The sequence below is a fragment of the Pseudomonas sp. 13B_3.2_Bac1 genome (assembly GCF_025466205.1).
GTDB lineage: Bacteria > Pseudomonadota > Gammaproteobacteria > Pseudomonadales > Pseudomonadaceae > Aquipseudomonas > Aquipseudomonas fluorescens_H.
In genome coordinates this window covers 115,344-159,447 of the sequence record NZ_JANLOG010000075.1, presented here as the reverse complement: position 1 = coordinate 159,447, position 44,104 = coordinate 115,344, and the positions used below count along the sequence as shown (strand labels likewise).

Sequence of the window (44,104 nt, the reverse complement as noted above, 5' to 3'; positions counted from 1 at the left end):
CACAAGGGGGACTGCGTTTTTCCAAATCACTGCCGCAAATCAAGCAAACGATAATTCCTCTTATTCAAACTCACTCGCCCTGTTAGACTTTGCGCCTTTGTTTTCGCCCGTCCGCAGGATGTCTGATGCCCTCGCTGCCTCTTCGCTTGTCCGCACTGTTTCTGGCCCTGGGCCTGAGTGCCTGCGATGACGCCCCGCGTTTTACCAAGGCTGAGCCCGGTGAAGCGCGTTCGGGTGGGGCGGCGACCGTGCGCAAGACCGATCAGAACGCTTTCTCCCTGCCCTCGGCCAACCTGCCGCCGTCACGCCGGGTCGACTTCAGTGTCGGCAACAGCTTCTTCCGCAGCCCGTGGGTAATCGCCCCGTCGACCACCACCGCCCGCGATGGCCTCGGCCCGTTGTTCAACACCAACGCCTGCCAGAACTGCCATATCAAGGACGGTCGTGGACACCCGCCAGCCCCCGATGCGGCGAACGCGGTATCGATGCTGGTGCGTCTGTCGATTCCCGATTCGCCGGCCTATGCCAAAGTCATCGAGCAAGTCGGCGTGGTGCCGGAGCCGGTCTACGGCGGCCAGTTCCAGGACATGGCCGTGCCTGGGGTCACGCCCGAAGGCAAGGTGCGTGTCGAGTACACCCCGGTGCCGATCCGTTTCAAGGACGGCACCGAAGTGGAGCTGCGCAAACCGGTTCTGCAATTCAGTCAGTTGGGCTACGGCCCGATGCACCCGGACACGCGTTTCTCGGCCCGGGTCGCGCCGCCGATGATCGGCCTCGGCCTGCTCGAGGCGATCCCTGAAGAAGCGATCCTCGCCAACGCCGCCGCGCAAGCCAAAGAGAACAACGGCATTAATGGTCGGGCGAATCGGGTCTGGGATGACGCGCAGCAAAAGACCGTCATGGGTCGCTTCGGCTGGAAAGCCGGGCAACCGAATCTCAATCAGCAGAATGTCCACGCGTTCTCCGGAGACATGGGCCTCACGACCAGCCTGAGGCCCTTCGATGACTGCACCGACGCGCAAACCGCGTGCAAACAGGCACCCAACGGCAATGGTCCGGACGGCGAGCCGGAAGTCAGCGACAACATCCTCCGTCTGGTGCTGTTCTACACGCGCAACCTCGCAGTGCCGGCACGTCGTGGCGTCAACGACGAACAAGTGCTGGCCGGCAAGAATCTGTTTTTCCAGGCTGGCTGCCAGTCCTGCCACACGCCCCAATACACCACCGCCGCCAACGCGGCCGAACCTGAACTGGCCAATCAAGTGATTCGCCCGTACAGCGATCTGCTGCTGCACGACATGGGCGACGGTCTGGCCGACAACCGCACTGAATTCCAGGCCTCCGGCCGCGACTGGCGCACCCCGCCGTTGTGGGGCATCGGCCTGACGCAGGCGGTCAGTGGCCACACCCAGTTCTTGCATGACGGCCGCGCCCGCAATCTGCTCGAAGCCGTGCTCTGGCATGGCGGCGAAGCGCAGAAGGCGCAGCAACAGGTTTTGTCTTTCAACGCCGAGCAGCGTGCCGCGCTGCTGGCGTTCTTGAACTCACTTTAAACACTTAAAAGAATCGGGAGCCCGACATGTTCCGTCCCAAGTTGTTGTTCACCAGCCTTGCCGCACTCGCCCTCGGCGCCTGTTCGCCGCAGGATCCGCAAGCGGTCACGTCGGCGGCCATCGCCAAATCGGTGATCCTGCCGACCTACACCCGTTGGGTCGAAGCCGACAAGCAACTGGCGGTCAGCGCCCTCGCCTACTGCCAGGGCAAGGAAACCCTGGAAACCGCCCGCGCCGACTTCCTGCACGCGCAGAAAGCCTGGGCCGAGCTGCAACCGCTGCTGATCGGCCCATTGGCCGAGGGCAACCGTTCGTGGCAGGTACAGTTCTGGCCGGACAAGAAGAACCTCGTCGGCCGTCAGGTCGAGCAACTGGTCGTCGCCCAGCCGCAAATCGACGCCGCCGCCCTGGCCAAATCCAGCGTCGTGGTGCAGGGTCTGTCGGCTTACGAATACATCCTGTTCGACGAAAAGCCAGACGTCGCCAACGCTGATCAGAAGGCCAAATACTGCCCACTGCTGATCGCCATCGGCGAGCGCCAGAAGCAACTGGCCGAAGAGATTCTGCAGAGCTGGAACAACACCGACGGCATGCTCGCGCAGATGAGCAAATTCCCTAACCAGCGCTACGCCGACTCTCACGAAGCGATCGCCGATCTGCTGCGTGTGCAGGTCACCGCCCTCGACACCCTGAAGAAAAAACTCGGTACGCCGATGGGCCGTCAAAGCAAGGGCGTGCCGCAGCCGTTCCAGGCTGATGCGTGGCGCAGCCAGTCGTCGCTGACCGCGCTGGAGGCCAGTCTGGCCGCAGCCAAAACCGTCTGGGAAGGCGTCGACAACAAAGGCCTGCGCGGTCTGTTGCCGGCCGAGCAGAAGCCGTTGGCGGACAAGATCGACGCCGCCTACGCCGCGTCGCTGAAACTGTTTGACAGCACCCAGCGCTCGCTGACCGAAATGCTGCAGGACGACGCCGGTCGTCAGCAACTCAACGATCTCTACGACAGCCTCAACGTCGTCCATCGCCTGCACGAAGGCGAACTGGCCAAGGCGCTGGGCATCCAACTGGGCTTCAACGCCAACGACGGTGACTGATGAGGGCAAGTGCCATGCTGCGACGCCAGGCTCTGACTTTAGGTAGTTTGCTGCTGGGAGCAGTGACACTGGGCGGCTGGACGCTGTTCAAGCGCAAGGATCAGAGCCCGCTGTTGCTCTCGGCGCGCGATGACACCGACGGCAAGCATTACGCCGTCGGTTATCGGCTGGACGGTACACGGGTGTTCGCCACCGAAGTCGGCCAGCGCTGCCACGACATCATCAACCACCCGACGCTGCCGATCGCGCTGTTCGTCGCCCGCCGCCCGGGCACCGAGAGCTACCTGATCGACTTGCGCGACGGGACGTTGCTGCAAACCGTGACCTCGCAGCCGAACCGGCATTTCTACGGTCACGCCGTGGTGCACAAGGACGGCGAATACCTGTACGCCACCGAGAACGACACCACTGATCCGGGGCGTGGCCTGCTCGGGGTGTACAAGTTCGAAGGCGAGCGACTGGTGCACAGCGGCGAGATTTCCACCCATGGCCTCGGCCCGCATCAGGTGTCGTGGATGCCCGATGGCGAAACCCTGGTGGTGGCCAACGGCGGGATTCGGACCGAGGCCGAAAGCCGCGTCGACATGAACCTCAACGCCATGGAACCGAGCCTGGTACTGATGCAGCGCGACGGCACCCTGCTGAGCAAGGAAACCCTTTCCCAGCAAATGAACAGCGTGCGTCACCTGGGCATCGCCAGCGACGGCACCATCGTCGCCGGCCAGCAGTTCATGGGCGCCTCGCATGAGCGTTCCGAGCTGTTGGCGATCAAGCGTCCGGGCCAGCCCTTCGTGGCGTTCCCGGTGCCGGAGCATCAGTTGCAGTCGATGGGTCACTACACCGCCAGCGTCGCGGTGCACAGCGAACTGCGTCTGGTGGCATTGACGGCACCGCGTGGCAATCGCTTCTTTATCTGGGACCTGGACAGCGGCGAAGTGCGTCTCGACGCGCCGCTGCCCGATTGTGCCGGTGTTGGTGCGGTGAAGGATGGGTTCGTCGTGACCTCGGGCCAGGGCCGTTGCCGTTACTACGATTGCCGCCAGGATCAACTGCAGGCCAAGCCGCTGGAGTTGCCGGCGGGGCTCTGGGATAACCATCTGCACTTGATGGCCTGAATCAACGCGGTAACTGTGGCGAGGGAGCTTGCTCCCGCTGGGGCGCGAAGCGGCCCCGCTTTTTAACTCAAAAGCATGGGACTGCTGCGCAGTCCAGCGGGAGCAAGCTCCCTCGCCACAGGGGTTTTATTCGTTCTCACTGTAATAACTGCCAGTTGGAATACCCACCTCACTCGGAGTAATGTTCCCGCCTGTCTCACCTGATTTATCCAAGGAACTGGAAATATGCTGCGTCGCCGCATGCTGATCATGTTGGGTGTTGTCTTGCTGGTCGTCCTGGTATTGGGCGGGTACAAAGCCTTTTCGATCTACACCATGATCCAGGGCTTTGCCAAACCCAAACCGCCGATCAGCGTTGCCGTGGGCCGCGCCACCGAACAGCCGTGGCAGATGCGTCTGCCGACCGTCGGCACGCTCAAGGCGCTGCAAGGCGTCGAGCTGAGCCTGGAAGTCGCCGGCACGGTCACCGAGATCAAGTTCGAATCCGGGCAGAAGGTCAAGGCCGGACAGCCGCTGCTGCAACTCGACAGCGCGGTCGAATCCGCCCTGCTGGAAACCGCCAAGGCCGACCTCGGTCTGGCGCAACTGGATTTCGGTCGCGGCAGCCAACTGGTCGACAGCCGCGCGATCTCCAAGGGCGAATACGACCGGCTCTCCGCCGTGTTGCAAAAGAACAAGGCCACGGTCAATCAGCTCAATGCCTCACTGGCGAAAAAACGCATCCTCGCGCCATTCAGCGGCACCATCGGCATCCGTCAGGTCGATGTCGGCGACTACCTCGCCAGCGGCACCAAAATCGCCACCCTGCAGGACCTGAGCAGCCTCTACGCCGACTTCTATGTACCGGAGCAATCGGTGCCGAAACTGGCCATCGGTCAACCGGTGCAGATCGGCGTCGCGGCCTATCCCGGGCAGAACTTCCCCGGCGCCATCAGCGCGATCAACCCGATCGTCGAGAGCAGCACGCGCAATATTCTGGTGCGCGCGACCTTGGCCAACCCCGACGGCAAGTTGCTGCCGGGCATGTTCGCCAGCCTCAACGTGTTGCTGCCCGACCCGCAGAAACACATCGTCGTGCCGGAAAGCGCGATCACCTACACCCTCTACGGCAACTCGCTGTACGTGGTCGGGCAACAGAAAGCCGAGGACGGCAGCGTGGTCAAAGACGACAAGGGCCAGCCGGTGCTGATCGCCGAGCGCCGTTTCATCGAGACCGGCGAGCGTCGTGATGGTCTGGTGATGATCAACAAGGGCGTGCAGAGCGGCGAACAAGTGGTGACCGCCGGCCAGATCAAACTGGACAACGGCGCACACATTGCCATCAGCGACGACAAGACCCTCGGCGAGCAGAACAGTCCGCCTCGCGTCGACTGATCAAGGAATCCCCATGGCTTTTACCGATCCGTTCATCCGCCGCCCGGTGCTCGCCACCGTGGTCAGCCTGCTGATTGTGCTGCTGGGTTTCCAGGCCTGGAGCAAGCTGCCGCTGCGCCAATACCCGCAAATGGAAAACGCCCTGATCACGGTGACCACCGCCTACCCCGGGGCCAACGCCGAGACCATTCAGGGCTACATCACCCAACCGATGCAGCAGAGCCTCGCCAGCGCCGAGGGCATCGACTACATGACCTCGGTCAGTCGCCAGAACTTCTCGGTGATCTCGATCTACGCGCGCATCGGTTCCAACACCGACCGTTTGTTCACCGAACTGCTGGCCAAGGCCAACGAGGTGAAGAACAAACTGCCACAGGACGCCGAAGACCCGGTGCTGAGCAAGGAATCGGCCGACGCCTCGGCGCTGATGTACATCAGCTTCTTCAGCAAGGAACTGAGTAACCCGCAGATCACCGACTACCTGTCGCGGGTGATCCAGCCCAAACTGGCGACCCTGCCGGGCATGGCCGAAGCGGAGATTCTCGGCAATCAGGTCTTCGCCATGCGCCTGTGGCTCGACCCGGTGAAGCTCGCCGGTTTCGGCCTCAGCGCCAGCGACGTGACCAACGCGGTGCGCCAGTACAACTTCCTCTCCGCCGCCGGCGAGGTGAAGGGTGAGTACGTGGTCACCAGCATCAACGCCAACACCGAACTGAAATCCGCCGAGGCCTTCGCGGCAATTCCCCTCAAGGTCAACGGCGACAGCCGCGTGCTGCTCAGCGATGTGGCACGGGTCGAAATGGGCGCGGAAAACTACGATTCGATCAGTTCGTTCGGCGGCACGCCCTCGGTGTACATCGGCATTAAGGCCACGCCCGGGGCCAACCCGCTGGACGTGATCAAGGAAGTACGCAAGCTGATGCCGGAGCTGGAAGCGCAGTTGCCGCCCAACCTCAAGAGCGAGATTGCCTACGACGCCACCCAGTTCATTCAGGCCTCGATCGACGAAGTGGTGAAAACCCTGTTCGAAGCGGTGCTTATCGTGATCGTGGTGGTGTTTCTGTTCCTCGGCGCATTGCGCTCGGTGGTGATCCCGGTGGTGACCATCCCGCTGTCGATGATCGGCGTGATGTTCTTCATGCAGATGATGGGTTACTCGATCAACCTCCTGACCCTGCTGGCGATGGTACTGGCCATCGGTCTGGTGGTGGATGACGCGATTGTCGTGGTGGAGAACATCCACCGGCATATCGAGGAAGGCAAGACGCCACTGGAGGCTGCACTGGAAGGCGCACGGGAAATCGCCATGCCGGTGGTGTCGATGACCATCACCCTGGCAGCGGTGTATGCACCGATCGGTTTCCTCACCGGACTGACCGGGGCGCTGTTCAAGGAGTTCGCCTTGACCCTGGCGGGCGCCGTGGTGATTTCCGGGGTCGTTGCCCTGACCCTGTCGCCGATGATGTGCGCCCTGCTGTTGCGCCACGAAGAAAACCCCAGTGGCCTGGCGCACCGTCTCGACCGCATCTTCGACAGACTCAAGCGCCGCTACCAAAGCATGCTCCACGGCACACTGAATACGCGGCCGGTGGTGTTGGTGTTCGCCGTGATCGTGCTGTGCCTGATCCCGGTGTTTCTCAAGTTCACCAAGTCGGAACTGGCGCCGGATGAGGATCAGGGCATCATTTTCATGATGGCCAACGCTCCGCAGCCGACCAACCTCGATTACCTGAGCACTTACACCGACGAGTTCATCAAGATCTTCAAGGAGTTTCCGGAGTACTACTCCTCGTTCCAGATCAACGGCTACAACGGCGTACAAGCGGGCATCGGCGGCTTCCTGCTCAAGCCCTGGAACGAGCGCAGCCGCACCCAGATGCAGATCCTGCCCGAGGTGCAAGGCAAACTGGCGAGTATCCCCGGCCTGCAGATTTTCGGCTTCAACCTGCCGTCCCTGCCCGGCACCGGTGAAGGCTTGCCGTTCGTATTCGTGGTCAATACCGCCAATGACTACGAGGTACTGCTGCAAGTGGCTGACCGGATCAAGAAACGCGCGATGGAGTCGGGCAAATTCGCCTTCGTCGACCTCGATCTGGCGTTCGACAAACCGGAAGTGGTGGTCGATATCGACCGCGCCAAAGCCGCGCAGATGGGCGTGTCGATGCAGGATCTGGGCGGCACCCTGGCGACGCTGCTGGGCGAGGCGGAAATCAACCGTTTCACCATCGAAGGCCGCAGTTACAAGGTGATTGCCCAGGTCGAGCGACCGTACCGCGAAAACCCCGGCTGGCTGAACAATTACTACGTGAAAAATACCCAGGGCGAGCTGCTGCCGCTGTCGACCCTGATCAAGGTCAGCGACCGGGCGCGACCGCGCCAGCTCAACCAGTTCCAGCAACTCAACGCCGCGAAAATCTCCGGATTCCCGCTGGTCAGCATGGGCGAGGCCATTGACACCGTGCTGCAGATCGCCCGGGAAGAAGCACCGGCCGGTTTTTCCTTCGACTATGGCGGCGCTTCACGCCAGTACGTGCAGGAAGGCAGCGCCCTGTGGGTAACTTTCGCCCTGGCGCTGGCGATCATTTTCCTGGTGCTGGCGGCGCAGTTCGAGAGCTTCCGTGATCCATTGGTGATTCTGGTGACGGTGCCGCTGTCGATCTGCGGTGCGCTGATTCCGCTGTTCCTTGGCTGGTCTAGCATGAACATCTACACCCAGGTCGGGCTGGTGACGCTGATCGGGCTGATCAGCAAGCACGGAATACTGATCGTTGAGTTCGCCAACCAGTTGCGCAAGGACAAAAGCCTGACTGCGCGCGAAGCGGTCGAGGAAGCCGCGGCGATTCGTTTGCGCCCGGTATTGATGACCACCGCGGCGATGGTGTTCGGCATGGTGCCATTGATTCTGGCGACCGGTGCGGGCGCAGTGAGCCGGTTCGATATCGGGATGGTGATTGCCACAGGGATGTCGATCGGCACGTTGTTCACGCTGTTCGTGCTGCCATGCATCTACACGCTGCTGGCAAAGCCCGATCCCAAATCATGACCATGACCATGTCCCTGTAGGAGCTGCCGAAGGCTGCGATCTTTTGATCTTAATTTTTCAAGATCAAAAGATCGCAGCCTTCGGCAGCTCCTACAGGGGAATTTGTATCAGAGGGGATTTTCATTCATGCATAAAAAAGGCCTCGCATCTGCGAGGCCTTTCATTTTGGCTTCAATCGGTTCAACTCTGCGGCCTCATCCCTTGCGAAAGTCCGAACATGAATAACAACAGATCATGGTCAGGTTTTGTCGCCACGGAGGCTTTCGCCACCCGTGGTACTGCGCAGTGAGCATCACTCGTAGTGGCACTTATCACCTGCATGCGGGGCTGCTCCCAGGCAGCCACCGCCAATGACGCAACTGCCAAGGCCCCAACCAGAAACAAACCTCGTGCAATTTCGAGTTTCATCGCTATAAACCTTTGATAGCGCTGCCAAACGCCGTCTCATAAAAGTAGACGAGTTTTTTCCAGTCCGTATCGCTGAACGACGAATGGCGACGCAATTGCTTCATATCGTGGGAGGCGGCGCGATAAGCGGTCAGACGCTGACGGCACTTCTCCAGGTCGATCAGTGCCACTTCAACCTGAGCCGAATCGCGCTCACCGGTCACTCGTACAAAAACGTGTTTGATGTAGATGCAGCTGTGCTGCCAACGCCCCTTGTGCATGCGCGCAAGGTTTTCGGCCAGGTCTTTGAGGACGCGCTCATAAACGGCTTCCCCATAATGGGCACGGCCGCCGCCGGCTTCCCATTTCTGGAGTTCGTCAAAACCGTCCAGCGACTTGGTCACCAGCAGCGCACGCCACTTGTGTTGCGGATCGGGCTGCGCGCCGCAGAACACGATTTGCGGGACGCGTACACCGAGGCGGCTGACGCCGGTCAGGGCATCCAGCTCTCGCAAGACTGTCGGGCGGCCGAAAGGATGCAGCCAACTGCGATAGATATGTCCGGTCTGGCGCTTGGCATATAACAACTGGCCGTCACGGCCCACGACTCGTTGCACACCACTTTCCCCGCCACGGCGCACGTTGGGTTCTTCCACCCATTCACCGCGCTGGTTCCAGTAGTAGTCGAAGCGATCCTGGGGAGCGACTTCCGTTTCTGCTGCTATTTGCACCGCCATCCTGTTACCTCTTGCGTAATACGTAAACCCGCCACATGGCATAGAGCGGAATAAAATCCAGTTGTTCCTGAATGCGAAAACCTGCGGCTTCGAATTCCTTTTCCACTGTCACAGCCGGTAACACAAATCGATTCTGGTAACCTTCCTGCCCACGCCGCTGTTCGGCGCGTTTGCGTTTCCAGGACTTGAAATTGCCGTCCACCCACAACGAAATGATCACGCTGTCACGGGTGACGCGCTCGAATTCGCGCAAAATCGTCCGCCGATGTTCGGCTTCACCGATGTGATGCAACAAACGCATGCAGAAAATGCTGTCGACGGCGTTATCAGGCAAGGCAATGTCGAACGCTGACGTGTGCAAAGGTTGTACCCGTTTGACCACATCAGCCGGTTGCGCCTGCATCGCAGTCTTGATCATAGACTCGGAATTGTCCGCGCCAATGATCACTCGATTGGGTTTTTCCGCCAGCAACGGCCAGAAGCGTCCTGCACCGCAGGGCAGATCAAGCACCAACCCCGGTTCACCGGCCAGTGTCAGCGCCTTGCGGGCCAACTGCTCGTCCCGCCAGTGAGACAACCGACGACCGAGACCGTCCTGGTGCTTGCGCAAATATTTTTGAGCATGCTGGTCATCATACTTTTCGGAAAAATCGAGCTTGATCGGACTGCTCATCATCGGGACTCCTGAATGACTGATGCCCCTACCTTAGGTAGTGGCGTGTCAGCGTCAGGTCGTCCCTTTGTGAAAATTACGTCAGGTAAACCGGCAATCTATTACAGGGTTTTACACGGGGAAAGCAATAGCGCGGGGCCATCAGCGACCGTCAACGCTGTCCCAGCGTGACTTCGAAACGACAGCCATTGGGCTGCATGGTGCTCAGCGTCACCTCCCAGCCCTGGTTTTCACAGATCCGCTGCACCAGCGACAAGCCCAGGCCCAGGCCTTCGCCACGCTTCTCATTGCCGCGCACGAATGGCTGGAACATGGCTTCACGTTTTTCCTCGGGAATGCCGACGCCCGAGTCTTCGACGACGAAGCCGTTGTCGTTGAGCGTCAGGCGGATGAATCCGTGCTCGGTGTAGTGACAGGCATTGCGCAGCAAGTTACCCATGACGGCGCTGAGCAAAGTCGCGTTGAAACGGGTGTCCGGCGGATTGCCCGGTTCAAATATCAGCTGCAGCCCTTTCGACTCGATCGGTTCACGCCAGATCCCCAACAAGCCGTCGGCCACCTGGCTGAGATTCTGCTGCGGCGCGGAACCGGCGTCTTCGCGCTGGGCACGGGCGAGCATCAGGAAGGTCTGCACCAGCTCGCGCATTTCTTCGCTGGCGCGGGCGATGCGCTCGACCTGGGCGCGGCCGCGCTGATCCAGTCCCGGGTTTTCCAGCAGCAGTTCGCAGGAACTGGCCAGCACCATCAACGGGGTGCGCAGTTCGTGACTGACGTCGCTGGTAAACAGCCGCTCGCGCGTCAGCGCCTGACGCAGACGCCCGAGCGTGGCATCGAACGCCACGGCCAGCTCGCCGACTTCGTCAGCCGCATAGTCCGGTGCCAGCGGCGGCGCCAGACCGAGCAGTTGATCGCGATGCCGTACTTGTCGTGCCAGGCGCACCACCGGCGCCATGACTTTGCGCGCCAGCACCCAGCCGAGGAATACGGCCAGCGCCAGACTGAGCACAAAGCCCACCAGCACCACAGCGAACAGCACGCGTTCACGCTCTTCGAAATCGCTCTGATCCTGCAGCAGGACATAACGACGACCGTCGACGATCTCGACCATCGCGTGATACGACAGCTGCTCGCGGAACACTTCGTGGAAGCCCGCATCGAGGTGGCGCAGATCCTTGGGCAGTTCGAAATCACCCGGTCCGCCGCTGAAATAGAACAACTGATCGGGCTCGGGGCGATGGCTCCAGTCCGAGACGTTGTCCATCAGCAGCAGACGTTGCAGGTCGCCGCCCAGCCCTGCCGAAATCAGTTTCTCCTCCACCAGGTGCACCGTCGCCACAATGCCCATGGCGAAGGCCCCGGCTACCAGCGCACTCATCAGCGCAAAGGCGATGATGATCCGCTGGGAAAGGCTTTGCTTAAACTCCATCACGCCCCTCGGCCAAGCGGTAACCCACGCCGTGCACGGTTTGCAGCAACGGTTTGGCGAATGGCTTGTCGATCACCTGACGCAATTGGTGGACGTGGCTGCGCAGGCTGTCGCTGTCCGGGCAGTCATCGCCCCACAGCGCTTCTTCGAGAATTTCCCGGCGCAGGACGTGCGGACTCTTCTGCATCAATACCGCCAGCAGTTTCAGGCCGACCGGGTTGAGCTTGAGCAGCTTGCCATCGCGGGTGACTTCCAGCGTGTCGAGGTCGTAGCTCAGGTCCCCAACCTGCAGCGCACGGCGTCCGCCGCCCTGAGTGCGACGCATCACCGCTTCGATGCGTGCCGCCAGTTCCGACAGCGCAAACGGTTTGACCAGATAATCGTCGGCCCCGGACTTGAAGCCCTGCAGGCGGTCGTCCAGTTGATCGCGGGCGGTGAGCATGATCACCGGCGTGTCGCGTCGGGCATCTTCACGCAGGCGCTTGCACAGGGTGTAGCCGTCGATCCCGGGCAACATGATGTCGAGCACGATCAGATCGTAATGCTCGGTGGCCGCCAGGTGCAGTCCCGACAAGCCGTCCTGGGCGCAATCGACGGTATAGCCTTTGAGCCCCAGGTAATCGGCCAGGTTGGCCAGGATATCGCGGTTGTCTTCAACCAATAAAATTCGCATGGGCAGCTCCTCCGCACACAGTAACGGCCGTCTCGGCCCGGCAGCTTAAGGCCAACGCCGGCTCAGGGCTAGGGCCGGTCCTTATGGATATCGGTTTTTCAAGCCAAATTAATTACTTAACAAAGTTTTCACTATCGGTTCACAACCTGATTACAGTAGCGCCGTGAAACTCCCGCGCCATTGATATAAGGAAAACTAGACAATGGACCCTTTCAAGACGGCGCCCATGCGCTTTCTGCTGTTGATCACCGGCGCCTGGCTGGTCATTTTTCTCCTGACTCGAGCGGTACTGCTGCTGACTCACCTGGATGAGGCTGGCGGTTTTGCCCTTTCCGCATTCGGCATAGGCGCGCTTTATGACCTGGGGTTTCTCGCCTACGCCGCGCTGCCGATGGGCTTGTACCTGCTGCTCTGCCCGCCGGGCCTGTGGCGTCGTCGTGGACATCGCGGGTTTCTGCGCGCCCTGCTGACCATCAGCCTGTTCGCCATGCTGTTCGTGGCGGTGGCCGAATGGCTGTTCTGGGACGAGTTCGGCGTGCGCTTCAACTTCATCGCCGTCGATTACCTGGTGTATTCCGACGAAGTGCTGAACAACGTCCTCGAGTCATACCCGATCGGCAAACTGCTGAGCCTCCTCGCGGTGCTGGCCGTGGTGATCAGTTTTGCCCTGCGCAAGCCGTTCAATGCCGCCATGAATGCCCCGTTGCCAGCGCTGCGCGGGCGTCTGCTCAGCGCATTGGGCCTGTTGATCGTCGCGGGCCTGAGCCTGCAACTGCTCAGCCAGGACGCCCCGCGTGCCCAGGGCGGCAACGCCTACCAGAACGAACTGGCCAGCAATGGCCCGTATCAGTTCTTCGCCGCGTTCCGTAACAATGAACTGGACTACACCCAGTTCTACAAGAGCCTGCCGGCGGAAAAAGTCGCCAGCCAGATCCGCGCCGAGCTGAGTGAAAGCGACGCGCGTTTCATCGGCAAGGACCCGCAGGACATCCGCCGGGTGATCGACAACCCGGGCACCCCGCGCAAGCCGAACATTGTGCTGGTGACCATCGAAAGCCTGAGCGCCAAGTACCTGGGCAGCAATGGCGACGGTCGCAACCTGACGCCCAACCTCGACGCCTTGCGCAAGCAGAGCCTGTACTTCAATAACTTCTACGCCACCGGTACCCGCACCGACCGAGGTCTGGAAGCGATCACCCTGGCCATCCCGCCGACGCCGGGCCGCTCGATCGTCAAGCGCATCGGCCGCGAAAGCGGTTTCGCCAGCCTTGGCCAGCAACTGAGCGCGGTGGGTTACGACAGCGTGTTCGTCTATGGCGGACGCGGCTACTTCGACAACATGAACGCGTTCTTCAGCGGCAACGGCTATCGCGTCGTCGACCAGAGCAGCGTCGATGAAGCCGAGATCCACTTCAAGAACGCCTGGGGCATGGCCGACGAAGACCTGTATCGCCAGACGTTGAAACTGGCGGACGCCGACTACGCCAAGCAGCAACCGTTTCTGCTGCAACTGATGACCACGTCCAACCATCGTCCTTACACCTACCCGGACAACCGGATCGACATCAAGTCCGGTAACGGCCGCGATGGCGCGGTGAAGTACACCGACTACGCCATCGGCCAATTCCTCGAGCAGGCGCGGCAGAAGCCGTGGTTCGACAACACCATCTTCATTTTCGTCGCCGACCACACCGCGGGCAGCGCCGGTAAAGAAGACCTGCCGATCAGCAACTATCAGATCCCGCTGTTCATCTATGCGCCGAAAATGATCGAAGCTCGCGAGAGCGCACAACTGGCCAGCCAGATCGATCTGGCCCCGACGCTGCTGGGCCTGCTGAACATGGATTACACCTCGACGTTCTTTGGCCGCAACCTGCTGCAGGACAACCCGCTGCCACCGCGCGTGGTGGTCGGCAACTATCAGCATCTGGGTCTGTTCGATGGCAAGGATCTGGCGATCCTCAGTCCGCGCCAGGGCCTGCGCCGGCATGATGAGGCGTTGACCGAGAGCCGTGAATCGCGAGTTACCAGCGACGATCCGCTGGTCAGCCGGGCAATTGCGTATTACCAAGCGGCCAGTTATGGCTTCAAACAGCAGTTGTTGAGCTGGAAGCCTGCGAAGGACAGCACTGTTCAGGTCAGCGAACAGTAACCGTCAATAGAAACGCCCCGGGCTGATGCACCGGGGCGTTTTTTTTTGCACGACTGGTTATCGCAGGAACACAGATCCCAATGTGGGAGCGAGCCTGCTCGCGAATGCTGTGTATGCGTCACTGCTGTAGTGAACGCGGGATGGCTTTCGCGAGCAGGCTCGCTCCCACGGGGGATGGTGTGAAGCCTGGAATCCGGGCAATAAAAAACCCCGCCTGCTCATCGCAGGCGGGGTTTTTCGTTACAGGGGTAAGGCTGGCTTACATCATGCCGCCCATGCCACCCATGCCGCCCATGTCTGGCATACCGCCGCCAGCAGGAGCCGCTTTCTCTGGAGCGTTAGCGACAGCAGCTTCGGTGGTCAGGATCAGACCGCCAATCGAAGAGGCTGCTTGCAGAGCGGAACGGGTTACCTTGGTTGGGTCCAGGATGCCCATTTCGATCATGTCGCCGTATTCGCCAGTCGCAGCGTTGTAACCGAAGTTACCTTTGCCGTTCTTCACTTCGTTGACGACTACGCTTGGCTCGTCACCGGAGTTAGCAGCGATCTGGCGCAGCGGCGCTTCAACAGCGCGACGCAGTACAGCGATACCAACGTTCTGGTCAGCGTTGTCGCCGGTCAGTTCGGTCAGGGCTTCCAGAGCACGGATCAGCGCAACGCCACCGCCAGGTACCACGCCTTCTTCAACGGCTGCACGGGTCGCGTGCAGGGCGTCTTCAACGCGGGCCTTCTTCTCTTTCATTTCAACTTCGGAACCAGCGCCAACCTTGATCACTGCAACGCCGCCGGACAGCTTGGCCAGACGCTCTTGCAGTTTTTCACGGTCGTAGTCCGAGGAAGTTTCAGCAACCTGGGCGCGGATCTGAGTGATACGGGCTTCGATGTCGCCTTGTACGCCAGCACCGTCAACGATGATGGTGTTTTCCTTGGACAGGGTCACGCGCTTGGCGTTACCCAGGTGCTCCAGGGTGGTGCTTTCCAGGCTCAGGCCGATCTCTTCGGAGATCACGGTACCGCCGGTCAGAACGGCGATGTCCTGCAGCATGGCCTTGCGACGGTCGCCGAAGCCTGGAGCCTTGACGGCTGCAACCTTGACGATGCCACGCATGTTGTTCACTACCAGAGTCGCCAGGGCTTCGCCTTCAACGTCTTCGGCAACGATCAGCAGTGGACGGCCGGCTTTGGCAACGGCTTCCAGCACTGGCAGCATTTCGCGGATGTTCGAGATCTTCTTGTCGACCAGCAGGATCAGCGGGCCGTCGAGCTCGGCAACCATGGTGTCTGGCTTGTTGACGAAGTACGGGGACAGGTAGCCACGGTCGAACTGCATGCCTTCTACAACCGACAGTTCGTTTTCCAGGCCCGAGCCTTCTTCAACGGTGATCACGCCTTCTTTACCGACTTTTTCCATGGCTTCGGCAATGATGTCGCCGATGGAGTTGTCGGAGTTGGCGGAGATGGTGCCTACCTGAGCGATAGCCTTGGTGTCAGCGCATGGCTTGGACAGGGCTTTCAGCTCTTTGACGATCGCGATGGTCGCTTTGTCGATACCGCGCTTCAGGTCCATCGGGTTCATGCCGGCAGCGACGGCTTTCAGGCCTTCGTTGACGATCGACTGAGCCAGAACGGTCGCAGTGGTAGTACCGTCACCAGCGTCATCGTTGGCACGGGAGGCAACGTCTTTGACCAGCTGCGCGCCCATGTTTTCGAAGCGATCTTCGAGTTCGATTTCTTTGGCGACGGAAACGCCGTCCTTGGTGATGGTCGGAGCGCCGAAGCTCTTCTCGAGGATCACGTTACGGCCTTTCGGGCCCAGGGTCGCTTTTACCGCGTCAGCCAGAACGTTGACGCCTTTGAGCATCTTGGAGCGGGCGGCATCGCCGAACTTAACTTCTTTAGCAGCCATGATCGATATTCCTTAAATACTTTGTAGTAACGGGAAAATGAGCGGGGAAATCAGCCTTCCAGTACAGCGAGAATCTCGTTCTCAGCCATTACCAGCAGGTCTTCGCCGTCGACTTTCACAGTGTTGCTGCCGGAGTAAGGACCGAACACAACCTTGTCGCCGACTTTAACGGCCAGCGCACGCACTTCACCGTTTTCCAGAGTCTTGCCTGGGCCTGCAGCGACGATCACACCGTGGTTGGCTTTTTCAGCAGCCGAACCTGGCAGGACGATACCGCCAGCGGTTTTCTTTTCTTCTTCGCTGCGACGGATGACGACGCGGTCATGCAGAGGACGAAGCTTCATTGTCGATCTCTCCTAATTGTGGTTTTCATCGGCCGGTGTAGTCCCGGCGGGTTTAACAAATCCGGCCTGCGCCGGTTGCGATTCGTCGAGCGAACCGCGGAAGTCTGTCCGACTCAAATGCCGGAAACCTTTCGGTGACCGATACATAAGGGCGCATAAGCTTATTACAAGGGTGGGGGGCAAAAATTTTTCATCGATTTGCCCCTTGAATGCCGCGCATAAAGAAACGGCACCCGAAGGTGCCGTGTCGATACAGGGGTTACTTGCTGTCGCGATGTTCGAACTCGCCTTCGATCACATCACCCTCGCGGCCCAGAGGCTGGCGCGGTGCAGGACCGCCTCGGGGTTGCAGGTCGTCGGCGAAGGCACGCTGACGCATGGCCTGTTCTTCGGCGCGCTGGCGCATCTTGTTCGCCAGCAGGCGACGGGTGAACGGCAGCAGCATCACCAGACCGACCACGTCACTGACGAAGCCCGGCAGGATCAACAGGCCACCGGCCAGTGCCAGCATCAGGCCTTCAAGCATGGTCTGTGCGGGCAACTCACCGCGATTCAGGCTTTCACGGGCACGCAGCGCAGTTGCCAGACCGGCGACGCGCAGTACGAACACACCGAACATCGAGCCGAGAATGATCAGCAGCAGGGCCGGGAAAAACCCGATAGCCCCTGCCACTTTGACGAATACGAACAGCTCCAGCACCGGAAACAGCAGAAAGAGCAACAAAAAAGGGCGCATCAAAGATTCCTCAACGCAAGAAATGCCTTGCAGTAAGCCTTAGATGACGTCGCCCTTTCGTGAATTCAAGCGTCGGCCACCGCATTTTTTGGCCAGACCTCGGCGTGAGCCAGAGAAACCAAGGCTTCGCGCACTTGTATCGGCGTATGACAAGGGGCTTGAAACGGCAGCCAGTACAGCGCCTGACCGATGCGCAGGTGCATGCCTTCGCTGTCGATCCCGGCCAGTTGCGCCGGTTCGGTTTTCGGCAGCCCGCTGAGTTCAACATAGTGGGCGATGGCTTTGGCGTGATCGCTGTTCATGTGCTCGACCATGCTGATTTCAGCCTTGCCGGCGAACGGGTTGGCCAGGGTCAGATGATCGACCCAGTGAATCGCGCCGAAACCGCCGATGTAGCGGTGACGCACCGGGTTGAGCACCCAGAAATCAAAGTCGTGGGCCTTGTGGTAGTTCTGCGAGTCGGGGAAATAACGGTAGTAACGCTCGGCGGCGGCTTCGATGGCAGTCGGGTCTTCGAGCTTCTGCGCTTCGGCCAGATAGGTCAGGCGACCAACGGCCTGCACGTCGTCGGCATCGCGCTCACCCACCAGCAGCGAACATTTCGGGTCCTTCTGCAGGTTGTGGGTGTGCTGGGCAATGCGGCTGATCAGGATCAGCGGGCGGCCCTGCTCATCCAGGCAATACGGCACCACTGAGCCAAACGGGAAACCGGGCATCGATTTGGAGTGGGTCGACAATACGCCACGGTATTCCTTGAGAAGCAATTCTCGGGCATTCTTGGCCGCTTCAACGCTCAATTTATGACTCCTTATATAGAATCCGTCGAAAAAACGGACAGGCGCCTGGGGATAAGTCCCGGTCACGCCATCGGGCAATGCTCATGTGCAATCTGGCCATAACCGGTACGGATCGAGCGTCGCCAATAACAAAAACCACTCAGACCGGCTATCGGGGCATGCGAATGCAACTCAACGACAAAGTAATCATTATCACCGGCGGTTGCCAGGGTTTGGGCCGCTCCATGGCCGAGTATTTCGCCGGCAAAGGCGCGAAGCTCGCGCTGGTAGACCTCAATCAGGAAAAACTCGACGACGCGGTGGCAGCCTGCAAGTCCAAGGGCGTCGAGGCGCGCAGCTATCTGTGCAACGTGGCCAATGAAGAACAGGTTGAGCACATGGTCGCCCAGGTCGCCGAAGATTTCGGCGCGATCCATGGCCTGATCAACAACGCCGGGATCCTGCGTGACGGCCTGCTGCTCAAGGTCAAGGACGGCGAAATGACCAAGATGAGCCTGGCCCAGTGGCAGGCGGTGATCGACGTCAACCTGACCGGCGTGTTCCTCTGCACCCGCGAAGTGGCGGCGAAAATGGTCGAGCTGAAGAACAGCGGCGCGATCATCAACATCTCGTCGATCTCCCGAGCCGGTAACGTCGGCCAGACCAACTATTCCGCCGCCAAGGCTGGCGTGGCCGCCGCCACCGTGACCTGGGCCAAGGAACTGGCGCGTTACGGCATTCGTGTGGCGGGCATTGCGCCGGGCTTCATCGAAACCGAGATGACCCTGGGCATGAAGCCGGAAACGCTGGAGAAAATGACCTCGGGTATTCCGCTCAAGCGCATGGGCAAGCCGGAAGAGATCGCTCATTCGGCGGCGTACATCTTCGAGAACGACTACTACACGGGGCGGATTCTGGAGATGGATGGCGGGTTGCGGATCTGACTGGCAATACAAAAACCAGTGTGGGAGCGGGCTTGCTCGCGAAGGCGGTGGGTCAGACAACATTTTCGTCGACTGACACACCGCCTTCGTCGGAACGCCGCCCGGAGCAAGCCTGCTCCCACAGTTGATTGTGTTTCAGGCTATCAATCGTCGCTGATGCTGATATTAGGCATCGCCGGCGTCGCCGCTTCCTGCAACACAATGCGCGCGCCGACGTGGCGAGCCAGTTCCTGGTAGACCATGGCAATCTGGCTGTCCGGCTCGGCGATCACTGTTGGCTTGCCGCCATCGGCCTGTTCGCGGATCAGCATCGACAGCGGCAGCGAGGCCAGCAGTTCGACGCCATATTGGGTCGCCAGCTTCTCGCCACCGCCCTCACCGAACAGGTGCTCGGCATGTCCGCAGTTCGAGCAGATGTGCACCGCCATGTTTTCCACCACGCCCAGCACCGGAATGTTGACCTTGCGGAACATTTCCACGCCTTTGCGCGCGTCGAGCAACGCCAGATCCTGCGGGGTGGTGACGATCACGGCGCCGGCCACCGGGACTTTCTGCGCCAGGGTCAGCTGGATGTCACCGGTGCCTGGCGGCATGTCGATGACCAGATAATCCAGGTCGCCCCACGCGGTTTGCGTGACCAGTTGCAGCAGTGCACCGGAGACCATCGGCCCGCGCCAGACCATCGGCGTGTTGTCGTCGGTCAGGAACGCCATCGACATGACTTCGACACCGTGGGCCTTGAGCGGCACAAACCACTTCTGATCCTTGACCTCGGGGCGGGTGCGCTCGGGGATGCCGAACATGATCCCTTGGCTCGGGCCATAGATGTCAGCGTCGAGAATCCCTACTTTGGCGCCTTCGCGGGCCAGCGCCAGCGCGAGGTTGGCCGCGGTGGTCGACTTGCCCACCCCCCCCTTGCCCGAAGCCACGGCGACCACGTTTTTGACGTTGGCCAGGCCCGGGATCTGCGCCTGAGCCTTGTGCGCGGCGATCACGCTATTGACCTCGACCTTGGCGATCGTCACGCCATCGAGGTTTTCGATGGCCAATTGCAACAACTGCGCCCAGCCGCTCTTGAACAGACCGGCGGCGTAGCCGATTTCCAGCTGAACCTTGACGCGGTCGCCATCGATCTCGATGTGCTTCACGCAACCGGCGCTGACCGGGTCCTGATTCAGGTAAGGGTCGGTGTATTGGCTGAGGACGGCTTCCACCGCTGCGCGAGTGACGGCACTCATGGGCAACTCCGATAACAAGACTGGGAAAAGATGGCGGGTATCGTACCCCGCAGATTGATTTGTGGTCAGGCGATTTATGCTTCGACTCGACTTTGTGGCGAGGGAGCTTGCTCCCGCTCGACTGCGCAGCAGGCGCAATCAGGCTTATCCGGTCTATCTGACATTGCCGGGACGGGGCGGCTGCGCCACCCAGCGGGAGCAAGCTCCCTCGCCACAATTATTGTGCTCAAGTCATCCGGAAACAGGTGCACAGGGTGAAAAATATGCGCCAGCGCTTTATAGTGGCCGACCTCCGTTTCATCAAGTAGCGAAGCCCCACATGTCCGAACCACGCAAGATCCTCGTCACCAGCGCCCTGCCCTACGCCAACGGTTCGATTCACCTTGGCCATATGCTGGAATACATCCAGACCGATATGTGGGTGCGCTTCCAGAAGCATCGCGGCAATCAATGCATCTATGTCTGCGCCGACGACGCCCATGGTTCGGCGATCATGCTGCGTGCGGAAAAGGAAGGCATCACTCCGGAACAACTGATCGCCAACGTGCAGGCTGAACACAGCGCCGACTTTGCCGAGTTCCTGGTCGACTTCGACAACTTCCACTCCACTCACGCCGAAGAAAACCGTGAGCTGTCGAGCCAGATCTACCTGAAGCTGCGTGACGCCGGGCATATTGCCCAGCGCTCGATCACCCAGTATTTCGACCCGGAAAAGAAAATGTTCCTGGCCGACCGCTTCATCAAGGGCACCTGCCCGAAATGCGGCACTGAAGACCAGTACGGCGACAACTGCGAAAAATGCGGTGCGACCTACGCCCCGACCGATCTGAAGGATCCGAAGTCGGCGATCTCCGGTGCCACGCCGGTACTCAAGGATTCCCAGCACTTCTTCTTCAAGCTCCCGGACTTCCAGCAGATGCTGCAGACCTGGACTCGCAGCGGCACCCTGCAGGACGCCGTGGCCAACAAGATCGCCGAGTGGCTGGACGCCGGCCTGCAGCAGTGGGACATCTCCCGCGATGCGCCGTACTTCGGTTTCGAGATCCCGGACGAGCCGGGCAAGTATTTCTACGTGTGGCTGGACGCGCCGATCGGCTACATGGCCAGTTTCAAGAACCTCTGCAACCGCACGCCGGAGCTGGACTTCGACGCGTTCTGGGGCAAGGACTCCACCGCCGAGCTGTACCACTTCATCGGCAAGGACATCGTCAACTTCCACGCGCTGTTCTGGCCCGCCATGCTCGAAGGCGCCGGTTTCCGCAAGCCGACCGGGATCAACGTGCACGGCTACCTGACCGTCAACGGCCAGAAGATGTCCAAGTCCCGCGGCACCTTCATCAAGGCCCGTACTTACCTGGATCACCTGTCGCCGGAATACCTGCGCTACTACTACGCGGCCAAGCTGGGCCGTGGCGTCGATGACCTCGACCTGAACCTCGAAGACTTCGTGCAGAAGGTCAACTCCGACCTGGTCGGCAAAGTGGTCAACATCGCCAGCCGCTGCGCCGGTTTCATCCAGAAGGGCAACGGCGGCCTGCTGGTCGACAACAACGCTGCGCCAGAGCTGACCGAAGCGTTCCTCGCTGCCGCGCCAAGCATTGCCGACGCCTATGAAGCCCGCGATTTCGCCCGCGCCATGCGTGAAACCATGGCCCTGGCCGACCGCGCCAACGCCTGGATCGCCGACAAGGCGCCATGGTCGTTGAACAAGCAGGAAGGCAAGCAGGATGAAGTCCAGGCGATCTGCGCCACCGGCATCAACCTGTTCCGCCAACTGGTGATCTTCCTCAAGCCAGTGCTGCCGTTGCTGGCCGCCGACGCCGAGGCCTTCCTCAACGTCGCCCCGCTGACCTGGAACGACCACACCACGCTGCTGGCCAACCACCAGTTGAACGAATTCAAACCGTTGATGACCCGCATCGACCCGGTAAAAGTGCAAGCCATGACCGACGCCTCGAAAGAAGACCTGACCGCCAGCCAGACCGATACCGGCGCCGCCGCGCCTGCGGGCAATGGCGAACTGGCCAAGGATCCGCTGTCGCCGGAAATCGACTTCGATACCTTCGCCGCCGTCGACCTGCGCGTCGCCCTGATCGTCAAGGCCGAACACGTGGAAGGTGCGGACAAGCTGCTGCGCCTGACTCTGGATATCGGTGACGAGCAGCGCAACGTGTTCTCCGGGATCAAGAGCGCTTACCCGGATCCGTCGAAACTCGACGGTCGCCTGACCATGATGATCGCCAACCTCAAGCCACGGAAAATGAAGTTCGGCATCTCCGAAGGCATGGTGATGGCAGCCGGCCCTGGCGGTGAAGAAATCTACCTGCTGAGCCCGGACAGCGGTGCCAAGCCGGGTCAACGCATCAAGTAAGACCCAGCGGTAAAACGATCCCACAGGCATGTTCTGCAGGCCTGTGGGATTTTTCATATCTGGCCCACCCTTCGCGGGTGCCGGATAATGCCTAACCTTGAGTGACACCCGCCCGTTTCTGCCGGCAGAACCATGACCGAACTTGCGCTTACGCTGATCAGTGCCGCCCTGCTCAACAACTTCGTGTTGCACTGGCCGCTGGGCGTCGATCCGCTGCTGGCCGGCAGTCGGCGCCAGGTGCATGCGTTGGGGTTGGCGACGGCGTGCCTGATGCTGAGCGTTGGCATCATCGGTTACCTGATCTGGCACTGGCTGCTGGTGCCGCTGCAATTGCAGGCATTGCAGCTGTTTGTGTTCTTGCCGCTCAGTGTGCTGCTGATCGCGCCGCTGCTGAAGCTGCTGGCTCGCGGGCTGCCTGACTGGCCGTTCGAAGGGCTATGGCCACTGTTGCTGGGCAATGCCGGCGTGCTCGGGCTGGCCTTGATCAATGCGCAAAATGATCGCGGCCTGCTGCAGGCAACGGCGCTGAGCATTGGCGCCGGGCTGGGTTTCTGGCTGGTGCTGAGCCTGTTCAGCGACTTGCGCGAACGCACTGCGGACAACGACATTCCTCTGCCCTTTCGCGGCTTGCCGATCGATCTGATCGGCGCCGGACTGATTGCAGTGATTTTTCTCGGATTCAGTGGACTGATCAAAACATGAGTCTGATTCAACTCATCGATGCCCTCCTGCCGCAGACCCAGTGCGGCAAATGCGGCCACCCCGGGTGCAAACCCTATGCGCAAGGCATCGTCGATGGCGAACCGATCAACAAGTGCCCGCCGGGGGGCGACGAAACCATTACCGCCCTGGCTGAACTGTTGAAGGTGCCGGTGCTGGAACTGGACATCAGCCGTGGCACGGCGCCGCCGCAAGTGGCCTACATCCGCGAAGCCGAGTGCATCGGCTGCACCAAGTGCATTCAGGCCTGCCCGATCGACGCCATCGTCGGCGCGGCGAAACTGATGCACACCGTGCTGATCGACGAATGCACCGGTTGCGACCTGTGCGTGGCGCCGTGCCCGGTGGATTGCATCGAGATGCATCCGCTGCCGCTCGGCACCTTGCCGGTGGTCGGTGGCCTGGCGTCCAGCCTTGAAGAACAGCGCGCGCGCACGGCCAAACGCGATCATGCACGCCAGCGTTTTGAACGCCGCAACGCCCGCCTGGAGCGCGAAGAACAGCAGAAACAGGCTGAGCGCGAAGCCCGGGCACGGCGCGCAACGCAACCGGCGGTGGCCACCCTCGACCCGGTGCAAGCCGCTCTGGAGCGGGTGCGCGCGCAGAAAGCCGCGACCGCCGACGCGGCGCTGAAAAAAGCCAAGATCGACGTCGCCATGAGCCGCGCGCAATTGCACAAATCGCTGAAAGCCTTCGGCCATCCACCGACCTTCGAACAGCAATCGCAACTGATCGTGTTGCAACAGCAGTTCGAAGCCGCCGAACAGGCGCTGGCGAAACTCGAAAGCAGCGCCACCGCTGCTCCAGCCGCTGCGGCCCCGGCTCCAGCGAAGGACGCGGATCTGAAGCGGGCGAAAATCCAGTTGGCCATGCGTCGCGCCGAATTGAAAAAGGCTCAGACCGCCGAAGCGCCAGCGGAGCAGATCGCCACCCTGGAACAGGCACTGCATGACGCCGAGCAGGCCCTTCACGCTGCCGAAGCGGCAAGCGAACAGCCTGCGCCTGATCTGGTGCGCGTAGAAAAGCGCCCGATCGACAGCCAGCTTCGCCAGTTGAAAACCGAACTGGCCTACGCCCGCGCCGACCTGAACAAACTCGAACGCCGCGCCGACACGCCGAGCGAAGCCCTCGACAAAGCCCGCGCCCGCCTGCAGGCGGCCGAGCGTCAGGTGCAAGATCATGTCGCCCCGTGAGGCACCGGATGATCGCCTGCAACAGGCGATGAAGCGGGTGTTGCTGGCCACGCTGCCGGGGCTGCTGGCACTGTTCTGGTTTTACGGCTGGGGGGTGTTGATCAATCTGATCCTGGCGGCGAGCAGCGCACTGCTGGTCGAGGCCGGTGTCACCCGCCTGCGCCGACAACCTTTGCAACCAACGCTCAGCGATGGCAGCGCACTGGTCAGCGCAACATTGCTGGCCGCCGCCCTGCCACCCTATTGCCCGTGGTGGCTGACCGTTACGGCGATAGCTTCGGGCCTGCTGTTCGGCAAGCATTTATACGGTGGCATCGGCAAGAATCCGTTCAACCCGGCCATGCTCGGTTTCGCCCTGGCGATGCTGCTGTTCCCGCAGCCGATGACCCACTGGCCGGCGCATGGCATGAATCTGCAGGCCGCTTTTGCGCAAGTCTTGAATCTGGGCCAGGCGCCGGACGCCTGGGTGCAGGCCACCGCGCTGGACAGTCTGCGCATCAACAAAAGCCTGACCCTGGATGAGCTGTTCGCGGCCAACCCGGCGTTCGGCCGCTTCGGTGGGCGCGGTGCGGAGTGGATCAATCTGGCGTTTCTCGCTGGCGGGCTGTGGCTGTTGCAGCGCCGGGTGATTACCTGGCAAGCGCCGGTCGGCATGCTGGCCAGCCTGTTTGTCGTCAGCCTGCTCTGCTGGAACGGCTCGGGTTCCGATTCCCACGGCTCACCGCTGTTTCATCTGCTGAGCGGCGCGACCATGCTCGGTGCGTTTTTCATCATTACCGAACCGGTGTCCGGCGCCAAAAGTCCGCTGGCCCGGCTGCTGTTCGGCGTGGGTGTCGGCTTGCTGACCTACCTGATCCGCACCTGGGGCGGCTACCCGGACGGTGTCGCGTTTGCCGTGTTGCTGATGAATCTCGGTGTACCGGCCCTGGAGCGTTTTGCCGCTGCCCGCCAGACGCAGGTGCAATCATGAACCGCGCGGCTACTGTCGTGACCCTTGTGCTGCTGGCCGGCGCCGGTCTCGGTTTGACCTATGTCGTGCAGCGCGCCAGTGCGCCGCAGATTACCAGCGAGCAACGCCTGCTCGACAGCCGCAAATTGCTGGATGTGCTCGCGGCCGATGCCTACGACAATCAGCCGCTGGAGCAGCCGCTGGCGCTGACTGATACAACGTTGAGCCACAGCACGCTGCTGGCAGGTTACCGCGCAAGCAAATCCGGTCAGCCAGTGGCAGTGTTGTTGCGCACCCAGACCGAGGGCTACGCCGGAGTTATCGAACTGCTGATCGCCATCGATGCCAACGGCAGACTGCTGGGAGTAAAAACCCTGCGGCAAAACGAAACACCGGCGCTCGGCGGACTCATCGGCGACTGGCCGAACCAGTGGCTGGCGACGTTTACCGGCAAGTCGCGCAACGCACCTGACGACGCTGGCTGGGCACTGAAAAAGGATCAGGGACAGTTCGATCAACTGGCGGGCGCCACCATCACATCCCGCGCCACTCTCAATGCCATCCATGACGCTCTGCGCTACTTTGACGAGCACCGGGCAATCTTGCTGGGGACCGGATCATGAACCGGCCGACGAATCTGACGAACACTTTGACGCTGATGCTGCTGCTTGGCACCAGCGCGACACTGGCTGGCGCACTGGGCATGTTGTTGATGTCGAGTGCCGTTGTGGGGATTTACAGCGTGTGCATCGCCCCACTGCGCTTGCGGTTATCTGGCAACAGCCTGTTGCTGGCCAGTCTGCTGCTGGCCGCCACTCTGACCAGTTGTGCCAATATCCTCGCGCAGCGCTGGGCGTTGCAGTGGCAACAGTCACTCGGGATCTATGGCGGGTTGATCGCCTTGCAATGCGTGGTGCTGGAATACAATGGATTCTTTCGTCAGGCGCTTGCCCAGCGCCTGAAGTTTTTTGGCCTGTCGAGCGCGCTGCTACTGGCGCTGGCCGTACTGCGTGAACTGTTCGGTCAGGGGCACATCGGTCGTGTTCTGTCCGAGCACTGGCAAGGACTGGTTCTGTTCAGCGACGGGCTGCACCTGCTCACCCTGGTTCCCGGCGCCTTCATCCTGCTCGGACTCCTGCTCGCTGCCCGCCAGGCCTGGACCCGCTCGAACGCTCTCTCCAAGGAAACACATCATCCATGAATGCCGCAAAACGTCTGGAAATCTTCCGCAGACTTCATGAAGACAACCCCGAGCCGAAGACCGAGCTGGCCTATTCCTCGCCGTTCGAGTTGTTGATCGCGGTAATCCTCTCGGCGCAATCTACCGACGTTGGCGTCAACAAGGCCACGGCCAAACTGTTTCCGGTGGCCAATACCCCTGCGGCGATCCAGGCGCTGGGCGTCGAAGGGCTGTCCGAATACATCAAGACCATCGGCCTCTATAACAGCAAAGCGAAAAACGTGATCGAGACCTGCCGCATGCTGGTCGAACTGCACAATGGCGAAGTCCCGCAGACGCGCGAAGAACTGGAAGCGCTGCCCGGCGTTGGCCGCAAAACGGCCAACGTAGTGCTCAATACCGCTTTTCGTCAGTTGACCATGGCGGTCGACACGCACATTTTTCGCGTGAGCAACCGCACCGGCATTGCCCCGGGCAAAAATGTGGTCGAGGTGGAAAAGAAGTTGATGAAGTTTGTGCCGAAAGATTACCTGCTCGACTCTCACCACTGGCTGATTCTGCATGGTCGCTATGTGTGTCTGGCGCGCAAGCCACGCTGTGGCAGCTGCCGGATCGAAGATTTGTGCGAGTACAAACACAAAACCTCGGACGATTGACTGGCTATTGGAATAATTGATTCGTCGATTGAAAAAATCTTTTTTACCCGCAGCAGGAATATCGATATAAGGAGCGCCAAAGGCAGTCTTAGCCTGGAGTTCACCTTATGACTGACACCAAAGAACAACTGGATGTAGATGACGATTTCACAGCTGTGGAAACCGACGACGCCGAACCTGTCGTCGAGGTCGCCAAGACCAATCTGAGCAAACGTCGCACCATCGATAACCTGCTTGAGGAGCGCCGACTGCAAAAGCAATTGGCCGATTACGATTTTGATCTCTGATACTTGAAAGCCTCCCGAACCGGAGGCTTTTTACTTTCCGGGAATCCGACACCGAGCGGTCCATGATCCGTCAGCAAACAGGACCATCAGACCAGCCCGTTGCGTTGCGCCAGCTCAATCAGGTCCACCAGCGACCGAGCATTGAGCTTCAATAACAAACGGGTCTTGTAAGTGCTGACCGTCTTGTTGCTGAGAAACATGCCGTCAGCGATTTCCTTGTTGGTCTTGCCCCGCGCCAATTGCTGCAACACCATCATTTCCCGCCCGGAAAGGCGGTCTACCATATCGGCCTCACTGGCATTACCGAGGCTGGTTCGCACGGTATGCAGGGCCTGGTTTGGAAAATAGCTGTATCCGGACAGTACGGCCTTGATCGCACTGAGCAACTCTGTCAGATCCTGTTGTTTACAGACATACCCCGCCGCCCCCGACTGCATGCAGCGCATCGAAAAATGCCCGGGTGCCTGAGAGGTCAACACCAGAACTTTCAATGGCATCGGTGTCGAGTTCAGACGGGCAATAACTTCCAGACCATCGAGCTTCGGTATTCCAATATCCAGAATAACGATATCCGGCATTTGTTCACGCGCAAGTTGCAATGCATCCACACCATTATCTGTTTCGGCAATAACTTCGTAGCCATGACGTTCCATCAGCATACGCACAGCAAGACGAATGACGGGGTGATCATCCACGATCAGCACTTTATTCATGGGCAGGTCCAGTTTCGCTGTTCGAATTTTTAGAACCCGCACAATAGCCTAGTCACTTCCGACATGGCACAAGAGAGTTCCGTCACACTCACAGCCAAAGACATTCCCTACATCAAAAAAAGACTATTCCTACAAAAAACCGCCACTGGTGATATTGGCAAGCCCCGGCCGTTTCTCTGACCACGCCTTGGACGTGAAAAATACTACGCACTGCAACCCAAGCCGGCTCATTGATCCAGAGCCTCTCGCGCAAGAAGAGACTGCGAAAATTGCTGTTGTCGCATGACAGCGCACTGCTGAGGCCGGACAGCCTCAGGCTGACAATCGATTGTAAAAACAACAGCAAGAACGCCACTACACACTTTAAACAATCAACGTCTGAAACAAGATACTTCTACCCAACGAATTTTATTTAATATAAAAAAGAGCATCAGACGCAAAACTTCACCCACATGAAATCATTCAATAAACACATTGGAAAAACACACTTAATGAGCAAACACCATGATAAAAATCAGAAAAAAAATCACCAACCCCATGACGGTAATTGCAATATTTGCATTTATTTCCGAATCGTCGGCGGCCATCTCCCTGCCTTTTCTAGATAACGATGAAAGAGAAGTCTATATCTGGTTCCTGATCAGCTTCCCGTTTTACTTGCTGTTGCTGTTTTTTTTAACGCTGAACTTCAACTACCGTTCATTGTATGCGCCCTCGGACTTCGACAAGGACGACAGTTTTCTAAAAGTCTTTGATGAGTTGAAGCAGACGGAGAATATCCCCTGTTCGTCCCCGGCACGCGGAGCACCAGGCGGTCAGGAGTGGACGCTACCTGAACGCGGCATTGACCAGCGGCCACTCCACCCGTGCGGCGCTGACGAATCCTGCCCGGAACGAGCGTGGATTGAGCACACCATCCAACTGCCCAAATCCATGGGCACGTTGCGCGCCATCGATGTACGTCCGCTGAACAGCACACAGGCGTTCAATGCGCTGGCCGAACACTTTCCTCAGCTTGGCAAGCAATCAGCCAAGGCAGTGGTATTTTTGACCGACTCAGCGTCTGACGCTCTGCTCAAGCAAATTACTCTCAGCCTTGTCAAACAAGCGAAAAAAAACGGAGGCGCCAAACTTTTCGTTGCTTATAACGTGAGCACGCAAAGTACTACGGTGCTGAGGGGGGAATGAGACACAGAGTAGATGCCTGAAGTGGACATTCAAGAAAATGCTGGAATTGACCGTAACAACATATGTTGCGGGTTAACGTCAGACAACCACAAAAAAAAATGGCGGCTTTGTCACTGGGACAAGCCGCCACTTCTTTACAGGCCCGCGACGCTTAGAACAGCTTGCGGCCTTTGTTGGCAGCAATGCGCATGCGCAGCGCGTTGAGCTTGATGAAGCCCGCCGCGTCAGCCTGGTTGTAAGCGCCGCCGTCTTCTTCGAAGGTCGCGATATTGGCGTCGAACAGCGAATCGTCGGACTTGCGACCGGTCACGATCACGTTGCCTTTGTACAGCTTCAGGCGAACCACGCCGTTCACGTTGACTTGGGAAGCGTCGATCATCTGTTGCAGCATCAGACGCTCCGGGCTCCACCAGTAGCCGGTGTAGATCAGGCTGGCGTATTTCGGCATCAGCTCGTCTTTGAGGTGAGCGACTTCGCGGTCGAGGGTGATCGATTCGATGGCGCGGTGAGCGCGCAGCATGATGGTGCCGCCCGGGGTTTCGTAGCAGCCACGGGACTTCATGCCCACGTAACGGTTTTCAACGATGTCCAGACGACCGATACCGTGTTGACCACCGATCTTGTTCAGCGTTGCCAATACGGTGGCCGGAGTCATTTCGACGCCGTCCAGGGCAACGATGTCGCCGTTGCGGTAGGTCAGTTCCAGGTATTGCGGAGTGTCAGGAGCGTTCTCCGGGGAGACGGTCCAGCGCCACATGTCTTCTTCGTGCTCGGTCCAGGTGTCTTCCAGCACGCCGCCTTCATAGGAGATGTGCAGCAGGTTGGCGTCCATCGAGTACGGAGATTTCTTCTTGCCGTGACGCTCGATCGGGATCGCGTGCTTCTCGGCGTAGTCCATCAGCTTCTCGCGGGACAGCAGGTCCCACTCACGCCATGGAGCAATGACTTTCACGCCTGGCTTGAGCGCGTAGGCACCCAGTTCGAAACGCACCTGGTCGTTGCCCTTGCCGGTAGCGCCATGGGAAATGGCGTCGGCGCCGGTTTCGTTGGCGATTTCGATCAGACGTTTGGCAATCAGCGGACGTGCGATGGAGGTACCCAGCAGGTACTCGCCTTCGTAAACGGTGTTGGCGCGGAACATCGGGAACACGAAGTCACGCACGAATTCTTCGCGCAGGTCGTCGATGTAGATTTCTTTGACGCCCATGGCCTGAGCCTTGGCGCGAGCCGGCTCGACCTCTTCGCCCTGACCCAGGTCAGCAGTGAAGGTCACCACTTCACAGTTATAAGTATCCTGCAGCCACTTGAGGATCACCGAAGTGTCCAGGCCGCCGGAATACGCCAGAACGACCTTGTTTACGTCCGCCATGCCATCACTCCACGGGGTTCTACGGAAAGCCGAGGAGTCTACCGCTCAAATACGATAATTTACAGAGGCGCGACAGCTTAAGACGACAAAGCGACAGAATCTGTCGAGAGCGCGACGATGACCGGCGGGTCAGGAAGTCGCCGCGGCGTTGGCAGGCGCGCTGGCTTGCGGTGCTGGCGCAGTGGTCGGCGCGACTCGCGCGAGCTTCACGCTGACCCGACGATTCTTCGCCCGGTTGGCCGCATTGTTGTTCGGCACCAGCGGGTATTGCTCGCCGTGGAAACGCACGGTGATCTGCGATTCCGCGATGCCGTTGGCCTTGAAGAAATCGACCACCGCCAACGCGCGACGGCGCGACAGCTCTCGGTTGGTAAGACGGTTGCCGCTGTTGTCCGAGTGGCCGTCGAGCTCGATGTGATTGACCGACGGATCGGCCTTCATGTACTCGAGCATCACTTGCAGCTTGGCCCGAGCGGCGGCGTCGAGGTCGGTACCTTCCCCCGGGAAACCGATCTGCGATTGTTTGATCTGGTCGAAATTCTGCGGCAGCAATTTCGCCACACACGTCTGGTAATCGTTGAAGGCCTTGCTGAACTTGACGGGCAGCAGGCGCACTTCCGAAACCCGGCCATCGCCGGACGCACGTCGCACCACCGGGCTGCGACCGTCCAGCAAACCGCTGATCAGCCCGCCGGCCTGGGATTGCGAACTGTTGAACAGCACGTTACCGGTGCCGATCCTGACGCTGCCCAGGTAGATGTCGTTGCGCCCCGGTTGCCATGGCGCGGCCGCCGCAAGCAACGTCGCTGAACCGCCGCCGAGCATGGCGTTATAGGCATTGAGGCGGAATATCGCCTGTTCGCCGGCCTTGCGCACGAACTGGCCCGAGCCGAAATCGGTGATCGGCTGGGTCAGGCGGCACTCGAACTTGTCGCCCTCGACCGTCCACTCAATGTTCTCCAGACGCGTCTGGTAGGTGAGCGCCATCGCGGGGAGGCTGGCAAACACACTGAGCAAGGCTAAATATCGCTGGCGCACGGGAGGCTCCATTGGCTTCTGTAACACAAAGACCGATTCACACTATGTTTACGGCATACCTACGGGATATCGGAAGGTTCCGGCAAAACTTGATAGCGAGTGCCTGCAAGAGTCTTTTCCGGTAGCATTCCCCTCAGTTTGACCCGCCTGGAATCCCCTCATGTCCGACCGCCTGACCCTGCTGCGTCCCGACGACTGGCACATTCATCTTCGCGATGGTGCCGTGTTGACCAATACCGTTGCCGATGTAGCGCGCACCTTTGGCCGCGCCATCATCATGCCCAACCTGGTACCACCGGTGCGCAACGCCGCTGAAGCCGACGGCTATCGCCAGCGGATTCTCGCTGCCCGCCCGGCCGGCAGTCGTTTCGAACCGCTGATGGTGCTGTACCTCACCGACCGCACCCAGCCCGAAGAAATTCGTCAGGCCAAGGCCAGCGGTTTCGTGCACGCCGCCAAATTGTACCCGGCCGGCGCCACTACCAACTCCGATTCCGGGGTGACCAGCATCGACAAGATCTTCCCGGCGCTGGAAGCCATGGCCGAAGTCGGCATGCCGCTGCTGATCCACGGCGAAGTCACCCGTGGCGATGTCGATGTCTTCGACCGCGAAAAGATTTTCATCGATGAGCACATGCGCCGTGTCGTCGAGCGTTTCCCGACGCTCAAAGTGGTGTTCGAACACATCACCACCGGTGACGCCGTGCAGTTCGTCAACGAGGCTTCGGCCAACGTCGGCGCGACCATCACCGCGCATCACCTGCTGTACAACCGCAACCACATGTTGGTGGGCGGGATTCGGCCGCACTTCTATTGCCTGCCGATCCTCAAGCGTAATACCCATCAGGAAGCCCTGCTCGACGCCGCCACCAGCGGCAGCGCGAAGTTCTTCCTCGGTACCGACTCGGCGCCGCACGCCCAGCACGCCAAGGAAGCCGCCTGCGGCTGCGCCGGCTGCTACACCGCGTACGCCGCCATCGAGCTGTATGCCGAAGCCTTCGAACAGCGCAACGCGCTGGACAAGCTTGAAGCGTTCGCCAGCCTCAACGGCCCACGCTTCTACGGTCTGCCGGCCAACACCGATCGCATCACCCTGGTTCGCGAAGAATGGACCGCCCCGACCAGCCTGCCGTTTGGCGAGCTGACCGTTATCCCGCTGCGCGCCGGTGAAAAACTGCGCTGGCGCCTGCTGGAGGAACACGCGTGAGTGAAGACCATTTCGACGACGAACTGGACGGTCAAGGTGGCGGCGGCGGTTCCCGTCACCCAATGGCAGCACGTTTTCGCGGTTACCTGCCGGTTGTCGTCGACGTAGAGACCGGTGGCTTCAATTCGGCCACCGATGCTCTGCTGGAGATTGCCGCGACCACCATCGCCATGGATGAAAAGGGTTTCGTCTACCCGGATCACACCTACTTCTTCCGCGTCGAGCCGTTCGAAGGCGCCAACATCGAAGCGGCGGCGCTGGAGTTCACCGGGATCAAGCTCGATCACCCGCTGCGCATGGCGGTCAGCGAAGAAACTGCGCTGACCGACATCTTCCGTGGCGTGCGCAAGGCGCTGAAGGCCAATGGCTGCAAGCGCGCGATTCTGGTCGGCCATAACAGCAGCTTCGACCTTGGCTTCCTGAATGCTGCGGTTGCGCGTCTGGACATGAAGCGCAACCCGTTTCACCCGTTCTCCAGCTTCGATACCGCGACGCTGGCCGGTCTGGCTTACGGTCAAACCGTACTGGCCAAGGCCTGTCAGGCAGCCGACATCGACTTCGACGGCCGTGAAGCGCATTCGGCGCGTTACGACACCGAGAAGACCGCCGAGCTGTTCTGCGGCATCGTCAACCGCTGGAAACAGATGGGCGGCTGGGAAGACTTCGACGACTGATCCTCGTCGGAAAAATCCCGTGCATGAAAAAACCGGCCACGTGGGCCGGTTTTTTTGTACCTCGACGTTGTGCCTTACAGGGCAGCAGCGTTCTCGGTCAGGTAAGCCGCAACGCCTTCTGGCGAAGCGTTCATGCCTTTGTCGCCTTTTTTCCAGTTGGCAGGGCAGACTTCGCCGTGCTCTTCGTGGAATTGCAGAGCGTCGACCAGACGGATCAGCTCTTCCATGTTACGGCCCAGCGGCAGGTCGTTGATGATCTGCGAGCGGACAACGCCCTTGTCGTCGATCAGGAACGCGCCACGGAAAGCCACGCCGCCTTCGGACTCAACGTCGTAGGCCTTGGCGATGTCGTGCTTCATGTCGGCAGCCATGGTGTATTTCACCTGGCCGATGCCGCCATTGTTGACCGGGGTGTTGCGCCAGGCGTTGTGGGTGAAGTGCGAGTCGATCGACACAGCGATCACTTCTACGTTGCGTGCCTTGAAGTCAGCCATGCGGTTGTCCAGAGCGATCAGCTCGGACGGGCAGACGAAGGTGAAGTCCAGTGGGTAGAAGAACACCAGGCCGTATTTGCCTTTGATGGCCGAGGACAGGGTGAAGCTGTCAACGATCTCGCCATTGCCGAGTACGGCCGGGACGGTGAAGTCAGGGGCTTGTTTGCCTACGAGTACGCTCATGGATATCTCCTGGTGAATAACTTTGAAGTTCAGGGTCCGGGCCAGCCTGCCACCCTCAGGCGACAGCCCTGTGACACGAACCCTCTTCGCAAGGGCCGACCATCATACACTGCGTTTTTCGCCTGTCCTTAACGGTTTTTTGCTCAACGCGGATAACCGTGCCGCATTTTCGCGGCCAGGCAAATCGCCATTAAGCACCGTTCGTCAGTCATCGCTGATTCGTTCATAAAGCGTTCAGAAAGCACTTTGACAATCATTCTCGTTAACATTAAGATCCATCGCAATTGAGTCACAACCAGCGACGGTTCTCACTTATGTATGTTTGTCTCTGCACTGGCGTCACCGACGGACAGATCCGCGAAGCGATCTATGAAGGTTGCTGCAGCTATAAAGAAGTCCGCCAGGCCACCGGCGTCGCCAGCCAATGCGGCAAATGTGCCTGCCTGGCCAAGGAAGTGGTCCGCGAAACCCTGACCAAACTGCAAACCGCCCAGGCCGCGATCCCGTATCCGGTAGAATTTACAGCGGCGTAATTACCCCAATTTCGAAGAACCGGACTTATGTCCGGTTTTTTTATGCCCGTAAATCAACTGGTTAGGCGCTAGACGCGGAACACAAACATTCTTATTCAGATTTAATTTCATTTATTATTCAATAACTTAGGTTTGACACTTATAAGTACCAAGCTCAAACTCCGCCTTATATACAGCTATTACAGGGCAGGACTCCCATCATGAAAGGCGACATTACAGTCATCCAGCATCTCAACAAGATCCTTGCCAATGAGCTGGTCGCGATCAATCAGTACTTCCTGCATGCGCGCATGTATGAAGATTGGGGCCTGAACAAGCTGGGCAAGCACGAGTACCACGAATCCATCGATGAGATGAAACACGCGGACAAGCTGATCAAGCGCATCCTGTTCCTTGAAGGTCTGCCGAACGTGCAGGATCTGGGCAAGCTGCACATTGGCGAGCACACCCGGGAAATGCTCGAGTGCGATCTGCGTATCGAGAAGACCGGCCACGCCGATCTGAAAGCCGCCATCGCCCATTGCGAATCGGTTGGCGACTTCGGCAGCCGTGAACTGCTCGAAGACATTCTCGAGTCCGAAGAAGAACATATCGACTGGCTGGAAACCCAACTGGGCCTGATCGATAAAGTCGGTCTTGAGAACTATCTGCAATCGCAGATGGGCGAAGAGTAAGTTAGCGCCCGCTGAACTCGCGACACTAAAAAGCCCCGCCCTCTTTCGAGGTGCGGGGCTTTTTATTGGCAAATCCCGGATCAGATGCAGATCCCTGTGGGAGCGGGCTTGCTCGCGAATGCGGTGTATCAGTCAATTACTATTTTTCTGATACACCGCATTCGCGAGCAAGCCCGCTCCCACAAAGCCGGATCAGGCTTCGGACTTGGCCGCAGCAGCCTTGGCCGATGCTTCCTTGACCAGAGTCTGCAGCTCACCGTTGGCGAACATTTCAGCCATGATGTCGCTGCCGCCGACCAGTTCACCGCCAACCCACAGTTGCGGGAAAGTCGGCCAGTTGGCGTACTTTGGCAGGTTGGCGCGGATTTCCGGGTTCTGCAGGATGTCGACGTAGGCGAACTTCTCGCCACAGCCCATAACGGCCTGCGCAGCTTTCGCGGAGAAGCCACACTGCGGGGCATTCGGCGAGCCTTTCATGTAAAGCAGAATGGTGTTGTTGGCAATCTGCTCTTTAATCGTTTCGATGATATCCATGGAGCACCTCGGCTGAACTTTCCGACTCATGGGTCGGCACGGTGGCGCATTGTAACGGAATCCCGAGCGCCCTGCTCGGTCTCCCCGACAGACATGCTCAAGCCGCCACCACCGTCACCGGCACGCCGTTGAGCGCCGCGTTGCCCGACAACTCGTCGAGCTGGCATTCATCGGTCAGGTCGTTGGCGCTCGACCCCGGCTGACCGCTGGCAATCGCCATCTGCACCCCCGGACGCGCGTGACCCCAGCCATGCGGCAGGCTGACCACGCCTTTCATCATGTCCAGGCTGCCGAGCACTTCCACTTCGATCTGCCCGACCCGCGAACTGACGCGCACCAACTGCCCGTCGTCGAGCCCGCGACTGGCCAGATCATCCGGGTGCATCAGCAGTTGATGACGCGGCTTACCCTTCACCAGACGATGGTAATTGTGCATCCATGAATTATTGCTGCGCACATGGCGCCGGCCGATCATCAGCAGCTCATCCGCCGCCGGCGCCTGCAAGGCGGCAAAGCGTGCGAGATCGGCGAGGATCTCCGGTGGCGCAGCCTGCACCCGTTGATTCAGGGTTTTCAGGCGGGCCGCCAGATTAGGTTTGAGCGCGCCCAGATCGACGCCGTGCGGATGATCGAACAGCGTCGCCAGCGACAGCTTGTGCGCCGAAGCATCGCCATACAGCCCCATGCGCAGGCCCATATCGATCATCTTCGCCGGCGGCATCGTCGGTTTCAGCTCCTTGCCGGTCTTCTCGGCAAACGCCTTGGCCAGGCCAACGAAGATCTCCCAGTCGTGTAAAGCACCCTCGGGCTTGGCGAGAATCGCCCGATTGAAGCGAGTGACGTTGCGCACCGCGAACAGGTTGAACGTGGTGTCGTAGTGATCGTTTTCCAGCGCCGAAGTCGACGGCAGGATCAGGTCGGCATAACGCGTGGTTTCGTTGATGTACAGGTCGATGCTGAGCATGAACTCCAGACCATCGAGCGCCTGCTCCAGTTGCCGGCCATTCGGCGTCGACAACACCGGATTGCCGGCGACGGTGATCAGTGCGCGAATCTGCCCTTCGCCTTCGGTGAGCATTTCTTCGGCCAGCGCCGACACTGGCAACTCGCCGCCGTACTCAGGCCGCCCGGACACCCGGCTCTGCCACTTGTTGAAATGCCCACCCGAGGTCGACGCCACCAGATCCACCGCCGGCTCGGTGCACAGCGCGCCGCCGACCCGGTCGAGGTTGCCGGTGACCAGATTGATCAACTGCACCACCCAGTGGCACAAGGTGCCGAACGCCTGAGTCGAAACGCCCATGCGCCCGTAGCACACCGCGCTCGGCGCCGCGGCGAAATCCCGCGCCAGTTGGCGGATCTGCTCGGCCGGCACCGCACACAGCGGGCTCATGGCTTCGGCAGTGAACGTTGCGATGGCTGCACGCACTTCATCGAGGCCATCGACGGGCAAGTGACTGTCGCGGGTCAGGCCTTCTTCGAACAAGGTATTGAGCACGCCGAACAGCAACGCCGCGTCGCCACCGGGACGCACGAACAAGTGCTGATCGGCGATGGCCGCCGTTTCGCTGCGCCGGGGATCGACCACCACCACTTTGCCACCGCGCGCCTGAATCGCCTTCAGGCGTTTCTCGACATCCGGCACGGTCATGATGCTGCCGTTGGATGCCAGCGGGTTACCGCCAAGGATCAGCATGAAATCGGTGTGATCGATGTCCGGGATCGGCAGCAGCAAGCCGTGGCCGTACATCAGGTAACTGCTCAGGTGATGCGGCAACTGGTCGACCGAGGTCGCGGAGAAGCGATTGCGCGTTTTCAGCAGGCCGAGAAAGTAGTTGCTGTGGGTCATCAGCCCGTAGTTGTGCACGCTCGGATTGCCTTGATAGACCGCCACTGCGTTCTGGCCGTGACGCTCCTGAATTGCCGCCAGACGCTCGGCCACCAGCGCAAAGGCCTCGTCCCACTCGATCGGCAGCCATTCGCTGCCGACCCGGCGCATCGGCTGACGCAGGCGATCCGGATCGTTCTGGATGTCTTGCAGGGCCACAGCCTTGGGACAGATGTGCCCGCGACTGAAGGTGTCGAGGGCATCGCCCTTGATCGAGGTGATTGCGACGTTGCCATCGGTTTCGGTGGTCTCGATGGTCAGGCCGCAAATGGCTTCGCACAGGTGGCAGGCACGGTGATGGAGAGTCTTGGTCATGGCCAGTCTCTGTCTTGTTCTGGGCAGGCAACGGGCGTGCCTGCGGGAACAAAACTATGGCCCGTGTGCGGAAGCGACGCCAGCGACGTTCGTCTTGTGAATCGACGGCTATCAGGCGAGCCGATAGCTCGTCAGGCTCAGTTGGACGGCAACTGCGGCGGCGCCTGCAACTGGATTTCCTGAATGGTTTCGATCTGCTCGTGGGCGACGTGCACGCCGGTGAGTTCGCCGATCAGTCGCCAGTGCTCGTCGAGCCCTGCGCTGATAGTCGCCATGCGATCGATCATCTGGCGACTGGCAGCCTTGACCACATCATCTTCGCTGCGCAGCAGTTCGAAGGACATTGACGTCACCGAGGCGGTGAGATGGGTCAGTGAGCGAGCCGTGTGGCCCAGCAATTCCATTAACAATTGTTCTTTCGATTCCATGCGGAGGCTTCCTGCGTCGCTCGAAAGGTAGTTATAACCCAGCACTTTGCATTAGCAAATGTTTCAACCAGCCATCCGACCAAGCGAAGCCGTGGCCGGGCAGTCGCAAACCGACCCGACCTGCCCCATCCCCGCCACAGCGGATTGCCAAGCCCCGCGGCGCCAGTGTACAAATGAGTCCGTTACACGCCTTAACCCGGCTTCTACTGCGCGACTGCAACACTCTGTCGCCGCTGCAAATTCCGCAAAAACCGTAGCCTATTGGCGTAACGCGACATTTAGTGTCAATATCGCGCCTTCCCCTATTTCGTCGCCCCGTGCGGCTTACGCCGCAGGTCTCGCCCGTTGTTCCGTTAAACAAGGCTTTGAGCATCTGCGGTTTGTAGCAAAAAGGTAGTCAATGATGAGCGCAAGGCACTTTCTCTCCCTGATGGATTGCACGCCCGAAGAGCTGGTCAGCGTGATCCGTCGAGGCGTTGAGCTCAAGGACCTGCGTAACCGCGGCGTACTGTTCGAGCCTCTAAAAAACCGCGTCCTGGGGATGATCTTCGAGAAGTCCTCGACCCGTACCCGGATCTCCTTCGAGGCCGGCATGATCCAGCTCGGTGGCCAGGCAATCTTCCTGTCGCCGCGCGACACCCAGTTGGGCCGTGGCGAGCCGATCGGCGACTGCGCCATCGTCATGTCGAGCATGCTCGATGCGGTGATGATCCGTACCTTTGCCCACAGCACCCTGACCGAATTCGCTGCCAACTCGCGCGTGCCGGTGATCAACGGCCTGTCCGATGACCTGCACCCGTGCCAGTTGCTGGCCGACATGCAGACCTTCCTTGAGCACCGCGGCTCGATCCAGGGCAAGACTGTGGCCTGGATCGGCGACGGCAACAACATGTGCAACAGCTATATAGAAGCGGCGATCCAGTTCGACTTCCAGTTGCGCATCGCCTGCCCGGAAGGCTACGAGCCAAATCCTGAGTTCGTCGCCCGCGCCGGCGATCGTGTGACCATCGTCCGCGATCCGCAGGACGCCGTGCGCGGTGCGCATCTGGTGAGCACCGACGTCTGGACTTCGATGGGTCAGGAAGAGGAAACTGCCAAGCGCCTGAAGCTGTTCGCACCGTTCCAGGTGACCCGCGCCCTGCTCGATCTGGCGGCCGAAGATGTGCTGTTCATGCACTGCCTGCCAGCGCACCGCGGTGAAGAAATCAGCCTCGACCTGCTTGATGACCCGCGCTCCGTCGCCTGGGATCAGGCAGAAAACCGTCTCCACGCACAGAAGGCCCTGCTCGAGTTCCTCGTCGAACCGGCATATCACCACGCATGAGCCATGAATTACTGCTGAACCTGCGCAACCTCGCTTGCGGCTATCAAGATCAACGCGTGGTGCAGAACCTCAATCTGCACCTCAACGCCGGAGACATCGGTTGCCTGCTCGGCTCGTCCGGCTGCGGCAAGACCACCACCCTGCGCGCGATTGCCGGTTTTGAACCGGTGCACGAAGGTGAAATCACCCTGGGAGGTGAAACCATCTCCAGCGCCGGTTTCACTCTGGCACCAGAGAAACGCCGGATCGGCATGGTGTTTCAGGATTACGCGCTGTTCCCGCACCTGAGTGTTGCAGACAACATCGCCTTCGGTATCCGCAAGCACCCGAACAAGGAGCGCGTCACCGAAGAGCTGCTGGAACTGGTCAATCTGAAGAACCTCGGCAAGCGCTTCCCGCACGAGTTGTCCGGCGGCCAGCAACAGCGTGTCGCCCTCGCCCGCGCTTTGGCACCGGAGCCGCAATTGCTGCTGCTCGACGAGCCGTTCTCCAACCTCGACGGCGAGTTGCGCCGCAAGCTCAGCCACGAAGTGCGGGACATCCTCAAGGCCCGTGGCACCAGTGCGATTCTGGTGACCCACGATCAGGAAGAAGCCTTCGCCGTGAGTGATCACGTTGGCGTGTTCAAGGAAGGCCGGCTGGAGCAGTGGGACACGCCCTACAACCTCTACCACGAGCCGGCGACGCCGTTTGTCGCCAGCTTCATCGGTCAGGGTTATTTCATTCGCGGCCAGCTCGGCAGCCCGGAGTCGGTGCAGACTGAACTTGGCGAACTGCGCGGCAACCGGGCCTACACCTGGCCGGTGGGCGGTGCGGTGGATGTGTTGCTGCGTCCGGATGACATTGTTTATGCGCCGGACAGTGCGTTGAAAGCGCGGATCGTCGGCAAGACGTTCCTTGGCGCCTCGACCCTGTATCGCCTGCAACTGCCGACCGGCGCGCAGCTGGAATCGATCTTCCCGAGTCATGCCGACCATCAGGTCGGTGCGGATGTGGGGATTCGGGTTGCCGCCGAACACCTCGTCCTGTTCCAGGCCAGCGGCAGTACCGCGGCACAAATCCCGGCGGCGGAAAACGGCGTTCGCCGCTACAGCGCTGCACTCTGATCCGCCCCGGATCAAAACTGTGGGAGCGGGCTTGCTCGCGAATGCGCTGTGTCAGTCAACGAAGAGGTCGTCTGACACAGCGCATTCGCGAGCAAGCCCGCTCCCACAATTGGTTTTGGGTCAGCCCAAAATCAGCGTACCGCTGGCCACCAGCGTCGCATTCCCGCCAATCTTCACCCGCTCACCTTCCAGCCGACAGAACAATTCCCCGCCCCGCGCCGAGCGCTGGCACGCGGTCAAACTGGATTTGCCCAGACGTTTCGACCAGTACGGAATCAAGCTGCAATGCGTCGAACCAGTGACTGGATCTTCGTTGATACCAATCGCTGGAGCGAAATAACGCGAGACGAAATCGTGCTGATTGCCGCGCGCCGTCACGATCGCACCGAGCCACGGCAGTTTCGCCAGCGCGACCATGTCCGGCTTGCAGTCGAGCACCGCCTGCTCCGAGTCGAGCACCACGAACAACTCGTTGGAACCGAGCACATCCACTGCCTCGACGCCCAGCGCACGCTCGACATCCAGCGTCACGCCAATCTCTGACGGCACAATTGAAGGGAAGTCCAGCCACAGGCGATCGCCCTCACGACTGACACTCAACGGCCCGGACTTGCAGATGAAGTCCAGCCGCTCGGTGGTTTCCTTGTAGATCTCGAACAACACATAGGCGCTGGCCAGCGTCGCATGCCCGCACAATGGCACCTCGGTGGTCGGGGTGAACCAGCGGATATGCCACGCCGCGCCTTCGCGCACCACAAACGCGGTTTCCGCCAGATTGTGCTCGGCGGCGATCTTCTGCATCAGCTCATCCGCAAGCCATGCATCGAGCCGATAAACCATCGCCGGATTGCCACTGAACGGCCGATCGCTGAACGCGTCGACTTGATAAAACTCAAGCTGCATAACCTTCTCCCTAAGTCCGTGGGCAGAGCATGCAACGCGGGCCGGATCAGCGCCAGTGACAGAACCGGCCAATTTTCTGCATACAGCGATGAGCGTTACGCACGGCCGATATCGGCAAATTTGGCCTGGGTGTGCTCAGCCAGCACCGCCGGCGCCAGTTCGACTTCGAGGCCGCGTCGGCCCGCACTGACATAAATAGTCGCAAAGCCCTGAGCCGAGTGATCAATGAAGGTACGCAGGCGTTTTTTCTGCCCCAGCGGACTGATGCCGCCCAACAGGTAACCGGTGGAACGCTGCGCGGCAGCGGGATCAGCCATTTCGACTTTTTTCACCCCTGCAGCATGCGCCAGGCCCTTGAGGTCAAGGCTTCCGACGACCGGCACCACCGCCACCAACAATTCACCTTTTTCACTGGCGGCCAGCAGCGTCTTGAACACCTGAGCCGGCTCGAGCGCCAGCTTCTCTGCGGCCTCCAGCCCATAGGACGCAGCCTTGGGATCATGTTCGTAACTGTGCACGCGATGTTCGGCACGAACTTTTTTCAACAAGTCCAACGCAGGGGTCATGGCAGCTCCAGGCTCGGCATCAACAGAAAATCCTGCGCCGGATTCTAGGCCATCACCTCGCAAAAGGCTCTAGCGCAAGCCCCGTTTTTCGGGCTTTACAGGCGAATCACCGGGCTATCGCCGCAGTCACCCGCAGGATCATTCAACAGGTTGATAGTTTAATTGTGACCGATGGTTCACTTTCGACCTTTGACAGGTTTGTTTCTTGTCTATATTTTTTCGAATCTGAATAATGTAAGAATTATCATCACCGCAGCACCCAGCAGTAAACCGGGAACAGGATGGGGATCCTGCCTCGGCGAAAATCGCGCCTTGCCCTGACGGCAAATGCGCCAGACAACAACAAAAATCGAGGTTTTCAATGACAACTGCTATTCAGCAACCATCGCTTTCCGGCCAATGCCTGGCCGAGTTTCTGGGGACTGCACTTCTGATCTTTTTCGGCACCGGCTGTGTCGCTGCGCTCAAAGTCGCGGGCGCCAGCTTCGGCCTGTGGGAAATCAGCATCATCTGGGGCGTCGGTGTGAGCATGGCGATCTACTTGACCGCCGGAGTTTCCGGCGCGCACCTGAACCCCGCCGTGAGCATTGCCCTGAGCATTTTCGCCGACTTCGAAAAGCGCAAACTGCCGTTTTACATCCTGTCGCAGATTGCCGGCGCGTTCTGCGGCGCGCTGCTGGTTTACACGCTGTACAGCAACCTGTTCTTCGATTACGAACAAACTCACCAAATGGTTCGTGGTTCGGCTGCCAGCCTTGAGTTGGCGTCGGTGTTCTCCACCTTCCCCAATCCTGTGCTGTCGACTGCCCAGGCATTCCTGGTCGAGATGATCATCACCGCGATCCTGATGGGCGTGATCATGGCCCTGACCGATGACAATAACGGTCTGCCGAAAGGCCCGATGGCACCGCTGTTGATCGGTTTGCTGATCGCTGTGATCGGCAGTTCGATGGGCCCACTGACTGGTTTCGCGATGAACCCGGCTCGTGACTTCGGTCCGAAACTGATGACTTTCTTTGCCGGCTGGGGTGAAATTTCCTTCACTGGCGGCCGCGATATTCCGTACTTCCTGATTCCGATTTTTGCACCGATTGTCGGTGCCTGCCTCGGCGCTGCCGGGTATCGCGGGCTCATCGCCCGTCACCTGACCGGCGCCACACCTGCTACAAAGGATGCAGAACCGGCCATTGACGGCAAACCAAGAACTTCTTGAAACAGTCGGCGCGGGTTCCTGCCCAATTCGAGCCCGCGCCCCGGCCCACTCTCCCTTATTTCGTCCAAGGCAATCGACATGACCGACATTCAGAATAAGAACTACATCATTGCCCTCGATCAGGGTACGACCAGCTCCCGCGCGATCATTTTCGACCGCGACGCGAACGTGGTCTGCACCGCCCAACGCGAATTCGCCCAGCATTACCCGCAAGCCGGCTGGGTTGAACA

General features: G+C 59.9%; 43 protein-coding genes (1 of these 43 running past the window's edge). 24 read left to right on the top strand and 19 right to left on the bottom strand.

Going from position 1 to position 44,104, the window contains the following annotated elements:
- Nucleotides 1-125: 125 nt before the first annotated feature.
- The 5 genes from NTD85_RS12120 (at nucleotide 126) to NTD85_RS12100 (ending at nucleotide 8,176) form a co-directional block, all read left to right on the top strand.
- Nucleotides 126-1,553 carry a di-heme oxidoredictase family protein gene (locus tag NTD85_RS12120; protein ID WP_262142256.1) on the top strand — a complete coding sequence of 476 codons (1,428 nt, stop codon included), beginning with the start codon at nucleotides 126-128 and terminating at the stop codon, nucleotides 1,551-1,553.
- 26 nt (nucleotides 1,554-1,579) lie between these two features.
- Entirely contained in the window at nucleotides 1,580-2,644 is a 1,065-nt protein-coding gene (locus NTD85_RS12115) for an imelysin family protein (RefSeq protein WP_103484872.1), read from the top strand.
- Between the two features lie 14 nt (nucleotides 2,645-2,658).
- Nucleotides 2,659-3,759, top strand: a complete 1,101-nt coding sequence (locus NTD85_RS12110; protein ID WP_003227668.1) for a DUF1513 domain-containing protein — start codon at nucleotides 2,659-2,661, stop codon at nucleotides 3,757-3,759.
- Nucleotides 3,760-3,984: 225 nt separating this feature from the next.
- The gene (locus NTD85_RS12105; RefSeq protein ID WP_003227672.1) at nucleotides 3,985-5,133 is read left to right on the top strand and encodes an efflux RND transporter periplasmic adaptor subunit; all 1,149 of its coding nucleotides are present in this window, start codon (nucleotides 3,985-3,987) and stop codon (nucleotides 5,131-5,133) included.
- Between the two features lie 13 nt (nucleotides 5,134-5,146).
- Nucleotides 5,147-8,176, top strand: a complete 3,030-nt coding sequence (locus tag NTD85_RS12100; RefSeq protein WP_262142255.1) for a multidrug efflux RND transporter permease subunit — start codon at nucleotides 5,147-5,149, stop codon at nucleotides 8,174-8,176.
- Between the two features lie 180 nt (nucleotides 8,177-8,356).
- Here NTD85_RS12100 and NTD85_RS12095 read toward each other — a convergent pair whose 3' ends face one another.
- From NTD85_RS12095 to colR, 5 genes are all read right to left on the bottom strand, one after another.
- Nucleotides 8,357-8,584, bottom strand: a complete 228-nt coding sequence (locus NTD85_RS12095; RefSeq protein WP_045122612.1) for a hypothetical protein — start codon at nucleotides 8,582-8,584, stop codon at nucleotides 8,357-8,359.
- A gap of 2 nt (nucleotides 8,585-8,586) precedes the next feature.
- Complete coding sequence (locus tag NTD85_RS12090; RefSeq protein ID WP_003227675.1) at nucleotides 8,587-9,300, bottom strand: lipopolysaccharide kinase InaA family protein; 714 nt, start codon at nucleotides 9,298-9,300, stop codon at nucleotides 8,587-8,589.
- 4 nt (nucleotides 9,301-9,304) lie between these two features.
- Nucleotides 9,305-9,973, bottom strand: a complete 669-nt coding sequence (locus NTD85_RS12085) for a class I SAM-dependent methyltransferase (protein ID WP_045122613.1) — start codon at nucleotides 9,971-9,973, stop codon at nucleotides 9,305-9,307.
- A 151-nt stretch (nucleotides 9,974-10,124) separates the two neighbouring features.
- The gene (locus NTD85_RS12080; protein ID WP_103484877.1) at nucleotides 10,125-11,399 is read right to left on the bottom strand and encodes a sensor histidine kinase; all 1,275 of its coding nucleotides are present in this window, start codon (nucleotides 11,397-11,399) and stop codon (nucleotides 10,125-10,127) included.
- On the bottom strand, nucleotides 11,389-12,072 hold the full coding sequence (colR, locus tag NTD85_RS12075; protein ID WP_003227680.1) for a two-component system response regulator ColR: 684 nt from the start codon (nucleotides 12,070-12,072) through the stop codon (nucleotides 11,389-11,391). The genes NTD85_RS12080 and colR overlap by 11 nt, the downstream gene beginning before the upstream one ends.
- A 202-nt stretch (nucleotides 12,073-12,274) precedes the next feature.
- Between colR and NTD85_RS12070 the strand changes: the two genes are divergently transcribed.
- Nucleotides 12,275-14,224 (top strand): LTA synthase family protein, encoded by a 1,950-nt coding sequence (locus tag NTD85_RS12070; protein ID WP_262142254.1) that lies wholly within the window; start codon nucleotides 12,275-12,277, stop codon nucleotides 14,222-14,224.
- Nucleotides 14,225-14,483: 259 nt separating this feature from the next.
- Here NTD85_RS12070 and groL read toward each other — a convergent pair whose 3' ends face one another.
- The 4 genes from groL to NTD85_RS12050 form a co-directional block, all read right to left on the bottom strand.
- A complete protein-coding gene (gene groL, locus NTD85_RS12065) occupies nucleotides 14,484-16,130 on the bottom strand; it encodes a chaperonin GroEL (RefSeq protein ID WP_003227683.1) in 1,647 nt (548 codons plus the stop codon).
- A gap of 50 nt (nucleotides 16,131-16,180) precedes the next feature.
- Entirely contained in the window at nucleotides 16,181-16,474 is a 294-nt protein-coding gene (locus tag NTD85_RS12060) for a co-chaperone GroES (RefSeq protein ID WP_003227685.1), read from the bottom strand.
- Nucleotides 16,475-16,733: 259 nt separating this feature from the next.
- Nucleotides 16,734-17,210 carry an FxsA family protein gene (locus NTD85_RS12055; RefSeq protein ID WP_003227687.1) on the bottom strand — a complete coding sequence of 159 codons (477 nt, stop codon included), beginning with the start codon at nucleotides 17,208-17,210 and terminating at the stop codon, nucleotides 16,734-16,736.
- A gap of 65 nt (nucleotides 17,211-17,275) precedes the next feature.
- A complete protein-coding gene (locus NTD85_RS12050) occupies nucleotides 17,276-18,007 on the bottom strand; it encodes a HugZ family protein (RefSeq protein WP_262142253.1) in 732 nt (243 codons plus the stop codon).
- 164 nt (nucleotides 18,008-18,171) lie between these two features.
- Between NTD85_RS12050 and NTD85_RS12045 the strand changes: the two genes are divergently transcribed.
- Complete coding sequence (locus NTD85_RS12045; protein ID WP_262142252.1) at nucleotides 18,172-18,930, top strand: SDR family oxidoreductase; 759 nt, start codon at nucleotides 18,172-18,174, stop codon at nucleotides 18,928-18,930.
- Between the two features lie 143 nt (nucleotides 18,931-19,073).
- Here the strand turns inward: NTD85_RS12045 and apbC are convergent, their stop codons facing one another.
- Complete coding sequence (gene apbC / locus NTD85_RS12040; RefSeq protein WP_003227693.1) at nucleotides 19,074-20,168, bottom strand: iron-sulfur cluster carrier protein ApbC; 1,095 nt, start codon at nucleotides 20,166-20,168, stop codon at nucleotides 19,074-19,076.
- A 319-nt stretch (nucleotides 20,169-20,487) separates the two neighbouring features.
- Between apbC and metG the strand changes: the two genes are divergently transcribed.
- The 8 genes from metG to NTD85_RS12000 all read left to right on the top strand — a co-directional run bounded on the left by metG (nucleotide 20,488) and on the right by NTD85_RS12000 (nucleotide 27,524).
- Nucleotides 20,488-22,539, top strand: a complete 2,052-nt coding sequence (gene metG, locus NTD85_RS12035) for a methionine--tRNA ligase (protein WP_003227696.1) — start codon at nucleotides 20,488-20,490, stop codon at nucleotides 22,537-22,539.
- Between the two features lie 132 nt (nucleotides 22,540-22,671).
- A complete protein-coding gene (locus tag NTD85_RS12030) occupies nucleotides 22,672-23,241 on the top strand; it encodes an electron transport complex protein RnfA (protein ID WP_262142251.1) in 570 nt (189 codons plus the stop codon).
- Nucleotides 23,238-24,452, top strand: a complete 1,215-nt coding sequence (gene rsxB / locus NTD85_RS12025; RefSeq protein WP_262142250.1) for an electron transport complex subunit RsxB — start codon at nucleotides 23,238-23,240, stop codon at nucleotides 24,450-24,452. Before NTD85_RS12030 ends, rsxB begins: the two co-directional genes overlap by 4 nt.
- Nucleotides 24,439-25,422 (top strand): RnfABCDGE type electron transport complex subunit D, encoded by a 984-nt coding sequence (locus tag NTD85_RS12020; RefSeq protein ID WP_262142249.1) that lies wholly within the window; start codon nucleotides 24,439-24,441, stop codon nucleotides 25,420-25,422. Before rsxB ends, NTD85_RS12020 begins: the two co-directional genes overlap by 14 nt.
- On the top strand, nucleotides 25,419-26,024 hold the full coding sequence (locus NTD85_RS12015) for an RnfABCDGE type electron transport complex subunit G (RefSeq protein WP_262142248.1): 606 nt from the start codon (nucleotides 25,419-25,421) through the stop codon (nucleotides 26,022-26,024). The genes NTD85_RS12020 and NTD85_RS12015 overlap by 4 nt, the downstream gene beginning before the upstream one ends.
- A complete protein-coding gene (locus NTD85_RS12010; protein ID WP_262142247.1) occupies nucleotides 26,021-26,602 on the top strand; it encodes an Rnf-Nqr domain containing protein in 582 nt (193 codons plus the stop codon). Before NTD85_RS12015 ends, NTD85_RS12010 begins: the two co-directional genes overlap by 4 nt.
- A complete protein-coding gene (nth, locus tag NTD85_RS12005; RefSeq protein WP_262142246.1) occupies nucleotides 26,599-27,237 on the top strand; it encodes an endonuclease III in 639 nt (212 codons plus the stop codon). The genes NTD85_RS12010 and nth overlap by 4 nt, the downstream gene beginning before the upstream one ends.
- 107 nt (nucleotides 27,238-27,344) lie before the next feature.
- A complete protein-coding gene (locus tag NTD85_RS12000; RefSeq protein ID WP_103484886.1) occupies nucleotides 27,345-27,524 on the top strand; it encodes a PA3496 family putative envelope integrity protein in 180 nt (59 codons plus the stop codon).
- An 86-nt stretch (nucleotides 27,525-27,610) separates the two neighbouring features.
- Here the strand turns inward: NTD85_RS12000 and NTD85_RS11995 are convergent, their stop codons facing one another.
- A complete protein-coding gene (locus tag NTD85_RS11995) occupies nucleotides 27,611-28,237 on the bottom strand; it encodes a response regulator transcription factor (RefSeq protein ID WP_003227711.1) in 627 nt (208 codons plus the stop codon).
- Nucleotides 28,238-28,741: 504 nt separating this feature from the next.
- Between NTD85_RS11995 and NTD85_RS11990 the strand changes: the two genes are divergently transcribed.
- On the top strand, nucleotides 28,742-29,425 hold the full coding sequence (locus NTD85_RS11990) for a hypothetical protein (protein ID WP_003227712.1): 684 nt from the start codon (nucleotides 28,742-28,744) through the stop codon (nucleotides 29,423-29,425).
- A gap of 151 nt (nucleotides 29,426-29,576) precedes the next feature.
- On the opposite strand, the gene NTD85_RS11985 is transcribed toward NTD85_RS11990, so the two are convergent.
- Nucleotides 29,577-30,794 carry an argininosuccinate synthase gene (locus NTD85_RS11985; protein WP_201136701.1) on the bottom strand — a complete coding sequence of 406 codons (1,218 nt, stop codon included), beginning with the start codon at nucleotides 30,792-30,794 and terminating at the stop codon, nucleotides 29,577-29,579.
- Between the two features lie 129 nt (nucleotides 30,795-30,923).
- On the bottom strand, nucleotides 30,924-31,832 hold the full coding sequence (locus NTD85_RS11980; RefSeq protein WP_103520382.1) for a flagellar protein MotY: 909 nt from the start codon (nucleotides 31,830-31,832) through the stop codon (nucleotides 30,924-30,926).
- Nucleotides 31,833-31,992: 160 nt separating this feature from the next.
- Here NTD85_RS11980 and pyrC point away from each other — a divergent pair, with 160 nt between their 5' ends.
- Both pyrC and rnt read left to right on the top strand, forming a co-directional pair.
- Nucleotides 31,993-33,039 (top strand): dihydroorotase, encoded by a 1,047-nt coding sequence (gene pyrC / locus NTD85_RS11975; protein ID WP_103484888.1) that lies wholly within the window; start codon nucleotides 31,993-31,995, stop codon nucleotides 33,037-33,039.
- Nucleotides 33,036-33,713, top strand: a complete 678-nt coding sequence (gene rnt / locus NTD85_RS11970; RefSeq protein WP_003227721.1) for a ribonuclease T — start codon at nucleotides 33,036-33,038, stop codon at nucleotides 33,711-33,713. Before pyrC ends, rnt begins: the two co-directional genes overlap by 4 nt.
- A gap of 74 nt (nucleotides 33,714-33,787) precedes the next feature.
- Here rnt and NTD85_RS11965 read toward each other — a convergent pair whose 3' ends face one another.
- Nucleotides 33,788-34,390 carry a peroxiredoxin gene (locus NTD85_RS11965; RefSeq protein ID WP_003227723.1) on the bottom strand — a complete coding sequence of 201 codons (603 nt, stop codon included), beginning with the start codon at nucleotides 34,388-34,390 and terminating at the stop codon, nucleotides 33,788-33,790.
- Nucleotides 34,391-34,704: 314 nt separating this feature from the next.
- On the opposite strand from NTD85_RS11965, the gene NTD85_RS11960 reads away from it, so the two are divergent.
- Nucleotides 34,705-34,923 (top strand): bacterioferritin-associated ferredoxin, encoded by a 219-nt coding sequence (locus tag NTD85_RS11960; protein ID WP_003227725.1) that lies wholly within the window; start codon nucleotides 34,705-34,707, stop codon nucleotides 34,921-34,923.
- Nucleotides 34,924-35,123: 200 nt separating this feature from the next.
- Entirely contained in the window at nucleotides 35,124-35,597 is a 474-nt protein-coding gene (bfr, locus tag NTD85_RS11955; RefSeq protein WP_007963971.1) for a bacterioferritin, read from the top strand.
- Between the two features lie 192 nt (nucleotides 35,598-35,789).
- Here the strand turns inward: bfr and grxD are convergent, their stop codons facing one another.
- The 3 genes from grxD to NTD85_RS11940 all read right to left on the bottom strand — a co-directional run bounded on the left by grxD (nucleotide 35,790) and on the right by NTD85_RS11940 (nucleotide 38,762).
- A complete protein-coding gene (gene grxD / locus NTD85_RS11950; RefSeq protein WP_003227729.1) occupies nucleotides 35,790-36,131 on the bottom strand; it encodes a Grx4 family monothiol glutaredoxin in 342 nt (113 codons plus the stop codon).
- A gap of 97 nt (nucleotides 36,132-36,228) precedes the next feature.
- Nucleotides 36,229-38,334 (bottom strand): molybdopterin oxidoreductase family protein, encoded by a 2,106-nt coding sequence (locus NTD85_RS11945; RefSeq protein ID WP_262142245.1) that lies wholly within the window; start codon nucleotides 38,332-38,334, stop codon nucleotides 36,229-36,231.
- A gap of 137 nt (nucleotides 38,335-38,471) precedes the next feature.
- Nucleotides 38,472-38,762 carry a hypothetical protein gene (locus NTD85_RS11940; RefSeq protein WP_003227733.1) on the bottom strand — a complete coding sequence of 97 codons (291 nt, stop codon included), beginning with the start codon at nucleotides 38,760-38,762 and terminating at the stop codon, nucleotides 38,472-38,474.
- A 403-nt stretch (nucleotides 38,763-39,165) separates the two neighbouring features.
- Between NTD85_RS11940 and argF the strand changes: the two genes are divergently transcribed.
- Nucleotides 39,166-40,086 carry an ornithine carbamoyltransferase gene (gene argF, locus NTD85_RS11935; RefSeq protein WP_045122614.1) on the top strand — a complete coding sequence of 307 codons (921 nt, stop codon included), beginning with the start codon at nucleotides 39,166-39,168 and terminating at the stop codon, nucleotides 40,084-40,086.
- Nucleotides 40,083-41,192: an ABC transporter ATP-binding protein gene (locus NTD85_RS11930; RefSeq protein WP_262142244.1), complete on the top strand. Its 1,110-nt coding sequence runs from the start codon at nucleotides 40,083-40,085 to the stop codon at nucleotides 41,190-41,192. Before argF ends, NTD85_RS11930 begins: the two co-directional genes overlap by 4 nt.
- Before the next feature lie 120 nt (nucleotides 41,193-41,312).
- On the opposite strand, the gene NTD85_RS11925 is transcribed toward NTD85_RS11930, so the two are convergent.
- The gene (locus NTD85_RS11925) at nucleotides 41,313-42,095 is read right to left on the bottom strand and encodes a PhzF family phenazine biosynthesis protein (RefSeq protein ID WP_262142243.1); all 783 of its coding nucleotides are present in this window, start codon (nucleotides 42,093-42,095) and stop codon (nucleotides 41,313-41,315) included.
- Nucleotides 42,096-42,190: 95 nt separating this feature from the next.
- Nucleotides 42,191-42,661 carry a Cys-tRNA(Pro) deacylase gene (gene ybaK / locus NTD85_RS11920; RefSeq protein ID WP_201136698.1) on the bottom strand — a complete coding sequence of 157 codons (471 nt, stop codon included), beginning with the start codon at nucleotides 42,659-42,661 and terminating at the stop codon, nucleotides 42,191-42,193.
- Nucleotides 42,662-43,022: 361 nt separating this feature from the next.
- On the opposite strand from ybaK, the gene NTD85_RS11915 reads away from it, so the two are divergent.
- Together NTD85_RS11915 and glpK are read left to right on the top strand one after the other, a co-directional pair.
- Complete coding sequence (locus tag NTD85_RS11915) at nucleotides 43,023-43,874, top strand: MIP/aquaporin family protein (protein ID WP_003227742.1); 852 nt, start codon at nucleotides 43,023-43,025, stop codon at nucleotides 43,872-43,874.
- 78 nt (nucleotides 43,875-43,952) lie between these two features.
- On the top strand, nucleotides 43,953-44,104 hold the beginning of the coding sequence (gene glpK, locus NTD85_RS11910; RefSeq protein WP_003227744.1) for a glycerol kinase GlpK. The gene runs 1,351 nt beyond the window's last position; 152 of the gene's 1,503 nt are visible here — the first part of the coding sequence; the start codon lies at nucleotides 43,953-43,955; its stop codon lies beyond the right edge, outside the window.

Excerpts from the sequence above, each read along its gene's own strand:
- NTD85_RS12120 (WP_262142256.1), top strand. The coding sequence starts at position 126 with ATGCCCTCGCTGCCTCTTCGCTTGTCCGCACTGTTTCTGGCCCTGGGC.
- NTD85_RS12115 (WP_103484872.1), top strand. The coding sequence starts at position 1,580 with ATGTTCCGTCCCAAGTTGTTGTTCACCAGCCTTGCCGCACTCGCCCTC.
- NTD85_RS12110 (WP_003227668.1), top strand. The coding sequence starts at position 2,659 with ATGCTGCGACGCCAGGCTCTGACTTTAGGTAGTTTGCTGCTGGGAGCA.
- NTD85_RS12105 (WP_003227672.1), top strand. The coding sequence starts at position 3,985 with ATGCTGCGTCGCCGCATGCTGATCATGTTGGGTGTTGTCTTGCTGGTC.
- NTD85_RS12100 (WP_262142255.1), top strand. The coding sequence starts at position 5,147 with ATGGCTTTTACCGATCCGTTCATCCGCCGCCCGGTGCTCGCCACCGTG.
- NTD85_RS12095 (WP_045122612.1), bottom strand. The coding sequence starts at position 8,584 with ATGAAACTCGAAATTGCACGAGGTTTGTTTCTGGTTGGGGCCTTGGCA.
- NTD85_RS12090 (WP_003227675.1), bottom strand. The coding sequence starts at position 9,300 with ATGGCGGTGCAAATAGCAGCAGAAACGGAAGTCGCTCCCCAGGATCGC.
- NTD85_RS12085 (WP_045122613.1), bottom strand. The coding sequence starts at position 9,973 with ATGAGCAGTCCGATCAAGCTCGATTTTTCCGAAAAGTATGATGACCAG.
- NTD85_RS12080 (WP_103484877.1), bottom strand. The coding sequence starts at position 11,399 with ATGGAGTTTAAGCAAAGCCTTTCCCAGCGGATCATCATCGCCTTTGCG.
- colR (WP_003227680.1), bottom strand. The coding sequence starts at position 12,072 with ATGCGAATTTTATTGGTTGAAGACAACCGCGATATCCTGGCCAACCTG.
- NTD85_RS12070 (WP_262142254.1), top strand. The coding sequence starts at position 12,275 with ATGGACCCTTTCAAGACGGCGCCCATGCGCTTTCTGCTGTTGATCACC.
- groL (WP_003227683.1), bottom strand. The coding sequence starts at position 16,130 with ATGGCTGCTAAAGAAGTTAAGTTCGGCGATGCCGCCCGCTCCAAGATG.
- NTD85_RS12060 (WP_003227685.1), bottom strand. The coding sequence starts at position 16,474 with ATGAAGCTTCGTCCTCTGCATGACCGCGTCGTCATCCGTCGCAGCGAA.
- NTD85_RS12055 (WP_003227687.1), bottom strand. The coding sequence starts at position 17,210 with ATGCGCCCTTTTTTGTTGCTCTTTCTGCTGTTTCCGGTGCTGGAGCTG.
- NTD85_RS12045 (WP_262142252.1), top strand. The coding sequence starts at position 18,172 with ATGCAACTCAACGACAAAGTAATCATTATCACCGGCGGTTGCCAGGGT.
- apbC (WP_003227693.1), bottom strand. The coding sequence starts at position 20,168 with ATGAGTGCCGTCACTCGCGCAGCGGTGGAAGCCGTCCTCAGCCAATAC.
- metG (WP_003227696.1), top strand. The coding sequence starts at position 20,488 with ATGTCCGAACCACGCAAGATCCTCGTCACCAGCGCCCTGCCCTACGCC.
- NTD85_RS12030 (WP_262142251.1), top strand. The coding sequence starts at position 22,672 with ATGACCGAACTTGCGCTTACGCTGATCAGTGCCGCCCTGCTCAACAAC.
- rsxB (WP_262142250.1), top strand. The coding sequence starts at position 23,238 with ATGAGTCTGATTCAACTCATCGATGCCCTCCTGCCGCAGACCCAGTGC.
- NTD85_RS12020 (WP_262142249.1), top strand. The coding sequence starts at position 24,439 with ATGTCGCCCCGTGAGGCACCGGATGATCGCCTGCAACAGGCGATGAAG.
- NTD85_RS12015 (WP_262142248.1), top strand. The coding sequence starts at position 25,419 with ATGAACCGCGCGGCTACTGTCGTGACCCTTGTGCTGCTGGCCGGCGCC.
- NTD85_RS12010 (WP_262142247.1), top strand. The coding sequence starts at position 26,021 with ATGAACCGGCCGACGAATCTGACGAACACTTTGACGCTGATGCTGCTG.
- nth (WP_262142246.1), top strand. The coding sequence starts at position 26,599 with ATGAATGCCGCAAAACGTCTGGAAATCTTCCGCAGACTTCATGAAGAC.
- NTD85_RS12000 (WP_103484886.1), top strand. The coding sequence starts at position 27,345 with ATGACTGACACCAAAGAACAACTGGATGTAGATGACGATTTCACAGCT.
- NTD85_RS11995 (WP_003227711.1), bottom strand. The coding sequence starts at position 28,237 with ATGAATAAAGTGCTGATCGTGGATGATCACCCCGTCATTCGTCTTGCT.
- NTD85_RS11990 (WP_003227712.1), top strand. The coding sequence starts at position 28,742 with ATGATAAAAATCAGAAAAAAAATCACCAACCCCATGACGGTAATTGCA.
- NTD85_RS11985 (WP_201136701.1), bottom strand. The coding sequence starts at position 30,794 with ATGGCGGACGTAAACAAGGTCGTTCTGGCGTATTCCGGCGGCCTGGAC.
- pyrC (WP_103484888.1), top strand. The coding sequence starts at position 31,993 with ATGTCCGACCGCCTGACCCTGCTGCGTCCCGACGACTGGCACATTCAT.
- NTD85_RS11965 (WP_003227723.1), bottom strand. The coding sequence starts at position 34,390 with ATGAGCGTACTCGTAGGCAAACAAGCCCCTGACTTCACCGTCCCGGCC.
- NTD85_RS11960 (WP_003227725.1), top strand. The coding sequence starts at position 34,705 with ATGTATGTTTGTCTCTGCACTGGCGTCACCGACGGACAGATCCGCGAA.
- bfr (WP_007963971.1), top strand. The coding sequence starts at position 35,124 with ATGAAAGGCGACATTACAGTCATCCAGCATCTCAACAAGATCCTTGCC.
- grxD (WP_003227729.1), bottom strand. The coding sequence starts at position 36,131 with ATGGATATCATCGAAACGATTAAAGAGCAGATTGCCAACAACACCATT.
- NTD85_RS11945 (WP_262142245.1), bottom strand. The coding sequence starts at position 38,334 with ATGACCAAGACTCTCCATCACCGTGCCTGCCACCTGTGCGAAGCCATT.
- NTD85_RS11940 (WP_003227733.1), bottom strand. The coding sequence starts at position 38,762 with ATGGAATCGAAAGAACAATTGTTAATGGAATTGCTGGGCCACACGGCT.
- argF (WP_045122614.1), top strand. The coding sequence starts at position 39,166 with ATGAGCGCAAGGCACTTTCTCTCCCTGATGGATTGCACGCCCGAAGAG.
- NTD85_RS11930 (WP_262142244.1), top strand. The coding sequence starts at position 40,083 with ATGAGCCATGAATTACTGCTGAACCTGCGCAACCTCGCTTGCGGCTAT.
- NTD85_RS11925 (WP_262142243.1), bottom strand. The coding sequence starts at position 42,095 with ATGCAGCTTGAGTTTTATCAAGTCGACGCGTTCAGCGATCGGCCGTTC.
- ybaK (WP_201136698.1), bottom strand. The coding sequence starts at position 42,661 with ATGACCCCTGCGTTGGACTTGTTGAAAAAAGTTCGTGCCGAACATCGC.
- NTD85_RS11915 (WP_003227742.1), top strand. The coding sequence starts at position 43,023 with ATGACAACTGCTATTCAGCAACCATCGCTTTCCGGCCAATGCCTGGCC.